The organism is Candidatus Thiopontia autotrophica, assembly GCF_982804495.1.
In genome coordinates this window covers 1-56,900 of record NZ_CEYDPX010000006.1, presented here as the reverse complement: position 1 = coordinate 56,900, position 56,900 = coordinate 1, and the positions used below count along the sequence as shown (strand labels likewise).

Here is a 56,900-nt window from a genome sequence, read left to right as displayed (position 1 = left end):
GGCATCACCGAAGAGCTGCGCGCACAAATTGGTGAGCGCTGCGCCAAAGCCTGTCAGGAGATTGGCTATACAGGCGCCGGAACTTTCGAATTCCTCTATGAGAATGGAGAGTTCTACTTTATTGAGATGAATACTCGTGTACAGGTTGAACATCCGGTTACAGAGATGATTACCGGCGTTGACATAGTCCGTGAACAGCTACGTATAGCATCTGGCGAACCCCTAAGTTACACACAGGATGAGATAAAGGTAAATGGACACGCGATCGAGTGTCGAATAAATGCAGAGGACGCACACACCTTTCTCCCTTCACCAGGAGAAGTCACTACTTATCACGCTCCCGGAGGCATTGGGGTACGAGTGGATTCACACCTCTATACCGGATACCACGTCCCTCCTCACTATGATTCGATGATCGGCAAGTTGATCACTTACGGTGAAAACAGGGACACCGCAATAGCTCGCATGCGCACAGCACTTGATGAGATGGTAATTGGTGGAATTCGTAACAATATAGATCTCCATCGTGACATCATAAGGGATGCAAACTTCATCGCTGGTGGGGCAAACATCCACTATCTGGAAAAGAAGCTGGATCTATAGCCAGGAGAGCCCTTCTCCCAAACTCCATCCCATTAAGCTTTTTCAGAGCCCACTAATTGTCTTGGTTCCAGACCAGAGTCACCAGCAACAGAGATAGCGCAGAGTCACTATCAAACCTGCTATCAGAACTTGGGGCAGCTTCTGTAACCTTTGAGGACGCAGAAGATCAACCTCTACTTGAACCAGCGCCAGGCGAAACGCCTCTCTGGAATAGAATTGATGTAGTTGGCCTGTTTGATGCAGAGATAAATCGTGACCTTGTCTCGATCGCACTATCCCAACAGATAACCGAAGAGCAGTTATCCACTCTAACCATCTCCGATCTGGAAGAGCAGAACTGGGTGCGTGCCTGGATGGATGATTTTCACCCCATGAGGTTTGGAGAGAACCTGTGGATTGTCCCATCCTGGAGTGACCCAGTTGACAGTGATGCAGTCAATATTTTACTGGATCCCGGGCTTGCCTTTGGTACCGGCACCCACCCTACCACCGCGCTCTGCATGGAGTGGCTCGACACCAACCCCCCAAATGGAGCAACGGTCATTGATTACGGTTGCGGCTCCGGCATTCTTGCCATTGCCGCAGCAAAACTTGGAGCTTCATCTGTTCACTGCGTTGACAACGATCCACAGGCACTGACAGCCACTCTGGATAATAGCGAAAAAAATGGGGTTACAGCAATGATCTCCACCTATCTGCCAGATCAGTTCCCCCAGGAACAACAGGCAGATCTGCTAATTGCCAATATCCTGGCTGGGCCACTGATTGAACTTGCCCCCAAACTGGCAGCCCACGTAGCCCCCGGTGGCAATATTATTCTCTCTGGTATTCTTCATAATCAGGCAGATGAGGTGATCTCCGCCTACGTCCCATGGTTTGATATGAATCCACCTGCTTTCCAACAGGAGTGGGTCAGGATTGAGGGGCAGAAAAAGGGGTAACAACCCACATCACCCTCGACTGAAAGATAAAACGGGAGTATCATCTGCCTCCTTTTTAAGCACATCCTACACTCTTTTGTACCATGCAGATCGGTCCATACAAACTGAAAAACAATCTTGTTCTTGCTCCGATGGCAGGCGTGACTGATCGTCCATTCCGTCAACTCTGCCGCCAGCTTGGAGCCGGTATGGCAGTCTCCGAGATGGTCTCTTCCAACTCATTATTGTGGGGTAGTGAGAAGACAAAACGTCGTGCAGATCACTCTGGGGAGGATGAGCCACGCTCTGTACAGATCATGGGGGCAGACCCACAAATGATGGCTGAGGCCGCTAAATACAATGCAGACAGTGGCGCCCAAATCATAGATATCAACATGGGATGTCCAGCAAAAAAGATCTGCAATGTCGCCGCCGGATCTGCTCTTATGAAGGATGAGAGATTGGTGGGAAAGATTTTGGAGGCGGTGGTTCAGGCTGTTGATATACCGGTAACACTGAAGATCCGCACTGGATGGGACCATGACAGTCGCAACGGAGTGCAAATTGCTAGCATTGCTGAAAATGCCGGCATTCAGGCTCTTGCTGTACATGGCAGAACCCGTGCTGACGGTTATAGAGGTGATGCTGAATATGGGACCATAGCAACCATCAAACAGACTATTGAGATACCCGTTATTGCAAACGGTGATATCACCTCACCGCAAAAAGCGGCTGAAGTATTAGACAAAACCGGAGCCGACGGCCTGATGATTGGGAGAGCTGCCCAGGGCAAGCCATGGATTTTTCGCTCCATCCTCCATTACCTGGAATCTGGTGAAACACTCCCTGAGCCGGAAAATGAAGAGATTCGTGACCTGCTGCTTGGCCATCTCAATAATCTATATGAATTTTATGGGGAGCGTACCGGGGTTCGGGTTGCCCGCAAACATATCTCCTGGTACAGCAAGGGACAGCGCCATGGCGCCTCATTCAGACAGCGGGTAAATCGAGTTGAGACCACTGAAGAGCAGCTGCGCATGACATATAATTTTTTTGAGGAGATTATCCGGTTTGACAAAACAGAGAAGGAGATTGCCGCGTGAGTAGCGTCAACGACAAGTGTGCCTCTTTTCGTGCCTGTATACGTGGAAATCTGGAAGAGTTCTTTGGCAAGCTTGGCGGGAGTGAGCCAACAGATCTATATCAGCGCATCCTTGATCAGATGGAGCAACCACTGTTGGAGCTTACTCTCAAACAGTGTGATGGCAACCAGTCCAGGGCAGCTAAAATGCTGGGGATTAACCGCAACACCCTAAAGAAAAAAATTGTGCAGCATGACATCAAGAGTAGTGGCAAATAACCGCGCCGCATCTTTTCTTAAACATCAAGGATAGAAGTAATGAAAATTAATCGTGCACTAATCAGTGTCTCCGACAAAACCGGAATTGTAGAGTTTGCCCAACAGCTAAGTCAGCACGGCATTGAGATTCTCTCTACTGGCGGAACAGCAAAACTACTCTCTGAAAACAGCATCAAGGTTACGGAGGTTTCAGACTACACAGGCTTTCCGGAGATGATGGACGGACGAGTCAAGACCCTGCATCCAAAAGTGCATGGTGGCCTGCTTGGACGTCGCGGAGTTGATGATGAGATCATGGCACAACATAAGATCCCGCCCATCGACATGGTTGTGGTTAATCTATACCCATTTGAACAGACGGTTGCCAACCCTGATTGTGATCTGGCAACTGCCATTGAGAATATCGATATTGGTGGCCCCACAATGCTCCGTGCAGCAGCCAAAAACAGTGCTGCTGTCACCGTTATTGTGGATGCTGACGACTACGATAGAGTCCTGCAAGAGATGAACAGTAGTGGCGGCACCGTCAGTGATGCAACCCGCTTTGATCTTGCGGTAAAAACATATGAACATACAGCGCACTATGACGGCGCCATTGCCAACTATCTTGGAAAAATCGGCAGTGATGGTGAAACATCCAATTTTCCACGTACCTTTAACAGTCAGTACATCAAAACCCAAGAGATGCGTTATGGTGAGAATCCTCACCAAAAGGCTGCCTTCTTTGTTGAGGCCAATGCTGCTGAGGGCTCAATTTCCACCGCTAAACAGATCCAGGGCAAAGAGCTCTCCTACAATAATATTGGGGACACCGATGCCGCTCTGGAGTGTGTCAAACAGTTTGACGAGTCACCTGCATGCGTAATCGTAAAACATGCCAACCCCTGCGGGGTTGCCTATGGCGAAAACCTGTTAGAGGCTTACGATCGCGCCTATGCAACAGACCCAGAGTCTGCCTTCGGGGGAATTATCGCCTTCAATCAACCTCTGGATGCGGAAGCTGCCAGAGCAATTATTGACCGTCAGTTTGTTGAGGTAATTATTGCCCCTGCAGTCTCTGATGAGGCTGTCGCAGTGGTAAGCGAGAAAAAGAATGTCCGTCTACTGATCTCCGGATCATGGGCCGATGAGCAGCAGCGACTTGATATGAAGCGGGTAAATGGCGGTCTATTGGTACAGGATGCAGATCTACTTCTTACCAATGAGGTAACGATTGCAACCAAACGCACTCCTACAGAACAGGAGATGAATGATCTTCTATTCAGCTGGAAGGTAGCCAAATTTGTTAAATCCAACGCTATTGTTTACGGCAAGAACAACATGACCATTGGTGTTGGAGCGGGTCAAATGAGCCGCATCAACTCTGCCCGTATTGCAGGAATCAAGGCTGAACATGCCGGTCTTGAGGTACCTGGATCTGTAATGGCATCTGATGCATTTTTCCCATTCAGAGATGGCATTGACGCAGCCAACGTAGCCGGGATTACTGCAGTCATTCAGCCCGGTGGGTCAATGCGTGATGATGAAGTTATTGCAGCAGCAGATGAGCATGGTATGGCGATGGTGTTTACCGGCATGCGTCACTTTAGACACTAAACAACCATAAAAGGTACTACAAAAAATGAAAGTATTGGTAATTGGAAGTGGTGGCCGTGAACATGCACTGGCCTGGAAGGCTGCTCAGAACCCAGAGGTTAAAGCTGTATATGTGGCTCCTGGAAATGCAGGTACCGCGCTTGAGAACAAGATAGAGAATGTTGCAATCGGTTCAGATGATATTGATGAACTGATTGCATTTGCCCAGAGAGAGTCCATAGACCTCACCATTGTAGGTCCGGAAGCGCCACTGGTACTCGGCGCAGTAGATCAATTCCAGGAACAGGGGTTGCGCTGCTTTGGGCCAAACAGAGGGGCTGCTCAATTAGAGGGGTCAAAATCATTTACCAAAGATTTCCTTGCTCGTCACAATATTCCTACGGCCGCCTATGGCAACTTTACTGATCTTGATGAGGCCCTGGAGTATCTACACAAGGTTGGTGCCCCTATTGTTATCAAGGCTGACGGTCTGGCTGCTGGCAAAGGGGTTATCCTGGCACAGACTGTTGAAGAGGCTGAGGCTGCTGTACGTGACATGTTGGCTGGAAATGCCTTTGGTGATGCCGGTCACAAGGTGGTAATTGAGGAGTTTCTATCTGGTGAAGAGGCAAGTTTTATTGTTATTGCCGACGGCAAGAATATTTTGCCAATGGCTACATCACAGGACCACAAGGCTCGAGACAATGGTGACAAGGGGCCGAACACTGGCGGCATGGGCGCCTACTCACCTGCACCTGTTGTTACCCAGGAGATATATGAGCGCGTTATGAAACAGGTCATTATCCCAACTGTTGAGGGAATGGCTGCAGAGGGCAACCCCTTTACCGGTTTTCTCTATGCCGGCCTGATGATTGATGAGGATGGCAACTCCAAGGTTCTGGAGTACAACGTCCGCTTTGGCGACCCCGAGACTCAACCAATCATGATGCGACTACAGTCCGATCTGGTATCGCTGTGCAATGCTGCCATTGACCATAAGCTTGATGAAATTGAGATGAAATGGGACCCTCGCCCATCTCTTGGGGTTGTGTTAGCCGCAGGAGGATATCCTGAAAACTACGAAAAAGGGGATTCAATTTCTGGCCTCCCCAAAGAGTCATTAAACGATCAGAAAGTATTCCACGCCGGTACCACTGAAAAAAATGGTGATATTGTGACAGCTGGTGGTCGCGTACTCTGTGCCTGTGCTCTTGGTGACAGCGTATCTGATGCTCAACAGAAGGCCTACTCTCTTGCCAGTCAGATTAAGTGGAACGGCATCTACTATCGAACTGACATTGGCTACCGTGCTATTGCACGTGAACTGCCGAACCAGTAACGCAGAGAGCCGCCCCCGCCCAATATGGCAAACATGGTAACAGCCATCTGAATTCCAACAACCTCGGCCAATACCCCTGCAGCAAGGCTGCCGATGGGTGCCATGCCCACAAATATTACGGAAAACAGAGACATTACCCTGCCCCTAAGGTGATCCTCTACTGCAACCTGAATCTGTGCATTGGTTGTTGCGATCACAGTTGTAACAGAGAATCCTGCCACAATAAGCAGAGGGGTAGCGAGCCATAACAGTTGAGGCCCCAGCAACAGGGCCTGAAAAATATTGCCACTCTGGGCAAATAATATAAGCGCAATTGCGGCCACCACTCCGGAGCGTGCTATTACGGGAGATAATGAAGTATCTCCTGTTCTACGCGCCAGATTAAGCGCCCCAATAACCGACCCAATACCTGCTGAAGAGAGCAAAAGACCGAGCATCTCCGGACCTCCACCAAACTGTCTGTCTGCAAAAACCGGCATCAGGACAATAAATGCTGTTCCCATCATGCTGACCGCTCCAACATGAACCAATGCAGCACGAATTCCAACATGATTCCAGGCGTAGGATACCCCCTCCTTCAACGCATCGAGGTTACCTGCACCTCTGATCTTTCCCGTTGATGTTGCCGGAAGACGCATCGTTAACAAGACAAATAGCAGCACAAAATAACTAATGCCATTTAATGCAAAAAGGTAGCCCTCGCTCCAGCTGAGCAACAATACACCTGCAACTGCAGGCCCTACGAAGCGAGCCATATTAAAGGCCCCGGAATTAAGACCAACGGCATTGGAGAGCTCATCTTTTGAGACCAATTCTGCCAGGAATGATTGACGCACCGGCATATCAATTGCCTGCGCCATCCCAAGAAAGAAGACAATAACCAGGATATGCCACACCTCAACCTGGCCGCTAATGGCCAGATAGGCCAATAGAAACGCCATCACCATGGCAAACCCCTGTGAACCAATCATCAGATGACGTCGTGAAACATGGTCTGCCAGAACCCCACCAAAAAGACCAAACAGTAGAACTGGAAGAAGCAGAGTGAAATTCACCAGACCCAACATGAAGCTCGACTGGGTCAGACTGTAGACCAACCATGATTGCGCCACATTGGCCATCTGCGTTCCATGAAGAGATATCAACTGCCCGGCAAAATAGCGGCGGTAATTGGGGTTACGCAGAGAGCGAGTCAGATCATTCCACATAAAAAATAAGAAGACCCTCAGAGGAAGGGGGGACCTACGAAAGAAGGAGGAGGTTCTTTTTCGAAGGAAATCCTCTGAGGGTCTAGGCCGCCAATTATATTAGTATTCGCTGAAATAGTCAATCACTATCTCTGTTTTTTTCCTCTGCCATCACCTGATTGAGAGGTAGATCCTCATCTTTCAAAAAGCTGCGCCTTATTCCACAGCACCCCTTCGGGTGGGTATTTATGTACCAGAGAAACAGCCAGATAACGACCATTCCAGTACCAGCCACCACCAGCGCATCAGTTAGCGTTATTTCCATCGATCCCCCCAACCACTAATTATTAGTTTTTTTTATATGATCAACAATCAATCATAGATCCTAGCATATAAGATACGCCTGTTACTACATATAATTACAGGTAAATATCGTCAACTCTCGCCTCTTGTGCAAAAATGTCACATCCCATGAGAGCCAATCGCCTAAATAACCTGACCACCCAACAGATTGGATGGTTCTTGATCGTCTCCCTCACCCCCCTTTTTATTATGGGAGGAATCGCACTTTATCTTGCAAAACAGTCCATTGTAGATGAAATAATGCGTGACCTTACCTTTGTAGGCAGCATTCGTGAACATCAGGTACGTGACTTCTTCAGTGAACGAAAACAACACCTTCTAAACATCTCTCAGTCAGAACGGCTTGCCACACAACTTCTACGCTACGACAGAACCCACAAACTTTATAGAGATGATGCGAGAAAACAGTTCATACCACTGCCCTCTCCTGACATGCTTTCATCAAACCCGACAAATCTGAGCGCTAAAAACAGCACTTTTCTCTCTCTGATCCAGCAGTGGGGGCTAAAGAACATGGTTATGATATCCACTGATGGAGAGATCCTGCTGGATCTGCAACACCATGAGTCACATGACATCACCCTGCTGGATGAGTTCTACATGAACTCGGTTCTGACAAAAAGCTTCCAGGAGGTCATCTCTACACAATCTATCTCAAAACCTTACCACGCATACTATGAGCCATACGAACGGTTCACCACCTTTATAGCCACCCCTGTCAACATTCAGGGAGAGATGGTTGGGGTTATTGCGGCAGAGATAGATATGGATCGTCTTATAAACATTCTCACCATAAAAGGTGGCACAGAAAAACATAACGATAGCGAACTGCTACTTGCCACAAAAAATGAGCATGGTGTATCCATCCTCAATCTTGGCTGGGAGACTCCACAGCCAACTGATGACTGCATCTCGTTTCGCAGCAACAACCTGGATAGTCTACCAATGATTCAGGCGCTGCAAGGAAAACGTGGGGCAGGCTGGAACATTGATACTGCATGTAAGCCAATTCTGGTTAGCTGGCAACCACTGGATGAGCTGAATCTTGGAATGACCATTTTTAAGACGGAGGATGCAGCTCTTGCCACCATTGAACAACTTAGAAATATTCTGTTCCAGACAGGCCTTGTGGCTGCCATGTTCGCTCTGCTACTCGCTATCATCATCTCTCTTACCCTGACCCGTCCAATTCTCAGACTGACACGTATCACCCACAATGTCGCAGAGGGTGAGAGGGTACGCTATGCACTGGAACAGTTCCCAAAAACTGTGAGGATAAATGAGATAAGAGAACTTGCGGAATCCATCCGCAAGATGCTCGCCACAATTGACAACACTACCCAGGACCTCCAGGAGCACAAGGACAATCTTGAGCACCACGTTTACTATAGAACAGCAGCCCTGAAAAAAAGTCAGGAAAAGGCCGAGGATGCCAGCCGCAGCAAGAGTGAATTCCTGGCCAAGATGAGCCATGAGATTCGCACTCCAATGAACGGAATTGTAGGTATCTCTGAACTTCTTCTGGAGACCCCTCTGAACACCCAACAGCAACGGTATGTAGACTCTCTGAATATATCCAGCCATCACCTCTCCGAGCTTCTTAGCAACATACTGGACTTCTCGAAAATTGAGGCAAAAAAATTCACCCTGCACATGGTCCCATTTTCTCTCACCAATATAGCCGAACAGATTAATGCCATTGTAAAAATTGACGCTGACAACAAGGCACTTACCTATCTCCACTATATTGACCCGGAGATCCCTGACCACCTGACTGGAGACCCCAAGGTTTTACGTCAGATCCTGCTGAATCTGCTGAGTAACGCCATCAAATATACCAATGAAGGTGAGGTCTCACTTACAATTTTGCTGGAGATCAGTGGAGAAAACGAGATCACACTGAGAATTCAGGTCAGTGACTCAGGAATAGGGGTGCCTGAGGATAAACTGCCTGGCATATTCAGTGCGTTCGACAGGTTACATGAGACCAGCACCGATAGCCCATCTGGTACCGGGCTTGGTCTTGCTATAACAAAATCTCTGGTTGAGCAGGCTGGTGGGGAGATATGGGTACAGAGCACTGAAGATCATGGCAGCGACTTCTTTGTTCTGCTACCACTAAAGATTGCTACTGAAGATATTGAGTCTGACACCGCTGCCGCCGCAACCTACACGACCAACAAAGAGTACTCTATACTTATTGCAGATGATTCAGAGATTAATCGTCTTGTGATTGAGAACTACCTCGCCAGCCCAAACTATAAAACCATATCCACTCGTGATGGCAGGGAAGCTGTTGATGCCTATAAAAAAGGTGGCATAGATCTTGTTCTGATGGACCTTAGAATGCCTGCACTTAATGGATTTGAGGCAACCAGGGAAATTCGCGCTTTTGAACACTCCAGCAATCTTGTCCCGGTTCCGATTGTGGCAATGACAGCAGATGTGCTGGATAAAACCAGAGAGCGCGCGTTTAAGAGTGGCTGTAGCCACTGGTTGCCAAAACCTGCGTCCAAGGATCAACTGCTACTGATGGTTCGTCACGCACTCAGCCCATCAAGAGAGAGGGATGAGGACAAAACCACTAATGTTGAGCCATCAACAGACAAGAGAGAGCTGATATCACTATTCCTTGATGATAGTGACAATAAATTACAGGCACTACATGAACAACTACGGCAGAGAGAGTGGAAAGATCTGACCGAAACTGCCCATGCAATCAAGGGTAATGCCCTTATTCTTGGTTTTGGCAGCATAGCCGACATTGCTGCAGAGATAGAGAAACAGGCGGAACAGCAAGAGCCTGATACAATAGCAGTCCTACTGAATCAGATCATGGAACAGATCATGGATATGCGGCAATCGTGAAAAAGATACGGGTTATTCTTGTAGATGATCAGCCCCTGATACGTGAGGCACTGCGTAGCTTTTTATCATCTTCTGAAGAGATTGAGATTGCAGGAACGGCTGAAAGCGGGGCTGAGGTCCTGGAGATGATTCAGACCATTACCCCAGACGTGATTATTATGGATGTGCGCATGCCAGACATGGATGGAATTGAGACAACCATCAAGATCCATAAACAATTTCCTGATCTACTGATAATAGGGCTAAGCAGTATCTCTGATAAATACAGGGCTACAGAGATGCTGCAGATGGGTGCAAGCGGATATCTGACAAAAGATACGCCCCCTGCAGAGATGGTAAAGGCCATCCGTACAGTTATAGATGGATCTCCATACATAAGCAGATCAATCTTCTCGGATGAGCTGGAGCAAGGTGAGTCAGTAGAGCAGGCAATAGAGGATATCTCAGCAAAACTGCTCACCTCACGAGAAAAGGATGTACTGCGCGCATTGGCAGGGGGGTTGACCAACCACAAGATTGCAGAAAAACTTTTCGTTAGCTCCCGCACTATAGAAAAGCATCGCCAGAACATAATGAAAAAACTCGATCTCCAGAATGGGGTGGAAATGGTTGCTTACGCGTATCGGGCTGGAATTGTCAGTGAATAACGACCATATTAAACAAAATACGTAGAACTACGTATTTACTGCAACAACAGATATAACTTAACCTCTTTCAATATGGAAAGAGGAGAAAAAACAACAAGATCTAATATCTCATTCGAGATAATACTCTCAACAACAACCGGTATTCTCTATGGTTTTGGAATAGCCATCATCATTCTATTTGTGGTTTTAATGTCAACAGACCAGGAGACAATATCCTCGGTCAGCAATATCCTGTTTGGAATATAGGCAACCAAGCCCCATGCAACTGGCACATACTCAAATCAAGGGTGATCCGTCAATCAGACAACAGCTTTTTATGCAGACCAGAACCGTCAGCAGCATGGAGCAGCAAATTGATCCGTTAAACCGTCTGATTGAAAAACTTTTTCTTGAAAAAGGGGCATTTCATATACAACTGAAGTACTCCAGTTCGGCCACAACACTCTGGTTCAACGATCAGCCGTATCATGACCGGCTGACAACCATCGAGCAGATAATGTCACCAAGCTTTATGGGCTCCATCAGAAGCCAACCATTCTCTCCAATCTCAACAACCCCAAAAGAACAGATCATGCCTGTGCTGGAGCTCTTTAAATCTCTTCGTCTGGCAGACGAGAATGCCTATCTGCGGTGTGGATCACTAAATATTGTGACCGGTATGGTAGAGCTCAACTTCTCCTGTGATAGCACACACTACCTTACCGTTCCGGAGTTTCTGAGAAGAAACATCTCATTCTGGGTTAACGGCAGTGACGATTATTACACTCCTGATCACCAAACGACACCCATAACCTCAGCTGTAGCCTGAAAAAGCCCCTGAACACCTCATAGACAAGATTTTTTTGTCCCGCACAAAAAAATGGATTACTATGGGCGGCCAACACTAAATAAAAACAACTGAGAGGAGTCAGTGTAATCATGAAAAAACTTGTTCAATTACTGCTTGTGGCCACATTCACCATGACTGCAGGTCAGGCTTCTGCATTTGAGTTCAAAGACATGTACGTTGCTACCGACATTGAGGAGGGGATCACTGCAGAGGAGGTTGATGAGTCAATCAAACAGCTTTCAATCAGTGAAGGTATTCTTCATGTTGCTATGTTCCCGCTATCCAAGCAGGTTACAAAAGTAACCGGCAAACCTTATCGTCACCTAAGCATTCACAATATCTGTGACGCCAAAACAGCTGCTGTCTTGGCCGACGTCTCTGATGCCTTTGTAATTGTGATGCCGTGTCGAATTGCTGTGGTTGAGGGGAAAGATGGCAAGATCAGAATGTGGAGCATGAACCCTGCCATGATCACAGCCATGGAGATGCCCCCTGAGGCAAAAGCGATGGCTCAGGAGGTTGCTGACAAAATTAACAACATTATCGAGGGTGCAGCAGAGGGGGCTTTCTAGCAGAGAGCACTTCGATTCTTAAACAAAAAAAACCGCTCAGCTCGAGCGGTTTTTTTGTTTTGAAGGAGTAACCAAATCAGGCTGAGCCAAACCAGAAACTTTCATCCATCTCCATAAACTCCTCATATGGGAGATAGTGAGAGCCGTCACAAGAGAAATTGAGGGCAACAATACCATTGATAATATTGAGTGAGCCAGCACGCAGATAGATGGTCTCATCCACCTCTCGCAACCATTTGAAACGCTCAAGAATCTCCCGCACCATATTCTGTGGAACCAGTGCATCCTCTGGATATGACCTCAATGGATAGGCCAGGCATACGGAAGGGTTAAGGATCTCATCCAGCACATGGACACGATACCTATATGGATCATCATAGATCCAGAGTGTTGCCCGTGAACTGGAGAAGTGCAGTTTTGCATGAAAAATCCCACGCTCAACTATCAACTCATCAATCGTTGCCAATACATCATCTATTCGCTCATCCATCGGGCTGGTTGCCCTGCTCTGCATAAAGAGGGTGTCACGAATTGATGGATCCCCCTTTACCTGCATCCAGATTCTGCGATCCTCCGAGGGTTGATCAATCTCCGGAAGCATGCTTAGCTCAAAGTCGGCACAAACAAACCCCTTAGCCTCACTACCATCCCTAACCAGCTGTACAGCGGTAATCAGGCTACGGCGGTTGGTCTGACTAATATAGACATCCGAGAGAAAGAATCCACTACTGGGAACCACTTTGGAGATATATGGGCGCTCCGAAAGATCCTGCCCAACCCGGCCCTCATCAAATTTGCCATCGGCAAAAACATTGGAGCTCAGCTGCACTCCATCCACATCCACAATATAGAGCAGACGACATGCGGGGGCATCATCACAATTATCGTAGGCATCATGCAACACTTGATCAAGCTCTCTGCGATCACCCCAACCCTTGGCGCAGCGTTTGGCAAGACGTCCCATGAAGTCACCCAGGTGATTTTCAAGCAGGCGCTTTCTTGATTGAATTGTCTCTGTAAATGTATTCATCCGCTCCCTATCCTCAACCGCTATACTATATCGCAATAGTCAGGAATAAATTACAAAATATAGATGAATAGTGAAGATACCCTGAGACTGGACAAATGGTTATGGGCGGCCCGTTTCTTCAAGACCAGGCGTCTGGCAACTGATGCAATATCTGGCGGAAAAGTTCACCTAAACGGTAACCGCATCAAACCATCACGTATGGTAAAGCCTGGGGACCAGCTGCAGATTTTACGTGGCGAGACCCGTTTTGAGGTAGAGGTTATCAAGATAACCCGCCATCGTCGCCCTGCCAGTGAGGCCCAGCAACTCTACCAGGAGAGCGCAGGAAGCCTGAAAGCAAGGTTGGAAATTGTGGAACAGAAGAGGCTGGAGGCCCACTCCAGAGCCAATCGCGTGCGTCGACCAGACAAACGTCAGCGTCGCAAGTTAATGGAGATCAAGAATCGAATGTAACTTACCCTTATGATGATGGGCGAGCAGCACGCTTGCGCTCATTCTCGGTAAGCATCTTCTTGCGCAGACGAATCGACGCGGGGGTAACCTCCACCAACTCATCATCATTAATAAATTCCAGTGCCTGCTCCAGTGTCATCTTGATGGGTGGAGAGAGGATCAGATTTTCATCTGTACCTGCTGCACGGACATTGGTTAACTGTTTGGCCTTGAGTGGGTTAACTACAAGATCATTATCGCGAGAGTGAATACCAATCAACATTCCCTCATACACATCCTCTGCATGACCAATAAACAGCCTTCCCCGCTCCTGCAGGTTGAATAGTGCGTATGCAAGAGCCTTGCCCTTGTCCTTGGATATAAGTACACCGTTATGGCGTTCACCAATCTTTCCCTCAACTCTTGGGCCATAATGGTCGAAGGTATGGTAAATAAGTCCAGTACCAGATGTAGCAGTAAGAAACTCTGTACGGAACCCAATCAATCCCCTTGATGGGATCGTATAGTCCATCCTGATACGCCCTTTGCCATCAGGCACCATATCTGTCAGCTCACCCTTGCGCTCACCCAGCTTCTCCATAACAGAGCCCTGGTGATCCTCCTCTACATCTACAGTAAGGCTCTCGTACGGCTCACTTACCACCCCATCTATCTCCCGAATAATAACCTCGGGACGAGATATGCCAAGCTCATACCCCTCACGTCGCATATTTTCAATCAGAATGGAGAGGTGCAACTCTCCTCTGCCTGAGACTCTAAATTTGTCAGGGTCATCACCCTCATCAACCCGCAGGGCTACATTGTGAATCAACTCCTGCTGCAGACGTTCGCGAATATTTCTACTGGTGACAAACTTACCTTCCAGCCCCGCAAACGGAGAATTGTTGACCTGAAAGGTCATGCTCAATGTTGGTTCATCAACGGTTAATGGAGGCAGCGCCTCAACCATATTTGGGTCACAGATGGTATCTGATATCTGCAGACCATCAATACCGGTAAAGGCTATGATATCCCCCGCAGTTGCCTTCTCCACCTCAACCCTCTCAAGCCCATGAAAACCAAGGATCTGTAACATCCGTCCACTCCTCTTGGTACCATCAACAGAGAGAATGGTGACTGCGGAGTTGGTTGTGACACTGCCACGCTCTATCCTGCCCACTCCGATCACCCCAACATAGCTGGAGTAGTCCAGCGCACTGATCTGCATGCGGAAGGGTCCGTCCATATCCACCTCTGGCACGGGGACATTTTCTATTATCGACTCAAATAGTGGCGTCATATCTCCATCTCGCGCCTCCACATCGAGACTGGCAAACCCCTGTAGTGCCGAGGCATAAACCACAGGGAAATCAAGCTGTTCATCGGTTGCCCCCAACCTGTCAAACAGATCAAAAGTTTGGTCTACGGCCCAATCTGGACGGGATCCTGGACGGTCGACCTTGTTCACCACAACCACAGGGCAGAGCCCTTGTGCCAATGCTTTCTGGGTTACAAAACGAGTTTGGGGCATAGGCCCCTCCACCGCATCAACCAACAACAACACAGAGTCAACCATTGAGAGAACCCGCTCCACCTCTCCACCAAAATCGGCATGCCCCGGAGTGTCAACGATATTGATCCGGTACGTCCCTGTACCGTCCCCCTTCGCGGTCGCCTTGTGCTCCCGACGGTCATTCCACCGAATAGCTGTATTCTTGGAGAGGATAGTTATACCGCGCTCTTTCTCCAGATCATTGGAATCCATAACGCGTTCTTCAGCCTCTCCACGCACCTCCAGTGTTCCAGACTGTTGAAGCAGTTGATCAACCAGGGTGGTTTTCCCGTGGTCGACGTGAGCTATGATTGCGACATTGCGCAGATTTTCAATGGAGTTTGACATCAAACGGCACCAGATATGTGTGGAATAAGAAGCAGCTGGCGCCTATAAAAAATGACTTTTTAGAAGTGCCGTCAGGATAAACGATCAATTATACTATGAATCATGAACCTGCCACCAAATTTCAGCAAAGCCCCTGGCGCATGGGAACAGCAGTTACAGCGCAGATGGAACAATCCGCTATTCTCCAAAGAGTCTCAACAGGTAGTACAACATCAGGTTGTGGGGGCGCGTGAACTCGACAAAAGCGAACAAAAACAGTTTCTGCATCAATTTAAAAAGGTGGTGGAGAAGGTTTCGAAACTTCCTGAACGTGCAGACACCGAGCTACTGCTTGAACTTCTTCCAGAACTGGATAAGTGCTACACAGACTGTATGGTGCTGGGTGCTCCCCTCCCAAAAGAGAGACAGGCCCTCTCCCGCCTTATCACTCTATTTGAACAGACACTGATGAGGCATGCCGGAACAGACAATACATTTCTTGAGCAGTTAAAACAGGAACAGTCCGCCAGAAAAATTCACCATCATGCCCTGCAGAACCCGATCATCGCAGCCATGATGAGAGACGAGAGCCCTATATCAAATCACGAATTACCGGCAACCATACTCTCCGCGGAACCATCAATGGTTGAGGATGTGCTTGCATTCCTGGATCAGAAACAGATTCGGTCACTCCTGGAACATGCTACAGAGATAATATTGTCCGCAGAAAAAGATGGGGCAACACTTCCTGCCAGCGCCCTGGAGGTGCAAGAGCTTCTAAACAGAGCTACTTCTTCTGCATGATGACTCGGCTCGCTACCCCCTTGTCAGCCATTTTTCCATTTATCTTTTCTTGCAACTCAACAGCCTCCTCTTTATTCCCATAGGCTCCTAAACGAATTCGATAAAGCACTCTACCAGCCAGCTCCTGTCTCTTGAGGAAAACACTCTTAAATCCCGATTTTTTTACTGTACTCAACATGCTGTAGGCATCTCTCTTCTTTGACTCAGGGTATGTTGCCACCTGCACAACCCACCCCTCTGCACTTTTGCCAAGCAGAGAGCTTTTGCCACGTGACTTTTTCTTTTTGCTTTTTACTGCATTGGAGGATGTCCCCTGTTTCATGTACTGCTCTGCAACCTTGACCTGCTCCAGATCATCCAGAACCTGCTTCATGGACACAACTTTCTGCTTTAGTTTGCTATATCTCTTAACCTTATCTGCTGATTTACCCTTTTTCTCTCTGTACTCCTTCAAGCTCTTCTCGACAGCAGAAACATCCCCCTTCTCCAAATCTTTTTCTGCCCGATCAAGAATTGCAGCCTCAGCCTTTTTTCTCTTCTCAAGCTTCTTTCTCTTCTCTTCCCTGGCTTGCAGCTCTGCCTGCTGTTTCGCCTTTAGTTCAGCTGCTCTCTCGGCTTCCTCTCTGGCTGCTTTCTCTGTAGCAAGACGTGCCTTCTCAGCCTCTTCGGCAGCCAATCTCTCAGCCTCCTCCCTGGCATCTTTTTCAGCCTGCAGACGTTTCTCCTCAAGTTCTGCTGCCGCTATCTGTCTGGCTCTCTCCTCCTCTTCTCTCTTTTGAGCCTCTTTGATCTCCCGCTCCTCCGCAAGCTGCTGTTGGTGTGTCAGCTGCACAGCCCCTCTCTCTACAATCTCAACATCCTGGAGGCTACCTTTCTCAACTCTTATCCTGTAAAGGAAACGGCCCCCACCCTTGGGCAGCTTGTCCCTGTAAGTCTCTACTCCTGATGCCACTCTGGAGCGCAGTTGCCACGACCTTCCGCCATCACTGGAACGGTCGATACGGTAGATACTCCCCGGAATTCCTCCATCCCTCCAGGTTACGATCATCTCTGTCGATGAGCTGCCCTGTGTTATCTCCAGATTTGTAGGCACAGCACCCACTCGCTGCTTGTTACCAGCAACCTCCTGGGCTACTGATGAGGTTCGTTTGGTAATCTCATTCAGGGTTGCATTCTGACATCCCACCAATAGCAGTGAGGTCGCCCCGATGGTTATGATTAGTTTTACTGTCAACACAACTTGCTTCACAATTCCCGCTCCCTTCCAGACCACAAGGAAATTCCCTGTTTTTAAGACCACAAGACTACAATAAGATTGGGGATATTACAAAACACCCATCCCTTCTCCTAACCCCCCCTTCCATTGAGTGTTTGCAGAAACCCATTAACAAATCAAGAACTCAAAAATTACCCTGTAACCAGCTGAATATTAATGTCTATTAATACTCTTATTGTTGAAATCAATTGTTGCATCAACATCTTTTATTATGGAGAATAGCGATTCGTTCGAATTTGTTTTGCGAACAGTTTATGGCTAACTGATCACCACATGGTAAGAAGTTAGTGAGATTGAATTACAACAAAATGATCATCAAATGAGGGAGGATCAATCAATGCAACTAAAAACGTTTGCAATCTCGGCTCTTGCTGCTGCTCTTGTAGCTGGCTGTGCCACACAACCACCCGCAGAGGAGAAAGCTGCTGCCGCACCGGCTAAAGCTGCCGCTAAAGCACCAGCCAAACCAAAGCCTAAACCAAAGGTAATATCTGGTGCCTCCGGTACCATGCTTGCCAGCACCTGTGAAGGCTGCCACGGTACAGACGGCAACAGTAACGGTCCTGCTACACCAACAATTGCCGGAATGTCTGAGGATTACCTGATAGAGGCAATGGAGGAGTTCCGTGATGGTGACACCAAGTCAACCATTATGGGGCGTGTAGCCAAGGGCTATACTGACGGAGAAATCGAGGCGATGTCTGCCTACTTCGCAGAGATCGGATATGTGGGTGCTTCCCAGAGTGCCGATGCAGCTACTGTTGCCATGGGTGAAAAGCTACATAGCAAGTACTGTGAGAAGTGTCACCATGACGGTGGATCTGATGCATCTGACGACTCTGGAATTCTTGCTGGACAGTGGACTCCATACCTTCACTACACGCTTCAGGACTTTGCCAGCGGTGATCGTGCAATTAGTCGCAAGATGAAGAAGAAGATGGATCAACTTGTCGCGGCAGAGGGGCAGGCCGGTCTGGATGCAATCATCACCTACTACGGCAGCCAGAATTAAGGAGGAGAACATACAATGAGTAACAAAAAACAATTCAACCGCAGAGACTTTCTAAAGGTTTCCGGTGGTACCGTCGGAGCTGCTGCCGCAGGCTTCACTTTCTACACTCCATCAGCATCTGCTGCCAAGGGACGTGTTGTTGTAGTCGGTGGCGGTATGGGTGGTGCAACTGCAGCCCGCTACATCAAGAAGGCAGACCCTGCTATTGATGTGACTCTGGTTGAAGCCAATGCAACCTACCACACCTGTTTTATGAGTAACTTCGTAGTAACCGGACACCGTGAGCTGGACTATCTTGCACACGGTTATGCTGGACTGGCTGCCGAGGGAATCAACATTGTTATCGACACCGTAATCGGCATTGATGATAACGCAGTCAAGACCCGTGGTGGAAAAACACTTCCGTTTGACCGCTGTGTAGTCTCCCCAGGAGTAAGCTTCAAGTTTGCCGAAGGGCATAGTGAAGAAGTTGCCAACACCTCAATCACTCATGCATGGAAGGCTGGCAAGCAGACTCAACTGCTACGCAACCAGCTTGAGGCGATGAAAGATGGCGGTACTGTCGTCATCGGTGCTCCACGCAACCCTTTCCGTTGCCCTCCTGGACCTTATGAGCGCACCAGCCTGATTGCTGGCTACCTCAAGAAGCACAAGCCAAAATCAAAGATTATTGTTCTTGATCCAAAGGACAAGTTCTCCAAGTTTGGCCTCTTTATGGAGGGGTGGAAAACCCACTACGGATACGGAACTGATGATTCACTGATCACCTGGGTCAAGAATGCGGAGGGTGGCGCCATTGAAGAGGTTGATGCTGCAGGAATGACTGTCTCTGCAGAGATCGAGGATTTCAAGGGTGACGTAATCAACATCATTCCTGACCAGAAGGCGGGTGCTCTTGCATTCACTGCCGGTCTGGTTGATGACTCTGGCTGGGCTCCAGTTGATTTGAAAAGCTTCGAATCAACTCTCCGTCCAAATATCCATGTTATTGGTGATGCAAGTCAGGCCAAGGGTATGCCGAAGTCAGGCTATGCTGCCTCGTCCGAGGCTAAGGTCTGTGCTGACGCAGTTGTCTCTGCCATTAATGGCCATGCACAAGGTGTGCCTGCATACGTTAACACCTGTTACAGCGTTATCTCCTTTGAACCAAAGGATGGAATCTCTGTGGCAGCGATCTACAAGCTGCGCGAGGATGGCTCCAAAATCCAGAAGATGTCTGGTGGCCTAACTCCAAGCGGTGACAAGCGTAACGCTGCCAACCGTGCTCGTGAGGTCGACTATGCATTGAGCTGGTATGAGAATATCACCTCAAATACATTTGCTGACTAAGGCAAATTAGAGCCAATAAAAACCCCGGGAGCTTGCAGCTTTCGGGGTTTTTTTATCTCTTCGATTTACTGGCTCCACCCTCTTCGACGAAACTGCAAAACCATCTCATCCGTTATATCGGTCCCGTAACAGAGTGGCCCTGCAGTGCCTTGTGGTGTCCAGCTCCACACACTTCGTCCCCCACAGCGCCTGGTTTTACATTTATTGCCACAAAATGAGCGCCTCTTTTTTATCTCTACACTGTATGGACATGGGCAACTCCCTGGAAATCCAGTGAGATATTCTGTTATCAACAAGTGACGGATCTCCTCATCACTCAACACAGAAGTGACCCCAAAACTTCCTGGGTGATATAACAACAGCATAGCCACTATTAGATAGAGTCTCTTCATACTTGTTAAATGGTATCAGATTAGGAAATCTCTGGTTAAGTCACTTCCCCCACACCCCCATCCCGTTAAGCTTTTTCAGAGACTCCTTAGGCTATATGGCCAGACATTAAAAAGCCGACCAGGAAAACCTGGTCGGCCTTTACAAACAACCTATTGTCGTACTGTACTTACTGTGCAGTAGGTGCAGCTGGAGCTGGAGCACGTGGTGCAACAGCAGGAGCTGGATAGTAAGGACTAGGAGCATATCCGCGAGGGGCATAACCATAACCACCATAACGGTAGTAATCATCATCATCGTCGTTATCCCACTCGTCCATCATCTCTTCCATCCAGTACATTGGAGTCCACTCTGGCCAATCATTGTCATCATAACCATTGTTCCAGCCATTGTTATTACTTCCAAACCAACCGGCACTTGCAACACTTGAAGCCATTATAGCGGCAGCAGTGATAACCGAAAATGCAATCTTTTTCATGATAAATCTCCTAAAATTCAACAAAAATTTTATAAACCGTAACCAACCTGTTATTGACTATACTATAATTTTATTGAATATTCAAGCTTTATTGGCAAAAACAGCAGAAAAACGCCTCTACCCAGGCTGTTACAGCGATAAATTGCCCCTCAAAACATTGCGATTTTGGTCCTACCTCCGTATAATGCGCGGCTCTTCTCTGAAAACAGTGCCTATTTTAAGCCCTGTAGAGACAAGTTTTTAACCCGACCCCAGAGACAAAATACAACCGGGGTCAACAAGGATATAGCCAGAATGCCAAGTATACGAGTAAGGGAAAACGAGAATTTTGATTACGCACTGCGCCGCTTCAAACGTGCTGTCGAGAAGGCAGGCACGGTTGCAGAAGCTCGTGAACGTGAGTTCTATGAGAAACCTACGCAAGTTCGTAAACGCAAATCTGCAGCTGCTGTAAAACGCACCCAGAAGCGTGTCTCTCGTGAGCGTAGCACCATGCGTCGCAATCGCGGCCTACTCTCGCGCTAACCTGCTGCTCACCCCACCCACAAAACTAACGTGCCTACTCTCGACAAGATCAATTCAAGTGTCAAGGATGCGATGCGCTCCAGGGATAAGGATCGACTCAAGACCCTGAGACTGATTACCTCAACTGTAAAACAGATTGAGGTAGATGAGAGAATTGAGGTAGATGAAGAGAGACTTCTTACTGTGCTCGACAAGATGGTCAAGCAGCGCAGAGATGCCCTCTCCCAGTTTGAATCTGCAGGTCGCCAGGATCTGGCAGATATCGAGACCGCAGAAATCACCATTATTCAGGAATTTATGCCTGAGCAGCTGAGTGATAGCGAAATTGACGAGATGATAAAACAGGCCATTGCTGAAACGGGCGCATCCTCCATGAAAGAGATGGGCAAGGTGATGGGTATTATTCGTCCAAAGGCGCAGGGGCGTGCCGATATGGGCCAACTCAGCGGCAAGATCAAGGCCCAACTAAGCTAGATTACCAGTTGGTTTTCAACTGGCTCCACTATGTTATTCTCCCCGCATGGCTGGCAGAATCCCCTCTACATTTATAGATGAACTACTATCACGTATCGATATTATCGATGTAATTGATACTCGCGTTCCATTGGTCAAAAAAGGGCGTGAATTCCAGGCCTGCTGCCCATTTCACCACGAAAAGACCCCCTCCTTTACCGTAAGCCCAACCAAGCAGTTCTACCACTGCTTTGGCTGTGGCGCTCACGGAACCGCCGTTGGATTCCTGATGGAGTACGAAAATATGCCATTCCCGGAGGCTATCGAAGACCTTGCCTCCCAGGCAGGACTTGAGGTGCCTCGTGAGGATGACGGAGAGAAGCCTAGAGAGAACCTAACGCCCCTCTTCAACCTTATGGAGAGGGCTGGCGAGTGGTACAGAAAACAGCTCAAGGATCACCCTCAGGCCGACAAAGCCATTCAATATCTAAAACAGCGTGGACTTAGTGGAGAGATTGCTGCCAGCTACGGCCTGGGTTTTGCCCCGGATGGATGGAGCAATATTCATGACGCGCTGACAGATGACCACGACAAGATAACAACCCAACAGATGACAAGAACCGGGCTGTTAATCGAGAAAGATAAGGGTGGCCATTACGATCGTTTCAGAAACCGCATCATCTTTCCAATCCATGACAGTCGCGGCAGAATTATTGGCTTTGGTGGCCGCGTTCTGGGAGACGAAAAACCAAAATATCTGAACTCTCCGGAGAGCCCACTATTCCACAAGGGACAGGAGCTCTACGGCCTGTATCAGGCACGCAAAAATGTCCGCAATCTCAAACATATCCTGGTTGTTGAAGGTTATATGGACGTGGTGGCACTAGCCCAATTCGGTATCCACTACAGCGTAGCAACCTTGGGAACCGCGACCACCACAGACCACCTTAACCAACTATTTCGTACAGTTACCCAGGTGCTCTTCTGCTTTGACGGTGATCGTGCTGGTCGCGATGCCGCCCGCAAGGCGATGAATACCGCCATACCTTTGATGCGTGACGGCAGAGAGATTCATTTTATGTTTCTTCCTGATGGCGAGGACCCTGACTCCCTGGTTCGTAAAGAGGGGACCAAACAATTTGAACAGCGCATCAGCCAGGCTGTTCCGCTATCTGAACTATTCTTCTCACAGCTTAAAGAGGAGGCCAATCCTGACACCATTGATGGGCGGGCACGGCTAGTCTCTCTTGCACGCCCAAAGCTCTCAAGGCTGCCGGCCGGAATGTTTCGTGAAATGATGTTCAAGAGACTTTCCAGTATGGTAGAGATGGATGAAGATGCAGTTGCCAGCCACCTGCTTGACTCCCATGCTGCAAAACCTGCATCACGAGAACCGACAACAGAGCCTGCCAGGGCTGGTCAGGCCCCATCTCCCGTCCGCATCGCACTATCCATCCTGTTGCACCAACCAGGACTGATTAAAATTGCTGCCGAAACCAGCCCTATAAAAGGTGTAGAGACCCCGGGAATAGGTCTGCTTACTCGGGTCATGGAAACATTACAAAAAAACCCGGATATATCATCAGCTGCGCTTCTGGAGAGGTGGAGAGACCGAGAGGACGAGGAGATCCTCCACAAGGTGGCTCAGTGGGACCCGGCAATTCCTGATGATGGTGTAGAGAGTGAACTAAAAGGTGCACTAAAGAATTTGCACGAACTGCGTCGAGGGCAGAGAACAGATAAACTGCTAAAAAAATCTGCTCAAGAGCCACTATCCCCCACAGAGAAACAGGAACTTCAAGAACTTCTCAGTGCCAACTAAGCCCCGATTATTAGTTGGTGACTAAACCCTTTAAGTTAGTGTAAAATGCGCGGTTCGTTTCGAGCTGAATAATAGATAAAATTACGCCACGAATGTCTCCGGACATTCCAGCTAATATCAGGATAACAACCTCACCAACGTGGTCGCGACAAGCATGGCTGAACCAAAGAAAAAAGAAACCGAAGAAAACGAAATCAAGAATCTGATTGCCAAAGGAAAGGAGCAAGGATACCTGACCTATGGCGAGATTAACGACCTTCTTCCGGACAAAATCACTGACAGTGAAGAGATTGAAAATGTAATCAGCGTAATCAACTCTATGGGTATCAAGGTGCTTGAAAAGGCCCCTGATGCAGAAAATATGCTGATTACCGGTAACGGCGGAAACTCGAATGATGATACTGATGAAGAGGCTGCCGCAGAGGCTGCCTCGGTACTGCTCTCTGCCGAGAATGAGGCAGGCCGCACCACTGACCCTGTACGGATGTACATGCGTGAGATGGGGTCTGTCGAACTACTGACTCGTGAGGGCGAAATTGTAATCGCCAAGCGTATTGAGGGTGGAATGCGCCAGATGATGAATGCTCTGGCTCTCTACCCAAATACCGTAGACGAACTTCTCAAAGAGCTCGATAGAATCAATAAGAGTGAAATTGAGCTTGGGGCTGTTATCACTGGGCTATGCGACTACTGCCCGGAACCACCTAAACCTGTAATTCCTGGCAGCAACACCTCAGGAGAGAAAAAAGAAGAAGAGGGATTTACTGGCCCACCACCAGAGATGATGTCTGGGCGCCTGCAAACTATTGCTGATCTCTCCAAAAAACTAAAACGCTCAGAGAAGCGTAATGGCATGGAGCATGAAAGAACCGACGCACTACGTAGCCAGATTGCTGACCAGTTCATGCAGTGCAAACTTGTTCCCAAACTGCTGGAGCGTATGGTTGTCGACATTCGTAGCTCCATGGAAAAAGTTCGTGGTAGCGAACGCATCGTCATGAATCTGGCGGTTGAGCGTGCCGGAATGCCTCGCAGGGATTTCATCACCTCTTTTCCAAAAAATGAGACTAATCTGGAGTGGCTTGACAAGCAGATTGCCGCCAAGAAGAAACATTCTGCTCCACTCAAACGGTTCTCTAGAGATATTCTCCGGGCCCAGAAAAAACTGCTTAAGGTTGAGGATGAGTGCGGTATCTCCATCACCCGCTTGAAAGAGATCAACCGAATGATGTCGATTGGTGAAGGCAAGGCACGTCGTGCCAAAAAAGAGATGATTGAGGCCAATCTGCGCCTGGTAATCTCAATTGCCAAAAAATATACCAACCGCGGACTACAGTTCCTTGACCTGATCCAGGAGGGCAATATCGGCCTGATGAAGGCCGTTGACAAGTTCGAGTATCGTCGAGGCTTCAAGTTCTCAACCTATGCAACCTGGTGGATTCGCCAGGCTATCACCCGCTCCATTGCAGATCAGGCACGTACCATTCGTATTCCGGTACACATGATTGAGACAATCAATAAACTCAATCGAATCCAGCGTCAGCTACTTCAAGAGATGGGACGTGAACCAACTCCTGAGGAGCTGTCAGAAAAGATGGAGATCCCGGAAGACAAGATCCGCAAGGTTCTCAAGATTGCCAAAGAGCCAATCTCTACAGAGACCCCAATCGGTGATGATGAAGACTCCAATCTAGGTGATTTTATTGAGGATACCAATGTGATCCAGCCTGACCAATCTGCTACATCGGAAGGGATGGAAGAGGATGTTCAGGACGTTCTGGCCGGGCTCACACCCCGCGAGGCAAAGGTACTGAGAATGCGTTTTGGAATAGACATGAATACTGACCACACTTTGGAAGAGGTTGGTAAACAGTTTGACGTAACCCGTGAACGTATCCGTCAGATCGAGGCCAAGGCACTACGTAAACTACGTCACCCATCTCGCTCGGACAAACTGGAAAGCTACCTGGACAAGGGATAGCTTTCAAACTATTACGGGCCTATAGCTCAGTTGGTTAGAGCAGGGGACTCATAATCCCTTGGTCCTTGGTTCAAGTCCAAGTAGGCCCACCAACTTCATACAGCACATCTAATAGATGTGCTCATATACTCAAAAAGGGGACCGATTTATTTATGCCCTTACAGGAAAATAAATCTATCCCCTTTTCAGTCTGACGCCAGGAAATCTGACGGACTACCCCTGAAGTTGCTCCTGCAATTTTGCATCTGCTGCCTGTACTGCCCGTGAGCCTGCCTCTCTCTCTTCACCCAGACGGGTCGCAAGCGAATCATCTGCTGTTGCCAGAATTTGCGCTGCAAGATAGGCTGAATTCTTTGCCCCATGCTTTCCAATAGCTACAGTTGCTACAGGTATTCCACCAGGCATCTGTACTGTTGATAACAGTGAATCCATCCCTTCCAGAGCCCCATTCATTGGTACCCCAATCACCGGCTTGGTGGTGGCTGCTGCAACCGCTCCTGCGAGATGTGCGGCTAGTCCGGCTGCCGCGATAAATACCCCGCACCCACGTTTGTCTGCATCTTTAACATAATCATGGGTGACTGCAGGTGTACGATGCGCAGATGTGATCTTTACCTCGTATGAAACATCCAGTTTTTTCAGGATCTCAAGACAAGCCTGCATGGTTGGCAGGTCCGAATCGGACCCCATCAAGACGGCTACAAATTTTTCAGACATTTTTTGCTCCTATACTTCTCTAAATTCCAGACTTGGCTGAGACCATTCTCTACCTGTCGATTACACTTTTTTGACAGCTTTTTTCTTTGCTGTCTTCTTTTTTGCTGCCCTCTTCTTCTTGACTGCTCTCTTTTTTACAGCTTTTTTCTTCGGTGCCGTCTTTTTCTTGCTGGCCGAGGTTGTTGCCTTGCGCTTGTTTGCCACTCTGATAGCGGCTGCACCATTGGCAGAGATCAAGCGGACTGATTTTCCAAGTTTATCCAGCTCTTCAACCATAGCCAATGCCTGGTCAAGCTTGCCCTCTTTTACCTTGAGTGTTGCATCAGGAGGAGATGTCTCAGGCTCTCTCAGTAGAGTAAAGCCTCCTCCATAGACCTGTTTTGACAGCCGCTTGCGCTCCTTGTCACTAGCATCCAGAAGCGCTTCACACTCTTTCAGGGTAAGGGTTTCTGGCTCTCTGTCAGCTGGTGGTTTTACATTTTTAAAACCATTGGTAACAAAAGGACCCCATCTACCATTCAGCACCTGAACCGGAGACCCCTCAAACAGCCGGATCTCTTTTTCTGCATCAGACTCTTTCTTTTTGGTAATGAAGTCGAGCACCTGCTCAAGCTCAATGGTATGCGGATCTTCCGGCTCAATCGAGACATTCTGCGCAACTAGCTCTATCCCCTTTACCTCGTTTTCCAACAGATAGTCACGCACCTCTTCGTCAACAAATCCTGCATAGGGGCCAAATCGACCAGCATTTACCATAACCGTTTCACCATCGCGAGTCACGCCCAACTGACGCGGCAACTCGAACAGGGGAAGCACCTCTTCAAGGGTTACGCTATCCTTGCGCTGATCAGGGCGTAGCCCCGCAAAAAGCGGCTTCTCTTCATCATCCTTGGTACCAATCTGTGCATAGGTGCCAAAACGACCGATTTTTACACTGACCGGACGTCCAGTTTTTGGATCAACTCCTAGCTGCCTGGTCTGAGAGGCCTCCTCTCTTGAGATATCTGCAGCCCCTTCGATGTCTTTATGGAATGGCTCATAAAACTCAGCCAGCATCTCTCGCCACCCCAATTCACCAGCTGCAATCTCATCAAACTCTGATTCAACACGAGCAGTAAAGTTGTAGTCCACAACCTCAGAAAAGTGTTTTACCAGGAAGTCAGTAACCACCCCTGCAATATCCTGGGGAATCAGCCTCCCCTTATCTGAGCCGGTCATCTCGACCCGATCCTCATTAATAATTTCATCTACATGCAGCGCCAGAATACGAACTGTACGCTCTACACCATCGCGCTCTCCACGAGTAACGTATCCACGGTTCTGGATGGTTGAGATGGTAGGAGCATAAGTTGAGGGGCGACCAATCCCCAGCTCTTCCAGTTTTTTCACCAGACCTGCCTCGGTAAAACGGGCGGGGGGACGGGTAAATGACTCCTGTGCTCGCATTACCCCAAGCTGCAGCAGCTCTCCCTCGCTTATATCTGGTAGACGTTTAGCGTCCTCCTTGCCACGATCCTGATAGACCTTCAGGAACCCATCAAAGACGAGAATTTCTCCTTTTGCTACCAGTGATTCATCAACCGAAGAGATATCAATAGTAGCTGTTGTACGCTCCAGCCTTGCATCTGCCATCTGTGAGGCAACTGTTCGTTGCCAGATCAGCTCATACAGGCGCCGCTCATTTTTTTCTCCTTTCACCTCGGATTTCGCCAGATCAGTTGGACGAATTGCCTCATGCGCCTCCTGCGCACTGGCAGATTTTGTTTTATATTGACGACGCTGCAGATAATCGGGACCAAAACTGCTCTTGATAACCTCGCCTGCCTGCTCATGAGCCATCTCGGAAAGATTGACCGAGTCTGTCCTCATATATGTAATCTTGCCAGCCTCGTATAGACGCTGCGCTACCATCATGGTCTGGCGTACTGAAAAACCTAACCTCTGTGATGCCTCTTGTTGCAGGGCTGAGGTGGTGAAGGGGGCTCTTGGAGAGCGTTTTGCCGGCTTCTTCTCAATCTTGCTGATCTGAAAAGTGGCGCCTTTGACTCTTGTCAGAAAACCCTCTGCATCCTCAATACCCTCACGATCCTTTGGTAGTCGTGCCTCTATCAGCTCACTATGCTGGTTTGAGAGCTGTGCTGTTATCCTGAATGATGAGACCGGAATAAATACCTCAATCTCCCGCTCACGCTCCACCACAATGCGTACTGCAACTGACTGAACACGCCCAGCTGAGAGTCCTGGCTGAATCTTTTTCCAAAGCACCGGAGAGAGCTCAAAACCAACCAGGCGATCCAAAATGCGGCGGGCCTGTTGTCCATCAACAAGATCACGGTTGATGCACCTGGGGTTCTTGATCGCCTCGAGAATTGCCGATTTGGTAATCTCATGAAATACAATGCGCTGACTATTATTCTCAGTAAGACCCAACACCTCTTCCAGGTGCCAGGCAATAGCCTCTCCTTCGCGATCCTCGTCCGATGCCAGCCAGACCATGGATGCCTTCTTTGAGGCACGTTTTAACTCATTGATTATTTTGGTTTTGTCTTCACTGACAGCGTAGTTTGGCTCAAATCCATTAGCAATATCTACAGACATCCCCTTCCCTGCCAGGTCACGAATATGACCGTAGCTGGACATCACTGTAAAGCCCTCACCGAGGAACTTTTCAATAGTTTTTGCCTTCGCAGGAGACTCTACGATAACGAGATTCTTACTCACAAATATGACTCACAAATGTTGGTGCTATTGTTCAAGGGCGCCATCATATACAAAATTTTCCTGAAAGGTATATGATTTTCCTACTTTTGTAGTCTCATCACTCGCCCACCCGGAGCTGTGGCAACCTCTCCCTTAATCTCAAGACGCATTATGATCGAGGAGACAACCTCTGTAGTCAATCCACAGAATTCGACAACTTGGTCAACCAGAACCGTCTCATAACTGATTGCATTTAATACCTGCTCTACTTCAGGGTCGCTCTCCTCTCTTGTTGAGCCCCCTTCTGAAGAGGAGTGCTCCACAAGTTGTTCTCTCAGCAGATTCAACATGCCTCCAAGCTCTTCAATAATATCTTCCGTCGTCTCCACCAACTTTGCACCCTGACGAATCAACAGGTGGCTGCCACGTGCCAGAGGGTTGTGAATTGATCCTGGAATGGCAAAAACCTCTCGTCCCTGCTCCATAGACATTCGTGCAGTAATCAGTGACCCACTCTTTCTGGCAGCCTGAACAACCAGTGTTCCAATAGAGAGTCCACTTATAATTCTATTTCTTCGTGGAAAATTCTCCGGACGCGGCTCCGTACCAATAGCAAATTCCGAAACAATGGCACCCTGCTGAACTATTTCATGTGCCAAATCACGATTTCTTGCTGGATAGACCCGGTCCAGCCCAGTGCCTGTAACCGCAACTGTCTTACCGCCATCCAACGCGCCCCTGTGCGCCTCTGCATCAATCCCCAATGCCATTCCACTGGTTATGGTTAACCCTGCTCGCGCCAACTTTCTTGCAAAATCTCGTGCTATCTCCTTGCCTACAACATCCGGATTACGACTACCAACCACTGCCAGCTGTGGAAGTAGCAGTGCATCCGGGTTGCCGCGCACAAACAATAGTGATGGTGGGTCAGAGATTTCCATCAATAATTGAGGATAATCCTCACTGCCCAAAAACAGGATATGTGCATCGTCTCCCTCAAGCCAACGCAGATCTTTTTCAATTAACTGAGCCCTCTTTGACTCCGTTTGTGCAAGGAAATCGAGAGCCTCTCTTTTGAAGATACCAGATTTGCTTAATAGCGCGCGGCCACTCTCCAATACAGATTCTGGTGACCCAAAGTAATCGAGAGCCTTACGAAAGGTAACAGGACCAACTGATGGGGCATGATGGAGGGTCAGCCATGCAGATACTTTATCCATGAGACACTCCAGTAACCTCTTCCATGATTGGGACTAACCTCTCTCTTTGCGATACCATTACACTCAATTTTTACCATTATGAACGAAAAATTATGGCGTTGTTAGAAATCCTGAAATATCCAGACCCGCGATTACGGAAAAAAAGCACTACCGTAAAATCTGTCACTGATGAGATCCGTCAGTGTGTGGATGATATGTTTGAGACTATGTATGCAGCCCCAGGCATCGGGCTTGCATCAGTTCAGGTCAACAATCCACACAGCATTGTGGTTATCGATATATCCGAAGAGAAAAACCAGCCGGTTTGTCTTATCAACCCTGTAATCACAAGATCCGAGGGGAAAGAGGCCAATGAGGAGGGGTGTCTCTCTGTACCTGGCATTTATGAGTCGGTTGTGCGTGCTGAAAAAGTGATCGTGCAGGCACTGGATCGTGAAGGTGATGAGCAGGAAATTGAGGCGGAAGGCGTTCTAGCTGTATGCATACAACATGAGTTGGAGCACCTGGAAGGAAAACTATTTGTAGATAAGCTATCCAGACTGAAACAGCAGCGTATTCGTAAAAAGATGGAAAAACAGCGCAAAGAGACCATGTGATGAGAATTATCTTTGCCGGCACCCCAGATTTTTCTGTCTCTGCTCTGAATGCACTTTTAGAATCCTCTCATGAGGTGGTTGCTGTATATACCCAGCCCGATCGTCCAGCTGGCCGAGGACGAAAACTGAGAGCCAGCCCGGTAAAAGAGCGGGCAGTAATTGCTGGACTCCCTGTTTTTCAGCCCGCAACACTGCGTGACAGTGATGAACAGGAAAAACTTGTGGCTCTGCAGGCAGATCTAATGGTTGTTGTTGCCTATGGTCTGATTCTGCCTCCGGAGGCTCTACAGGCGCCTCGTTTTGGTTGCCTCAACATCCATGCATCACTACTCCCGCGCTGGCGTGGCGCAGCCCCTATTCAGCGTGCAATTCTTGCTGGGGATAGTGAATCTGGAGTAACAATCATGCAGATGGATGAGGGACTGGATACGGGCGACATGCTGATGAAACTATCCACCCCGATCCAGCCAACTGACAACGCCCAACTTCTCCATGATCGCCTGGCCAAAATGGGGGCTGATGCCCTGATGAATACTATCCGGCAGATTGAACAGCAACTGCTGGCCCCAGAACCACAACATGAGGCCGATGCAACTTATGCCGAAAAGCTTAATAAAAATGAGGCGAACATAAATTGGCAGGATAGTGCAGAAGAAATTCTCCACAAGATCAACGCCTTCAATCCATGGCCTGTAGCGCAGACAACATGGGATGGCAAAGTTGTCAGGATCTGGCGTGGAGCAGTTATAGATCAGAACAAAAAGATGAGTAATACACCTGCAGGGACCACAACCAAAGTCTCTACAGATGGCATTAATGTGGCCACATCTGATGGCGTTCTATCTATTCTGGAGCTACAACTACCTGGAAAGCGCCCTATGTCTACTGCAGACTTTCTCAATGCACGGCCTCAGCTTAAAGAGTCCGGCATGCAATTTGTGTCATGAGCAGTTCATGGGGGCCGCGCGCAGCGGCGGCAAGGGCAGTTGCCGGTGTTGTTTTCCAGCATCGCTCCCTCTCTGCCACCTTACCTCAAGCCACTCAATCCCTTGAACCATCGGACCGTGCCCTGGCCCAAGAGATAAGTTATGGGGTGCTACGCAACTTTTTTCAGCTAGAGGCAATTGGGGGGAAACTATTGAAGCGTCCCTTCAAGAAGAAGGATGGGGACCTATATGCCCTCATCCTGGGAGGAATTTATCAACTCAATTTTATGCGAACTCCACCCCATGCCATCCTCTCTGAAACTGTAAATGCAACTCGTCATCTGAGAAAAGAGTGGGCTCGGGGCTTGGTAAATGCGGTACTGCGCCGTTTTCAACGAGAACATAACGAACTAATTAAGAATACTGAACAAAACCTTACCGCAAAAACCAACCACCCAGACTGGATAATCAAACATCTGCAGCATGCATGGCCTGATCAGTGGGAACAGATTCTCGTCAACAATAATCAACGCCCTCCAATGACGTTACGGGTCAATCTGCAAAAGGTATCACGTGAACAATATATGGAGCAGCTGGCAGAATCACGAATAGAGGCTGCAATAAGCGTTCACAGCCCGGCCACAATTACTCTAAACAAGGGGGTCTCTGTATCGATACTGCCTGGATTTGAGTCTGGTGATGTCTCGGTACAGGATGAGGCCCCACAACAGGCAGCGATACTGCTAGAACCCCAACCCAACGAGAGAATCCTTGATGCATGTGCGGCTCCAGGAGGAAAAACTGCACATATCCTAGAGACGGCACCAGAGATCGAGGAGATAGTTGCTCTGGATATTGAGGCAGACAGATTAAAGCGGATAGAGGAGAATATGGAGCGCCTCGGCATCACTGCAACAATTACCCAAGGGGATGCCTCCAACCAAGAGTGGTGGGATGGCAAACTGTTTGACCGTATTTTGGTAGATGCTCCATGCAGTGCTACCGGGGTTATTCGACGCAACCCTGACATTAAGTTGCTTCGCAGAAAAGAGGATATCCCTGCACTAGCCGCTACCCAATATGATATTCTTGAGTCCTGTTGGGGGATGTTGAAACAAGGGGGGACACTACTCTATGCTACCTGCTCAATCTTCCCGGAAGAGAATGAGGAGCAAGTTCAGAAATTTCTGGGCGCCCACCCAGAGGCTTCACCGCACAATATTGAGGCAGATTGGGGGCAATCTACAGGAGCTGGATGGCAGCTGCTTTCTGGTGATAATGGAGTGGATGGTTTCTATTATGCACGGCTTCTTAAACAAGAACTGCCCGACACCTGACCACTCCAACAACCATTATGCATAACAAACTCTCACCTTTCACACTGCTACTTGCCATAGCCTTGTTGTGGACAAGTCTCAGTGCCAACGGGGAGATTGTCATAACTCATCCGGAGATTCGTGAGACTGCCGACCATTACATGGTCAACGCAGAGTTCTCCTACATGCTTGGAGAGGAGATCATTGATGCACTGCAAAATGGAATTCCAATTACTTTTGTCGCAGAGTATGTGGTTGAAGAAATCACGCCTTTCTGGAGTAAAAACAATACTGTCACAAAAGGAGAGCATCGTTTTATTCTTAGCTATCATGGATTCTCCGGCCGCTATTACCTGATCAGCCTCAAGAACAACTCCCACGGCACTTATGGCACCATTGAAAAGGCCATTGAGAGAATGACCATGCGTCATGACGCACTGATTATCGATAAATCTCTGCTGTCGGATAAGGGTAAGTATCAGGTAAAAATACGCTCTTCAATCGACTCATCCAAACTCCCCGGAATGATTCGTCCATATGTCTATACCCCATACCTCTGGCCAGAATGGAAGCTGGATAGTGGATGGCATACCATTCTGATTGAAAGATAATGAGCCTGCAATCAATGTCTGGGCCACTCTCTGAAAAACAGCCGGATAAACTCTTGCCTTCTGACAGCCGGCAGAGAGGAAAATTTAGACGCGCAATATCAACTACTCTTGCCGTTACCGGAACGATTACCACAGGTATTGCCTTTGTGCTTCTGGCTGTCGCTATACATAATCCCGACACCCTTGGAGACCTGTTCCCCCATATTGTCGTTACCAGCACTATTGGACTGACAATACTCTTTTCCAACATATCACTTAATCTATACCGCCTGATTCGCAGACTCAGTGCTGGTGAATCAGGGGCAAAACTACACTTTCGTTTTGTCGGTATCTTTGTCTCTCTTGCTCTTATTCCCATCCTGATTATCTCTCTGTTCACAACCCAGATTCTCCGACAACAGGATAGCGGCGAGCATGAGATCATGAATGCGCTGGATGGATCTCGTGCACTTTACAAAACCGCCCTGAATGAGCGCAAAAAACGAATTATCGAAAATCTCTATCAGCTCGGCAGTACCATCTCCAACACGCCTCAATCCATGGTAGATATTCTGCTTGAAGATGCCATGGAAGATAGTAAGGCTATGGAGTTCGCTCTCTATGACTTTTCAGGAAATCAGCTAAGCATCAGTAGCCTGCTATCTGAACCAGGACTGGTTCCAACACCACTTGACCCACTTATTGTGAACCAGATAAAACAGGGGCTGGATTATCACAAGGTTCAGGGGCATGAAGATCTTGGGCAGATCCTCCATCTTGTGATCCCTGTTCATAACTATTATTCAGAGGGTGGAGAGAGCCGTATTCTCTCTACCTACTTTACTATCCCCAAGCAATTGGAGAGTGGTCAGGAGAAGATTAATGATGCCGTTATGCGCAACAAAAAACGGTTATACCTGGAGAGGCAACGAGGCACTGTTCACAATATTGCCTTTATAATGATTCTTCTGCTCTCTCTGCTAAGTGCACTTTGGTTTGCCTTCTATTCAACCCGCCGACTTACTGCCCCAATTAGTGAGCTGGCAAAAGGGACTCAGGATGTTGCCTCCGGAATATACAACAAGCCCATCTCTCACGTATCACATGATGATCTTGGTTTTCTGGTTCAATCATTCAATGACATGATGCTTAATCTTGAGCATACCCACAAAAGCTTGTACCGAAGCCAGCAGCTGATTGAGCATCAAAATGCGCGACTTGAAGGGATTCTCTCTCATCTCTCATCGGGTGTTCTGGTTCTGGATTCTCAACGTCGCCTGGAACGCATCAATAGTGCGGCCTGCCAAATTCTGGACAGCAAAATCATCAATACATCTGGCATTCCAATAGGAGTTATTGCTCAGCACTATCCGCTTGTCTCTCCTCTGGTAAACGCCCTGACAGATCATATCCAGGCCGGAGAAAAAGAGTGGAGTGTGTCGCTGGAGATAACCACATCAAGAGGAGTACGTAGCCTCTTCTGTCGCGGTAGCTGCCTGATTGAAAATGAACAGTTAAGAGGGTTTGTAATTGTTTTTGACGATGTAACTGACCTGGTCTCGGCACAAAAAAATGCCGCATGGAGTGAGGTTGCAAGACGGTTGGCTCATGAGATCAAGAATCCACTTACCCCCATCCAACTCTCTGCAGACCGACTACGACACAAATACCTCAAGCAGATGGGCGAAGAGGATGGCGCTGTACTAGATCGTGCCACCACCACCATTGTGCAACAGGTAAGCACATTAAAAAAAATGGTTCAGGCATTCTCCGACTATGCGCGTGTACCAAAATTACAAATCACAACAGTCTCCCCCTCTTCCTTGTTGAATGGTGTTGTGGATCTCTACTGTGCGCAGTATCCGGACCATATTACATTACAGATTGAGGGCGAGCTTCTGGATGTTGAAGGAGATGCTGATCGACTCCGCCAAATTCTTAATAATATGATTAAAAATGGGCTCGAATCTTCAGGTACGGAAAAAGCAGCTCATGTAACTGTCACTGCTAAAATGGCTGACCAGGGTACGACCAAAACCCTGCAGATAAAAATTTGCGATAATGGAAGAGGTATAGATGAGGCGATGAGATCACAGATCTTTGACCCTTATGCCACTACCAAACCAAAAGGGACAGGATTAGGATTGGCAATTGTGAAACGAATAGTTGAAGAGCATAACGGACAGATCAAACTTCTTGACTCGGACTTGGGAAGTTGCTTTGAATTGAGCCTGCCTATACATCATAAATCTGCAAACAGACATCTACAACCTGACGGGGAACAGGGATGAAGCCATATATCCTTGTTGTAGATGATGAACCGGAAATTCGCAATACTGTTCGTGAAATCCTGGAGGATGAAGGCTTTGAGGTTGAGACTGCAGAAGATGGTTCCACTGCACGCAGTGCCCGACGCAATCGTCGTCCTGATCTGATTCTGCTGGATATATGGATGCCGGATGTCGACGGCATAACTCTGCTAAAAGAGTGGGGATCTGATGATGATGCCGAGGATCTCCCGATTGTAATGATGTCTGGCCACGGCACTGTTGAGACCGCAGTAGAGGCAACCCGTCTGGGTGCTTACGACTTTCTGGAAAAACCACTCTCTCTTGCAAAGCTGCTACTGACTATTAACAATGCACTAAAGGCATCAAGACTAAAACAGGAGAATATCTCCCTACAGAGACAAACCTCAGCATCAGCTACCGAACCAACCGGCAAAAGCCTGACTATTCAACAGGTAAAAAACGATGCTGAACGTATTGCACAACATAATATGCCCATATTGATTAGTGGTGAATCGGGCTCTGGAAAAAAACTGTTTGCCCGTTATGTGCACGAACATGGGCCTCAAAAAAATGGTCCATTTATTGTTGTACCAATGGGGTCAATTGCTGCAGAAAATACGGATATAGAGCTCTTTGGTAGTGAGGCCGGTGAACAGATCAATTATGGACGCCTGGAACAGGCTAACCATGGCACGCTTTTTCTGGAAGACATCGATGAGATGGCCCCAAATACACAGGCTCGTTTGATGGGTGCTCTGGAGGCAGGCAGTTTTCTTCGTGTCGGTGGCAGTGAACCTATTAAGCCAAATCTGCGAATTATCGCCTCCACCCAAAAAACCCTGGCTGATGAGGTTTCAGCTCGCAGCTTCCGTGAGGATCTATATTTCAACCTTAACGGTGTTCCTCTGAAGATCCCACCGCTACGAGAACGTCCTGAGGACATTATGGATCTACTGAACTACTATGTAGATTATTTTAGTCAACGACACGGGCTCACATATCGCAATTTTTCAATGGCGGCACTCAACCTGCTCAGGCAGTATCGCTGGCCCGGAAATGTTCTGGAACTCAAGAATCTGGTACAACGGTTATTAATTATGGGTAGTGAGGGTGAGATTGGACAGGAAGAGGTTGCTCCCATGCTGTCATTGCAACTCCAGGCCACAAAGAAAGATGTGTCATCACCTCGTACAGAGTTTGCCCTTCCTCTCAAGGCTGCTCGTGAACGTTTTGAATATGACTACCTGCTTCATCACCTGCTGGAAACCAATGGGAATGTCTCACAGACTGCGGAGCGTGCCGGAGTAGAGCGCACAAATCTCTATAGAAAAATGAAAATACTGGGGATCGACCCCAAAAAACTACCATGAATAAGACTCTATGAATATTATCATCCTGGGAGCTGGGCAAGTTGGAACATCTGTAGCAGAAAATCTTGCTCTGGAGTCCAATGATGTCACGATGGTGGACACCGATATTGAACAGCTACATGCGCTACAGGACAGGCTTGATATTCGTACAGTTGCCGGGCATGCGTCCTACCCCAAGATACTTGCTCAAGCTGGAGCTGAAAATGCCGAGATGATTCTTGCTGTAACCGACAGTGACGAGGTAAATATTGTTGCCTGTCAGGTTGCAGCAACTCTCTTTAACACCCCTAATAAAATTGCGAGGGTTCGTGCCCCCGAGTACCTTGAACGTAGCGAGTTGTTTCAGCATGAATCTGCCACGGTAGATATGCTTATCAGCCCTGAACAGGTGGTTACCGACTACATCAGAAAACTGATAGAGTTGCCTGGATCTCTCCAGGTTCTTGATTTCGCTGACGGCAAGGTCCAACTGGTTACAGTAAGAGCCTATTATGGCGGCCCTCTGGTTGGCCATGAACTGCAAACTGTCCGTGAACATATGCCAGACGTTGATATGCGTTTTGTTGCAATCTTCCGCAAGGGACGCCCCATTCTCCCCAAGAAAGATACAGTTATAGAGGTTGATGATGAGGTGCATTTTGTTGTGGCACAGGAGAACACGCTACAGGTAATGGGTGAGTTGCGTCGCCTGGACCGCCCGTATCAAAGAATAATGATCGCCGGTGGTGGAAATGTTGGAACCGGCCTGGCATGCGCTATTGAGAGCGAGCTCGATGTAAAGGTGATAGAGCAGAACCCGGAAAAAGCTCAACGCCTATCCGAGGACCTTTCTGACACTATTGTTTTGCTGGGTGATGCAGCAGATAGAGACCTGTTGCTTGAGGAGGGCATTGAGGATGTCGATGTCTTTATTGCTGTTACCAGTGATGATGAGGCCAATATACTCTCCTCCATGCTGGCAAAACGGTTGGGAGCTCACAAGGTTATGACCTTAATTAATCGCCCCGCATACGCCAACCTGGTAGAGAGTGAGATCATCGATATTGCAATCTCTCCACAGCAGGCAACCATAAGCTCTCTATTGGCGCGTGTTCGGCAAGGAGATGTAGTTGTGGCCCATTCACTACGTCGTGGTGCTGCAGAGGCCATTGAGGCTATTGCCCATGATGACTCCAAAGTTGTCAATCGTGCCATTGAGAATATTAAACTACCACGTGGAGCCTCTATTGGTGCAATTGTCAGAGGGGATGAGGTGCTGATTGCGCATCATGATGTGGTTATTCGATCAGGAGACCATGTCATTCTTTTTCTGATTGATAAAAACAGAATTCATGAGGTCGAGAAACTATTCAAGCCCTCAAAACTATCAATTTTTTAGCGTACTGAACTAGTAATGCAACCTCAGGTTATCCAGAGAATTCTTGGGCTATTGCTGATGATATTCAGCCTAAGCATGATCCCTCCAATGGTGGTCTCAATGCTATACCAGGATGGTGCATTTTTTCCATTTCTTCTTGCGCTAACGATTACTGTAGTTAGTGGTTTTATGATTTGGAACCCTGTCCGCGGCATCAAAAAAGAGTTGCGTATACGCGATGGTTTTCTGGTCGTTGTACTGTTCTGGGCTGTGCTTGGTCTCTCTGGAGCACTCCCCTTTGCCCTGGGAACAACACCACACATGAGCATCATGGATGCGTTGTTTGAATCACTTTCCGGATTAACCACAACTGGCGCAACGGTTATCACCAATATTGACTCTCTGCCCCCTTCAATTCTCTACTATAGACAACAGCTCCAATGGTTTGGTGGCATGGGAATCATTGTACTGGCTGTAGCCATTCTGCCAATGCTGGGGATTGGTGGGATGCAGCTGTATCGTGCAGAGACTCCGGGGCCCATCAAAGATAACAAACTTACCCCCCGTATTACTCAAACAGCCAAAGCACTCTGGTTTATCTATCTGGGTCTGACTATTGCCTGCGGTACTGCCTATTGGCTTGCCGGGATGACCCCTTTTGATGCGATTGCCCACAGCTTTTCGACAGTAGCCATTGGAGGATTTTCAACTCATGATGCAAGTATTGGGTGGTTTGATAGCAGACTCATTGAGAGCATTGCACTGCTCTTTATGCTGCTCTCAGGCATCAACTTCTCACTCCACTTTCTTGCCTTGAGTCGCTTTACTATTAAACCATATCTGCAGGATTCGGAGTTCCGCACCTACATCACAATACTTGCCTCAGTTGCAGCCATTACATCTCTCTTCCTGGTATCTTCCGGAATCTTTGAGGATAGCGGTGAGGCTATCTGGCACGGTATTTTTCAGGCCGTCTCAATTGGCACGACCACAGGATTTACCACAACACAATTTCATGTATGGCCAAGCTTTCTGCCGCTCCTGCTTATTTTTGCCAGTTTTATAGGTGGTTGTGCCGGTTCAACTGGAGGCGGCATGAAGGTGATTCGCTTCCTGATGCTTTTTCGACAAGGGATACGGGAGATTGCCCGTTTGATTCACCCTAATGCACAAATTCCTGTCAAGATTGGAAATAAATCCATTCCAGAGAGTGTAATCACCGCAGTATGGGGGTTCTTCTCTCTTTATGTGGCCAGCTTCAGCATTATGCTTATTCTATTAATGGCAACTGGACTGGATCAGGTTACCGCCTTTTCTGCCCTGGCCGCCTGCATGAATAATCTTGGGCCTGGACTTGGGGATGTAGGAGCCCACTACGGGGAGATCAGTGACAGTGCAAAAGGGATTCTCAGTTTTTCCATGCTAATCGGGCGACTGGAGATTTTCAGTATCCTGGTTCTCTTTTCTCCCGCATTCTGGAAAAAGTAACCCTCTATTCCACCTTGCGTCCATGTACTGGCTACCCTAAGCGTGATCTTTCGCCATTAATGGACGCATTGTTGAGAGCAGGGTTTTCATAAGGCCTGGATTGCTCTCCTCTTCATCTGCCAGCAACCTCTTCATATGTGCCCTCTGGGTTGGTTTTGTATAACAGGCCGGACAATTCTCATTCACGATTGGTAGTCTGGCCTCGTCTGCAAAGTCCTGCAGCTGTCTCTCCCGCGCATATACCAGCGGCCGAATCACTCGCAGATCATCCGCTGCAACCGTATAGTGTGCCTTCATTGTATTTAGTCGCCCTTCATGAAAAGCTGACATCAGAAAACTTTCAGCCAAATCATCCAGGTGCTGCGCCAGAGCCAGTACATTGTAGCCCTCCTTTCTCATCGTGGTATACATCACCCCACGCTTCATTCTGGCACACCAGGAACAGAATGAGTCCCCCTTCATATGGCCCTCAGCCTGCTCCATGATTGGCTGTGATACCAATAACCACTCAACCCCCATGGACTCAAGATATGGGCCCAATACTGCCGGATCAAAACTCTCCATCTCCGGATCCACTGTCATTGCCGCTATATCAAAATTGATAGGTGCATGGCGCTGCATATGAAGCAAAATATGGAGAAGAGAGAGCGAGTCCTTTCCTCCGGAAAGTCCCAGCATAATCCGGTCACCATCCCTGATCATCTTGTAATCTGCAATCGCCCTCCCAACCTGCCTTAAAAGTGTTTTGGGTGGTTTCGGAGCATCAATATTTCTTCCCATTTTTTACTCTATGACCATTCTTAAATATCGTGTACTCTACACTAGATTACTAGATGACTCAGGTTAAGGAACCTCTGAAAAAGCTTAATGGAATGGGGGTTTGGGGGAAGGGCTCTATAGTCCCCATAGGATAACCTGTAAAGGAGATCTGGTTAGGTCACTAAGCGACTTGATCAGACCTTCCTTGAATAACCGGCGACTGGCGATATGGCTACCAATGAAATCAATTCGATCTCTCCCAATGCTGCCTGGCAGATGGTACAGGATGATCCGCGCACTTTATTGATTGATGTACGCTCAAGCATGGAATTCCTCTTTGTAGGACACCCTGTTGGAGCAGTCCATATTCCGTGGATTGATGAGCCTGACTGGACTATCAATCAGAACTTTTCTGTTGATCTCAGAAAACTGTTATTGGGTGGCATACATGGAAACAGCGATCCGTCAGGGGTACCCATTATCCTGATATGTCGTAGTGGCAAACGCTCTCTTGAGGCCGGCAAGAAGCTTATTGAGGATGGATTTAACCAGGTCTTCAATATTGACGAGGGTTTTGAGGGAGAGCTTGATGAGGATCATCAACGAAGCAGCGTGGGTGGCTGGAGATTTCGCGGTCTTCCATGGGAACAGTGCTGACAGCAAGACCGGGGGAGATAAATGAGTGAACCAGACCACAATCACACAGCTCCAGACAGTGCCAGCCTAAAGACAATACCCTCTAAAATGCTCTCTATAGGCGCTATAGCCGGTGGTGGCATGGCGCTATTCATGTTCAGCATGGGGCTGAATATGCACCAGATGACTGGCGCAGTAATTCAGATGAGCCTGGACGTCACCAGTATGGCAGAAGATATGCGGGATATGCGTACCAGGATGTCCACCATGGCTCGAAGTATGGAAGAGGGACAGGCCGCCATGTCTGAGGATTTCAAACAGGTGCGCATTGGCATGCAGTCCATGTCGGGAAACATGGATAATATGAGCAAGGACATGCATCAACTTAATCGCAATATTGGCAGCATGTCAGGGCGCATCAATGGAATGTCAGAAAATATTGAGGAGATGTCTGGTGCAATCATTGGAATGAGCTCGGACATCAATCAGATGAATGGCTCCATGTCTACAATGAACCAGAATATGGGGCGTATGGCCTATGATATTAACCAATTTAGCGAACCAGAAAAACTGATGATGCCCTTCATGAGATGATAGCGTTGCTTCAACGGGTATCCAGTGCGTCCGTTTCTGTAGAGGGTAAATGTATTGGAGGGATTGGTGGCGGCCTTCTTGTTCTGGTTGGGGTGGAACAGAATGATAGTGAGATAGAGCTAAACTATCTCCTGAGAAAAATTCTTGGCTACCGTATCTTTTCTGATAGTGAGGGCAAGATGAACCTCTCCCTTCAACAAACCGGTGGTGGACTACTGCTGGTGCCGCAATTTACTCTGGCTGCCGACACAAAAAATGGTATGAGGCCAGGATTCTCGGCCGCAGCCCCCCCAGACATGGGGAAACACCTGTTTCAACAACTTGTCACCTCAGCAAGAGAACAACACCCCACAGTAGCACAGGGCGAATTTGGTGCTGACATGCAGGTTTCACTAGTAAATGATGGCCCTGTAACCTTTATGCTACATTCAGGAAAATAGCTGTAGAGCATCTCGATCTTCGAGCACCAGATTTCTGCCGCTAACCTGGATAAGACCAGCATTCTTGAGCTTTTGGAACGATCTGCTAACAGTCTCTACCGCCAACCCGAGATGACTGGCAATCTCATCTCGCGACATTGGCAGACGGAACTCTATTGCTGAAAAACCATGGAATTCCAGCCGCCTGGATACCATGTAGAGAAAAATTGCTACCCTCTGTTCTGCACGATGTGCCGCCATCAGACCTGTCCACTGCTCATTTTTTACCTGATGACTCATTGCAACCAGCAGCCCCTGGCGAATCATCTTGTGAGCTGCATCATCTGGAGAGAAAGATATCTCCGGGAAATAACATAACTGGCTATCCTGCAGTGCAACCACTGTTCTCCCATACTGTCCTGTACTAACCCCTTCCGAACCAATAATCTCCCCCGCAAAATAGAAACCTGTAATTCGCTCCTCACCACCAGGCAGAGTGACCATGCTCTTGAATGCACCCGAATGAACTGCATAGAGGTAGTCAAAATTATCACCTGACCGACAAATAACGTCCCCTTTCTCCACATTCTGTTGGGGAGTAACCTCGCCCAGCACAACTGCATCATTTGTATCAGCTACACCATATTGCTGACAGACATCATTCAGCTCACATTGTGGACAAAGCACTGCCGGTGTTTTTTTTACGACCATCTCGACTATTTTCCAAAAGATAATGAATACATTGATACTACAGGGTTTATTCAGCAATTTTGTTGATCTTGATCAATTTCCGCTATATTACGACTATTACCAACATGGTTTATCAAAAAACCCCCTATTTTTCTGTAACTACGCTCTCAAACTGTTCAAACTGGGGCAATAACCGGTTATTCTATAGCCTTACAAATAAACCCTTAACGCAAGAAACATTTAACTTCCCATGACTAACCGTATTGCCAATATCAAACGCGACACCCTGGAGACCCAGATTGAGGTCTCTGTTGATCTGGATGGAAGCGGCTCTGCAAAACTCAACACTGGTGTCCCATTTCTGGAACACATGCTGGATCAAGTTGCCCGTCATGGTGTGATTGACCTGGAAATCAATGCGTCTGGTGATCTACATATTGATGGACACCACACAGTTGAGGACATCGGAATATCTATTGGTCAGGCAGTCAACCAGGCTCTTGGAGATAAAAAAGGAATTCGCCGTTACGGCCATGCATATGTTCCCCTGGATGAGGCGCTTTCCCGGGTGGTCATAGACTTTTCTGGTCGACCAGGAGTTGAGTTCAATGCCACATTTCCCAGCACAACAGTAGGGGAATTTGATACCGAATTATTTTTTGAGTTCTTCCAGGGCTTTACTAATCATGCGGAGGCTACTCTACACATCGATGTAATCAGAGGCAGAAATAGCCATCACATTGCCGAGACAATCTTCAAGGCGTTCGGACGTGCTATTCGGATGGCTGTGGAAGCTGACGAGCGGATGAAAGGGCAACTGCCCTCCACCAAAGGCTCGCTCTAAAGTGTCCACTCTGGCCGTAATTGACTACGGTATGGGAAACCTGCGCTCGGTCTCCAAGGCGTTGGAGCATGTTGCGCCTGACCTCAATGTGGTTGTAACTGATAATGCCGAGACAATACTTTCTGCAGACCGGGTAGTATTTCCAGGTGTTGGCGCAATGCGTGACTGTATGGATGAACTTGAGAAGAGAGGTCTGTCTCAAGTTGTGCGTGATGTTGCCATAGACCGTCCATTTTTTGGTATCTGCCTGGGGATGCAGCTTCTGCTTGAACAAAGTGAAGAGAATGGTGGCACCAATGGGCTCGGCATTATCAGTGGAGAGGTAAAACAGTTTCCTGACCCTCTAATGGAAAAGAGCGACACAGGCAGCGAGAGGTTAAAGATTCCACATATGGGCTGGAATCAGGTAAAACAGAGCATAGATCACCCAATGTGGTCCACGATTGAGGACAAGAGCCGCTTCTACTTTGTGCACAGTTACTATGCAGAACCCGGCAACAGTGATGAGACTGCTGCAACCACCCATTATGGATTTGATTTTGCATGTGCACTCTACCGAGACAACCTGTTTGCTACACAATTTCACCCAGAAAAGAGCCAACATGCCGGCCTGCAATTATTGAAAAATTTCACTGATTGGAATGGACAACCATAATGCCTAATGAACCTATGATTATCATTCCTGCCATCGATCTAAAGGATGGAAAATGTGTGCGCCTTCGTCAGGGCATCATGGAGGATGAGACCATATTCTCTGATGATCCAGTTGCCATGGCTGCCCAGTGGGTTGAACAGGGGGCTCGTCGTCTCCATCTTGTTGACCTTAATGGTGCATTTGATGGTGAACCAAAAAATGCGGGAGTAGTCCATGCCATTGCTGCTGCCTATCCCAATCTTCCAATTCAGATTGGTGGCGGTATCCGTACCCATGAGACAGTCCAAACCTATATTGATGCCGGCGTAGAGTATGTAATTATTGGCACCAAAGCGATTACCGACCCATCCTTTATTCGAGATCTTTGCAGTGAATTTTCTGGTCACGTAATTGTGGGCATAGATGCCAAGGACGGTAAGGTTGCAATAAATGGCTGGGCCGAGGTCTCTGATCAGGACGCAACCGATGTTGCCAAATCCTTTGAATCTGACGGGGTATCCTCTATCGTCTACACCGATATCAGTCGAGACGGGATGATGCAAGGTGTCAATGTGGATGCCACCAGAAAACTGGCCGACTCCGTCAATATACCTATTATTGCCTCTGGAGGAATCACCAACATGGATGATATCAAGGCACTCTGCAAGGTTGCTGACCACGGCATCATGGGAGCAATAACCGGGCGAGCGATCTATGAAGGGTCTCTGGATTTTGCTGAGGCTCAACATTACTCTGACCAACAAAATTAGGGGTTTTTTATGGGGCTGGCAAAACGTATTATCCCCTGTCTTGATGTCGATCAGGGACGTGTGGTTAAAGGAGTTCAGTTTGTCGATATTCGTGATGCTGGAGATCCGGTTGAGGTAGCTCGGCGCTATGATGATGAGGGGGCTGATGAGATAACATTTCTTGACATCACCGCCAGCCATGAGGGACGTGACACTATTGTTCATGTGGTAGAACAGGTGGCCAGCCAGGTTTTTATCCCTCTCACCGTTGGTGGGGGCATACGTGAGGTGGCCGATGTTCGCCGTATGCTTAATGCTGGTGCCGACAAGGTGGCTATAAATACCGCCGCCGTTTTCAACCCCGAGTTTGTACGTGAGGCATCTGACCGTTTTGGATCGCAGTGTATTGTAGTTGCCGTTGATGCCAAAAGAGTCAGTACCGAAGGTGAGCCTCTAAAGTGGGAGATATTCACCCATGGTGGGCGCAAAGCAACAGGAATTGATGCCATAGAGTGGTCGAAGAGGATGGTTGATTACGGTGCTGGAGAGATCTTGTTGACCAGCATGGACCGTGACGGAACCAAACAGGGGTTCAATCTGCCCCTTAACAAAGCGGTAAGTGAAGCAGTATCTGTACCGCTCATTGCCTCTGGTGGAGTTGGTAACCTGCAGCACCTGGCTGATGGAGTTATCAAGGGTGGCGCAGATGCCGTACTGGCAGCCAGCATATTCCATTTTGCCGAGTATACTGTTGGAGAGGCAAAGGCCTTTATGGCAGAACAGGGAATAGAGGTTAGATTGTGAGTAATCCCACGAAATGGCTAGATGAGATCAACTGGACAGAGGATGGGCTGGTACCTGTTATCGTTCAAGAGGCAGAAACTGGAGATATCCTGATGTTTGCCTGGATGAATCGTCAGTCACTACAACTCACTACTGAAACTGGGCATGCCGTATACTGGTCACGCTCCAGAGAACGCTTATGGCACAAAGGAGAGGAGTCTGGGAACCAACAGATTGTCAGTTCTATACGCCTTGATTGTGATGAAGATGTGGTGCTGATCACAGTTGAACAGCGTGGCGGAATTGCCTGCCACACTGGACGTCACAGCTGTTTCTACCGTGAACTGGAGGAAGATCAGTGGAAAACTATTGCACCGGTACTGAAAGATCCAAAGGAGATGTATCGACAATGAGAACACTCAAGACCCTGGTCATTGCCTTGGCATTTATTCTGGCACCACTTCAGGCTATTGCAGGAGGCAAAGAGACCGCAACCATCTGGTCTGCCATACAGGTGCTGGAAGATGTGCTGGTTGGCCCTGAGGAGGAGAGCATCCCGTCCTCTCTATTACAAAAAGGTGATGGAGTAATAATCCTCCCAGGCATGATTAGCGTTGGTTTTGGGGTTGGAGTCAGACACGGTAATGGGGTGATGCTATTCAGAAAAGATAAAGAGTGGAACAATCCTGTCTTTGTCTCCATGAGTGGGGCCAGCTATGGGTATCAGATTGGCGCCCAATCCAGTGATGTTATTCTTTCCATAAAGCGTCCCAACAGTATTGAAAGCCTGCTGGATGGCAAATTGACCCTGGGAGTTGACGCATCAATGTCTGCCGGGCCTATTGGTCGAGATACTACCGCTGCAACTGACCCCCTGCTGAGAACAGAAATCTACTCATGGTCACGCAGTAAAGGGCTGTTTGCCGGAGTTGCGCTTGATGGTTCTATCCTTACCATTAATGACGAGGCAAATGCACGCTTCTACGATAAGCCTGGAATCAGCGCCAGTGATATTATCGAACAACCCACAAACAATCGTTCCAGCGGACTGCGCCGACTCAAGGAGCTGCTCAACCAGCACATTACCAGGGAGTCCCCATGAGTAATATTCTCAACGAACTCACATCAATTCTGGAGGAGCGGAAGAGCGCAGATCCACAAGAGTCCTATGTCTCCAGTCTCTACCACAAGGGAATTGACACAATCCTGAAGAAAGTTGGTGAAGAGGCTACAGAAACTGTCATTGCTGCAAAAGATGGGGATCATGCACAAATCGTCTATGAGATGGCAGATTTATGGTTTCACTGCCTGGTACTGCTCTCCCACCAAAACATATCACCTGACGAGGTTTTATCTGAACTGGAGCGGAGACTGGGTGTCTCTGGCCATGAGGAGAAGGCCTCCAGGGAGAGTGTATAGATGAGTGACGACTGTCTTTTTTGCAAAATGGTATCTGGTGAGGTTCCGGCGGACATTGTCTATGAGGATGATGAGATCATGGTATTCAGGGACATCTATCCGAAGGCTGATGTACATCTGTTGATGATCCCAAAGAGACATACCGAGAGCCTGGCTACACTTACAGCAGAAGATGATGCTCTGACATCAAAAATGGTTAGGCTATTACCGGAATTGGCACATACACAGGGGCTGGATGGAGGGTTTCGCACCATTATCAATACCGGTGCAGATGGAGGACAAGTGATCTTTCATCTTCATATCCACCTGCTGGGAGGTAAAAATCTCCCCGGCTTTGGCTAAAGCCATTATAATCTCAGGATTATCTACCAGATATTTCTTTAAATTTATTACAAGGGAGTAGTGACGATGGGCGTTGGAGGCATTGGAATTTGGCAGTTACTGATAGTACTGGTATTGGTTATCCTGATCTTTGGAACCAAGAAACTGAAAAATGTGGGCGGTGATCTTGGAGGAGCTATCAAGAGCTTCAAGAGCGCTGTCAAGGATGGAGACAAAACCGAAGAGCCTGCTGCAGAACCTGCGCAGTTGAATCAGGCTGAAGAGGATGTCATAGAAGGTCAGAAGGTCGAAGAGAAAGACAAGGTTTAACGTAGCAGCAGAGAGGAACCCCTCTCTTCTGACATCTCTCTATGTTTGATATTGGATTCTGGGAACTGACTATTATCGCTGTGGTCACTCTGCTTGTAGTAGGGCCAGAGCGAATGCCGGCGCTTGCACGCACGGCCGGAAAATGGTTTGGCAAAATTTCACGCTTTATTAGCTCAGTAAAATCTGACATTGACCGTGAACTCAAAGCGGAAGAGATGAAGAAGGTGATGGAAAAACATGCATCTACTGCCGGTTTGCATGACATTATTGAAGAGACCCAAGCTGATATGAAAGAGATTCATGAGGCAACCGAAGAGATGGTAAGCGCCACCAATGAGGTAGCCCAGGAAGCTGAGGACTCATCTGCTCCTGTCGATCAAACTGACCCCAAAGAGAAAGCGGAAAAAAAATACAATAGTGATGACGAGTACTACTGATGAGCAATAGTAGTCCCGAAGGAATTTCTGCGGAACAGACATTTGTCAGCCATCTGATTGAACTGCGTGACCGTCTGTTACGAATAGTGATGGCTATTCTGGTTGTCTTTCTTGGCCTGTTTGCCTTTGCCAACGATATCTATCACTACGTAGCCAGCCCCTTGATGGAGCTCCTCCCGGAGGGGCAGAGCATGATTGCTACCGGTGTAATCTCTCCCTTTCTGACACCCTTCAAGCTGACGCTGATTTTCTCTTTCTATATTGCAATTCCCTATATCCTCTATCAGGTATGGGGGTTTGTTGCGCCAGGCCTTTACAAGCATGAGCGCAAGATGGTGATGCCGCTGGCAGCATCAAGCACTGTTCTCTTTTATACAGGCATGGCATTTGCCTACTATGTGGTATTTCCGCTGATCTTTGCCTTCCTCACCACCACCGCACCTGAGGGGGTTGAGGTAATGCCGGACATGAAGGACTACCTGGACTTCGTGCTCAAGCTCTTCTTTGCATTTGGGGTCGCCTTCGAGGTTCCAATTGCTACCATCTTGCTGGTCTGGATGGGAACTACTACTCCTGACAAGCTTCGTGAAAAACGCCCCTACGTTATCGTTGGCGCATTTGTTATTGGTATGCTGTTGACTCCGCCAGACATGATCTCCCAAACCCTACTGGCAATTCCCATGTGGATTCTGTTTGAGGCAGGGATTATATTTTCAAAGTTCTTTATGCCAAAAGATGATGATAGCAACAGCTCTACGGACAGCACTCCTCCGAAAAGTCCATCACCCAACTCTCCATCAGGAGGCAGTTCATCATCACAGCCAGATGAAGACGATGGTCCAACCGAGGAGGAGATGGAGGCTGAGCTTGATCGAATTGAGGCCGAAGAGGATAGAGAAGAGGACAGAGAAGAGGAGCTTGAGCGCGCTGAACGTGCACGCAAAAAGGCCAGGAAAATGGCGGACAATGTTCGCATGGACCACTACGAACCCCCCATTTCAAAACGTTATGAGCCTCTGGATGAGGTCAGCGAAAAGCTCCTCGATGAGGAGCTGGATATGATGGATGGAACATCCGGAACCGAGCCTGACTCTTCTAAATAAGCCCCCTCAACCAGCCGGTCTCATCTTCAGGACTCTTGTAACAGACTCTCTCCTGTCATCTCGGCAGGCACCTTCAACCCTAAAATATGTAGCATAGTCGGCGCAATATCAGATAGTGCGCCTGATGAGACACGATCAACTGAGATACCATCTCCTATATAAATTAGTGGAACCGGATTCATAGTGTGCGAGGTATGTGGTTGGCCAGTTTCACGGTCACACATGGTTTCACTATTACCATGATCTGCTGTCAGCAACATATCGCCATTAGCCTCACGAATAGCTGCTACCACCTTGCCCAAACAGTGGTCTAGTGACTCAATCGCCTCAACTGCCGCATCCATCTTTCCGGTATGACCAACCATATCTGAATTGGCAAAATTACAGATAATGACATCATATTTGCCCCCTCTTATCTCATCTACCAGACGTGCCGTTACCTCATATGCGCTCATCTCTGGCTGCTGATCATAGGTCTCCACATCTGGGGAACAGATAAGCAATCGATCCTCATACGGATATGGCTCCTCTCTGCCCCCGTTAAAGAAGAAGGTGATATGGGCATATTTTTCAGTCTCGGCAATTCTCAACTGATGCAGTCCGAACCTGGATATATACTCACCAAAAACATTTGGCAATCTGTCCGGCGGAAAAGCTACCGGAATCCCGTACCCCTTCTTGTACTCGGTGAGAGATGTGATGGAGCCAAAGTGTGGCCTTGATTCGCGCTCAAATCCCTCGAACTCCTCCATGATCATGGCCTCTGTCAGTTGACGAGCCCGATCAGAACGATAGTTCATCAACAGCACGACATCTCCATCCACCATTTTGATGGGTGACTCCCCATCTTTTGCAATAACTGTTGCATCGACAAATTCATCGCTCTCCCCACGAGCGTAAGCCATCTCCAGCGCCTCCATTGCGCTATCTGCTCTATACTCGGCAACCCCCTCAACCATTGAGCGATACGATTTCTCAACCCGTTTCCATCGTCGGTCTCTATCCATTGAGAAATGACGCCCAATGACAGAGACGATAGCACCTGCCCCGCACTCACCAAATACGGCCTCCATCTTGTCAATGGATGAGGCTGCACTCTTTGGTGGGGTATCACGGCCATCCAGAAATGCATGTACATAAATCTTCTCCGCACCATGCTCTGCTGCCATTTTGACTATAGAGTGAATATGCTCTTCATGGCTATGAACACCACCTGGCGACAGCAGGCCAACAACATGGATGGCACTGCCGCTCTTTACAGCATCATCTATTGGTGTAACCAGTGTTTGATTAGAATAAAACGAGTGGGTACGAATGGAACGACATATTCTGGTGTACTCCTGATAGACCACACGACCTGCACCAAGATTGAGATGACCAACCTCAGAGTTTCCCATCTGATCTGCCGGCAACCCAACCTCTGCGCCATGTGTAGCAATCAATGCATGTGGATTTTCTTCCCATAATTTATCCCATACCGGGGTATCTGCAGTGACAATTGCATTGCAGTCTGAGGACTCTCTATATCCCCAGCCGTCCAGAATACAGAGGAGTACCGGGCCGCGTTTAGAACTCATACAAATAGATTCATCTCGAAGTAGACATTGGTCTCGTTATTATATAATGTCACGCTTTATAGATGTGAATAGATGTTGGCTGATGTGAAAAAACAACTCAAGGATAGAGGGGAATCACTAAAATGAGTAAGGTGGAAACGCTGGAAAACAGTGAGTGTGACGAGGCAGACAACCTGCTTGGAAATGATGAAGATATTGATCGTGCATCACGATCACTGAAAGCAATGTCACATCCGCTTCGTCTAAAGATTCTCTGTGTACTGGGAAAAGATGAGTTGAGTGTACAGCAGATAGTTGATGCAGTAGGCACATCTCAGAGCAACATATCACAACACCTGTCCACACTGCGTGACCGTGGAATTCTGGATTCATACAAGGATGCAAACCGGGTCTTCTATATGGTTGGAGACAGTAGAACACTCAAGCTAATCGGTATGATGAAAGAGGTTTTCTGTCGCTGTTAAGGAAGCTCTGATGAAGTCACTTTGTGGCCCAATCAGATCTCCCTCACAAGTTATCCTGTGGGGACTATAGAGTCCTTCCCCCACAACCCCATCCCATCAGGCTTTTTCAGAGGTTTCTTACCTGCTGTTGCTGGCGGTAATTTTCTCGCCATCTACCACTCCTGAATATAGATTTTGGCTATAATATGGGGTCTGATGCTCTATATCTGCAACACAACCTGTCTTTAAGGAGAATACAATGACAAGAGAACAGATCCTGCGTATCCTTGCCGGCTTCTTTGTCCTGCTTTCACTGTTCCTGGATGGAACCATATCAACGGACCCAAGCTGGCTATGGTTTACTGCATTTGTTGGACTAAATCTGTTTCAGAGTGGCTTTACCGGATTCTGCCTGCCGGAAAAAATTCTATCGGCAATGAATATCGGCAAACCATGTAGCTGGACTGAAGAGAACCCCAGCACCTAATAACAACTACTTAAACAAGAGATCGATGTTCATGGAAGAACTATCAACCTTTATATTCAACAACTGGGAGCTGGTTGCTGCCTTTGTGATGACGCTAGTTATGCTGTTCTTCAATATTTATGGGGATCAGTTGCGTGGATTTGAATCCATCACTCCTGAAGCCGCCATTCGCCTTATGAATGAGGATGACACCGTGTTGCTTGATGTACGCGCCAAGGATGAACTGACAAAAGATGGGCAGATCAAGGGGGCATCACATATTCCCCTGAACCAACTCAAAAACAGCCTTGGCGATCTGGACAAACACCGTACACATCCAGTTATTGCTATCTGCAGATCTGGTCAACGCTCTGGAGTTGCCTGCTCACAGATGAAAAAAGGCGGGTTTGAAAAGGTCTATAATCTCAAGGGTGGTATTCGCTCCTGGAAAAATGCCGGCCTCCCTGTCTCATACAAATAACTGTAGCTGTAATATAAATATATGCCAAAAATTGAAGTTTATTGCACCAAGACATGCCCGTACTGCCGTATGGCTGAGGCCCTTCTGGATAGAAAAGGGGCCGAGTACACCAAAATATTTATTGATGGTGACAGTGATGGGTGGGCGCAAATGGAGGAGCGTAGTAGACGCAAAACGGTTCCGCAGATCTTCATTGGGGAGACCCATGTGGGCGGTTTTGATGATTTATCTGCACTGAATGCGGCAGGCAAACTTGACCCGTTGCTGGAGGGGTAACAGATGACAGATAGCCTTCATATTGTCTGCCCGCACTGTGACGGCATCAACCGCCTTCCTGCATCCAAACTTGTCTCTGATGGAAAATGTGGCAAGTGTCACAACTCACTGTTTGATGGCAATCCAGTTGATCTGGGAGCCCATAATTTTCAGCGTCATATTGAACGCAACGATATCCCTGTTGTGGTCGACTTCTGGGCCAGTTGGTGCGGCCCATGCAAAATGATGGCTCCTGTATTTTCGCAAGCAGCAAAACAATTACAGCCCCACTATCGTCTTGCCAAGGTAAGTACGGAGCAGGAGCAGGCCATTGCGGGGCAGTATGGCATTCAGAGCATCCCCACACTCGCAATTTTCAAGCATGGAAAGGAGATTGCCCGCCAGGCTGGAGCCATGGACCTTAGCAGCCTGACTCAATGGGTTAGGCAATTTCAATAATTTAGATACAACCACGAGAATCCCTACAAGAGAACAGTTATGAGTGAAGAACAGACAGAACAAACTTTTGAAATCCAAAAAATATACCTGAAGGATGTCTCTTTTGAGTCACCCAAATCACCCGCCATATTTCAAGAGAAGTGGGAGCCTGTGAGCAATCTTAATATTGGAACACAGCACCATAAAATTGGTGAAAACCTCTATGAAGTCGTAATCACTATGACCACCACCGTTACTGTAAATGATGAGACCGCATTTCTCGCAGAGATTCAGCAGGCAGGTATATTTGCTCTTGCCGGATTTGAGGAGGGGGCTCTGGGACATGTGCTGGGTTCATACTGTCCAAACACCCTGTTCCCATATGCTCGTGAGGCCATCTCTGATCTGACAACAAAAGGTGGGTTCCCTCCTCTAGTACTGGCACCAGTCAATTTTGATGCCATCTATGCAAAGCGCCAGCAAGAGATGCAACAGCGTGAGGAGTCCGACACTAGTGAGACAAAGCACTAAAGGCTATCCAGACTAAAGCCCAAATGTCGTCATCCAGCCAACCAAAAATGGTAACTGTTCTGGGGGCAGGGTCATGGGGGACTGCTCTTGCTATACAGTTATCTCGCAAGAGCCATGATGTTACCCTCTGGGGACACTCACCAGACCATCTGAAAACCATAAGCAGAGACCATGAGAACCGGCAATATCTACCTGGTGTGCAGATGCCGGGGTCACTCTCTCTGAATCCAGATATCGCCTCGGCAGTTGAAGTTGCCGAAATAGTAGTTGTTGCAGTTCCAAGTCACGCTTTTCGAACCACCCTGCAAAAAATCCGGAGCACGATTCCTGACGACACTACAGTTGTCTGGGCAACCAAAGGGGTAGAGAAAGAGTCACACAAACTTCTTCATCAGGTTATTGAGGAGGAGCTTGGTAGTGGAAGAAAAAAAGCACTGCTCTCTGGGCCAACCTTTGCCAAAGAGGTTGCGCAGGGACTACCAACTGCCGTAACCATTGCATCAGATGAAATTGAACATGCGCACACTATTGCTGAACTGTTTCATAGTGAAACTTTTCGTTGCTATACAAGTAATGATATCCCTGGTATTGAGATTGGTGGTGCCACCAAGAATGTATTGGCTATTGCGGCCGGTATCGCTGATGGTCTTGGCTTTGGTGCCAACTCAAGAGCAGCACTGATTACCCGTGGCCTTCATGAACTAATAAAGCTTGGCACGGACTATGGTGGGAAGGCAGAAACCTTTATGGGCCTTGGTGGCCTTGGAGATCTGGTGCTTACCTGTACTGATAACCAATCAAGAAACCGTCGATTTGGGATAGCAATTGGTAAAGGTAAAACTGCAGAGGCGGCACTCAAGGAGATTGGCCAAACTGTAGAGGGATTTGATGCGGCACGCGATATAAACCAGATAGCATTATCAAGGGGGATAGAAATGCCTATTACAAAACAGGTCGCAGATGTGCTTCACAACAACAAGAACCCAAAAATGGCTGTACGTGATCTTCTGCAACGAGGGCTCAAAACAGAAAACCAGGAAACCTCTGAAAAAGCTTAATGGGATGGGGGTTTGAGGGAAGGGCTCTATCGTCCCCATAGAATAACTTGTAAGGGAGATCTGATTGGATCACGAATTGACTTAATCAGAGCCTCCCTAAAAACCTGTCTGACGCAACCCTTCATAGAGAACAACTGCGACAGCATTGGAAAGGTTCATGCTTCGACTCCCTCCAACCATGGGGATGCGTATCCTCTGACCTTGTGGAAAGCTGTTTCGTATCTCCTCCGGCAGCCCTCTGGTCTCAGGTCCAAAAAGAAAAGTATCTCCACTTCTATATTCAGGCACAAAATGTGATTGCGTTGCATGAGTTGTCGAAGCAAAAATTCTCGAGCGATCAAACTGTTGCAAACATAAATCCAGTGTCTGATACTCCATGACCGAAGCATGCTCCAGATAATCCAACCCGGCCCTGCGCAGTCGCTTCTCATCCATCTCAAACCCAAGAGGATGAATCAGATGAAGTTGCGCCCCAGTGTTCGCACAAAGTCGTATAATATTCCCGGTATTTGGGGCAATCTCCGGCTCATAAAGAACAATATTCACCAACACTCCTTGAGATCTAATCTCTAAATCGACTGGATAGTATCATTATGGAAAAACCATCACTAGCAATAGAGTTCTGCGGAATCAGAATGAAAACCCCGGTAGTGTTGCTATCTGGATGTGTCGGCTTTGGTGAAGAGTACACACGTATTACTGGATACTCCAACCAGGAGGTCGGTGCGATCTGTCTAAAAGGAACAACTCTTGAGGCAAGATTAGGGAATACCCCACACCGTGTTATAGAGACCCCTGGAGGAATGATCAACTCCATTGGTCTACAAAACCCTGGAGCCAGACATGTTATTGAGGATATCATTCCCAGACTTGACCTGAGTGAAACCAGATATATAGCAAATATCTCCGGCTCCAGTATCGATGAGTATGGAGAGATCACAAAATTATTTGATGATTCTCCCGTAGACGCAATCGAGATCAACATCTCCTGCCCCAATGTAAAAGATGGTGGTGCCGTATTTGGGAATGATCCAGAGGTCTCTGCCCGTGTAGTAGAGGCCTGTAGAAAGGCAACAACCAAACCGCTCATTACCAAACTCTCACCCAATCAGACCGATATTGCCGACAGTGCCCAGCACTGCATAGATGCCGGAACCGATGCCTTTGCCGTAATCAATACATTGATGGGCATGTCTATTGATATCGAGAAACGCAGGCCAGTTATCGGCAACAACCAGGGCGGACTATCAGGCCCCGCCATCAAACCAGTTGCCTTGCGCATGGTTCATCTGGTCCATCAGGTCTGCAAAGATCACAATATCCCGATTATTGGTCAGGGCGGAATCTCCAGTGCAGAGGATGCACTCGAGTTCATCATTGCCGGCGCCACTGCCATAGGGGTTGGAACAGCCCTGTTCAATGACCCATTAATCTGTAAAGAGATCAACCAAGGCATTGTATCTTACATGGAGAAACATCAAATAAACTCTCTATCAGAGCTTACCGGGACGTTAAGTCTTAATCAGCCCGCTCCAGCAACACCAGCCTGCAACTGTTAAGGAAGCTATCCTATGGGGCTACCTGCAAACCTGCAGACAAAAGAAAACCCGTAAAGGAGATCCTTTACGGGTTTTCGGGATATAAGCCTAGTAATGTCCTACTCTCACATGGGGAAACCCCACACTACC

The 56,900-nt window shown here is 48.0% G+C and carries 61 protein-coding genes and 1 tRNA gene (1 of these 62 running past the window's edge); 49 read left to right on the top strand and 13 right to left on the bottom strand.

The genetic code is table 11. The features are described from left to right. From accC to purD, 6 genes are all read left to right on the top strand, one after another. Positions 1-603, top strand: partial view of an acetyl-CoA carboxylase biotin carboxylase subunit gene (gene accC / locus AC3ZFK_RS03445; RefSeq protein ID WP_487506421.1) — the final stretch only. Its footprint begins 738 nt before the window's first position; the window shows 603 of its 1,341 coding nt (coding positions 739-1,341); the start codon falls outside the window, past its left edge; its stop codon occupies positions 601-603. A 56-nt stretch (positions 604-659) separates the two neighbouring features. Further along, complete coding sequence (gene prmA, locus AC3ZFK_RS03440) at positions 660-1,544, top strand: 50S ribosomal protein L11 methyltransferase (protein WP_487506420.1); 885 nt, start codon at positions 660-662, stop codon at positions 1,542-1,544. An 83-nt stretch (positions 1,545-1,627) separates the two neighbouring features. After that, the gene (dusB, locus tag AC3ZFK_RS03435; protein ID WP_487506419.1) at positions 1,628-2,626 is read left to right on the top strand and encodes a tRNA dihydrouridine synthase DusB; all 999 of its coding nucleotides are present in this window, start codon (positions 1,628-1,630) and stop codon (positions 2,624-2,626) included. After that, positions 2,623-2,883: a helix-turn-helix domain-containing protein gene (locus AC3ZFK_RS03430; protein WP_487506418.1), complete on the top strand. Its 261-nt coding sequence runs from the start codon at positions 2,623-2,625 to the stop codon at positions 2,881-2,883. Before dusB ends, AC3ZFK_RS03430 begins: the two co-directional genes overlap by 4 nt. A gap of 39 nt (positions 2,884-2,922) precedes the next feature. Continuing rightward, a complete protein-coding gene (purH, locus tag AC3ZFK_RS03425) occupies positions 2,923-4,479 on the top strand; it encodes a bifunctional phosphoribosylaminoimidazolecarboxamide formyltransferase/IMP cyclohydrolase (protein WP_487506417.1) in 1,557 nt (518 codons plus the stop codon). Positions 4,480-4,504: 25 nt separating this feature from the next. Further along, the gene (gene purD, locus AC3ZFK_RS03420; RefSeq protein WP_487506416.1) at positions 4,505-5,797 is read left to right on the top strand and encodes a phosphoribosylamine--glycine ligase; all 1,293 of its coding nucleotides are present in this window, start codon (positions 4,505-4,507) and stop codon (positions 5,795-5,797) included. Here the strand turns inward: purD and AC3ZFK_RS03415 are convergent. Further along, positions 5,761-7,005 carry an MFS transporter gene (locus tag AC3ZFK_RS03415; RefSeq protein WP_487506415.1) on the bottom strand — a complete coding sequence of 415 codons (1,245 nt, stop codon included), beginning with the start codon at positions 7,003-7,005 and terminating at the stop codon, positions 5,761-5,763. The two genes, purD and AC3ZFK_RS03415, sit on opposite strands and share 37 nt — an antisense overlap. A 118-nt stretch (positions 7,006-7,123) precedes the next feature. Then, positions 7,124-7,309: a hypothetical protein gene (locus AC3ZFK_RS03410; RefSeq protein ID WP_487506414.1), complete on the bottom strand. Its 186-nt coding sequence runs from the start codon at positions 7,307-7,309 to the stop codon at positions 7,124-7,126. Positions 7,310-7,455: 146 nt separating this feature from the next. Here AC3ZFK_RS03410 and AC3ZFK_RS03405 point away from each other — a divergent pair, with 146 nt between their 5' ends. The 4 genes from AC3ZFK_RS03405 to AC3ZFK_RS03390 all read left to right on the top strand — a co-directional run bounded on the left by AC3ZFK_RS03405 (position 7,456) and on the right by AC3ZFK_RS03390 (position 12,263). Further along, positions 7,456-10,215, top strand: coding sequence for an ATP-binding protein (locus AC3ZFK_RS03405; protein ID WP_487506413.1), 2,760 nt, complete (start codon positions 7,456-7,458; stop codon positions 10,213-10,215). Beyond that, positions 10,212-10,862 (top strand): response regulator, encoded by a 651-nt coding sequence (locus AC3ZFK_RS03400; RefSeq protein WP_487506412.1) that lies wholly within the window; start codon positions 10,212-10,214, stop codon positions 10,860-10,862. The genes AC3ZFK_RS03405 and AC3ZFK_RS03400 overlap by 4 nt, the downstream gene beginning before the upstream one ends. A 259-nt stretch (positions 10,863-11,121) precedes the next feature. Further along, entirely contained in the window at positions 11,122-11,670 is a 549-nt protein-coding gene (locus tag AC3ZFK_RS03395; RefSeq protein WP_487506411.1) for a hypothetical protein, read from the top strand. 110 nt (positions 11,671-11,780) lie between these two features. Next, positions 11,781-12,263: a DUF302 domain-containing protein gene (locus AC3ZFK_RS03390; protein ID WP_487506410.1), complete on the top strand. Its 483-nt coding sequence runs from the start codon at positions 11,781-11,783 to the stop codon at positions 12,261-12,263. 76 nt (positions 12,264-12,339) lie between these two features. Here the strand turns inward: AC3ZFK_RS03390 and AC3ZFK_RS03385 are convergent, their stop codons facing one another. Beyond that, the gene (locus tag AC3ZFK_RS03385; RefSeq protein ID WP_487506409.1) at positions 12,340-13,293 is read right to left on the bottom strand and encodes a PDC sensor domain-containing protein; all 954 of its coding nucleotides are present in this window, start codon (positions 13,291-13,293) and stop codon (positions 12,340-12,342) included. Between the two features lie 63 nt (positions 13,294-13,356). Between AC3ZFK_RS03385 and AC3ZFK_RS03380 the strand changes: the two genes are divergently transcribed. Continuing rightward, positions 13,357-13,746, top strand: coding sequence for an RNA-binding S4 domain-containing protein (locus tag AC3ZFK_RS03380; RefSeq protein WP_487506408.1), 390 nt, complete (start codon positions 13,357-13,359; stop codon positions 13,744-13,746). A gap of 7 nt (positions 13,747-13,753) precedes the next feature. On the opposite strand, the gene typA is transcribed toward AC3ZFK_RS03380, so the two are convergent. Next, on the bottom strand, positions 13,754-15,625 hold the full coding sequence (typA, locus tag AC3ZFK_RS03375) for a translational GTPase TypA (protein ID WP_487506407.1): 1,872 nt from the start codon (positions 15,623-15,625) through the stop codon (positions 13,754-13,756). A 102-nt stretch (positions 15,626-15,727) separates the two neighbouring features. Between typA and AC3ZFK_RS03370 the strand changes: the two genes are divergently transcribed. Continuing rightward, positions 15,728-16,408 (top strand): hypothetical protein, encoded by a 681-nt coding sequence (locus tag AC3ZFK_RS03370; protein ID WP_487506406.1) that lies wholly within the window; start codon positions 15,728-15,730, stop codon positions 16,406-16,408. Here AC3ZFK_RS03370 and AC3ZFK_RS03365 read toward each other — a convergent pair. Then, complete coding sequence (locus tag AC3ZFK_RS03365) at positions 16,392-17,681, bottom strand: SPOR domain-containing protein (RefSeq protein WP_487506405.1); 1,290 nt, start codon at positions 17,679-17,681, stop codon at positions 16,392-16,394. The two genes, AC3ZFK_RS03370 and AC3ZFK_RS03365, sit on opposite strands and share 17 nt — an antisense overlap. 340 nt (positions 17,682-18,021) lie before the next feature. Between AC3ZFK_RS03365 and AC3ZFK_RS03360 the strand changes: the two genes are divergently transcribed. Together AC3ZFK_RS03360 and AC3ZFK_RS03355 are read left to right on the top strand one after the other, a co-directional pair. After that, entirely contained in the window at positions 18,022-18,696 is a 675-nt protein-coding gene (locus AC3ZFK_RS03360; RefSeq protein ID WP_487506404.1) for a c-type cytochrome, read from the top strand. A gap of 15 nt (positions 18,697-18,711) precedes the next feature. Continuing rightward, positions 18,712-20,025, top strand: a complete 1,314-nt coding sequence (locus tag AC3ZFK_RS03355; protein ID WP_487506403.1) for an FCSD flavin-binding domain-containing protein — start codon at positions 18,712-18,714, stop codon at positions 20,023-20,025. Positions 20,026-20,584: 559 nt separating this feature from the next. On the opposite strand, the gene AC3ZFK_RS03350 is transcribed toward AC3ZFK_RS03355, so the two are convergent. Continuing rightward, positions 20,585-20,893: a hypothetical protein gene (locus tag AC3ZFK_RS03350; protein WP_487541375.1), complete on the bottom strand. Its 309-nt coding sequence runs from the start codon at positions 20,891-20,893 to the stop codon at positions 20,585-20,587. Positions 20,894-21,187: 294 nt separating this feature from the next. On the opposite strand from AC3ZFK_RS03350, the gene rpsU reads away from it, so the two are divergent. The 5 genes from rpsU to AC3ZFK_RS03325 all read left to right on the top strand — a co-directional run bounded on the left by rpsU (position 21,188) and on the right by AC3ZFK_RS03325 (position 25,766). Continuing rightward, complete coding sequence (gene rpsU, locus AC3ZFK_RS03345; protein WP_487506401.1) at positions 21,188-21,418, top strand: 30S ribosomal protein S21; 231 nt, start codon at positions 21,188-21,190, stop codon at positions 21,416-21,418. A 30-nt stretch (positions 21,419-21,448) separates the two neighbouring features. Continuing rightward, positions 21,449-21,892 carry a GatB/YqeY domain-containing protein gene (locus AC3ZFK_RS03340; protein WP_487506400.1) on the top strand — a complete coding sequence of 148 codons (444 nt, stop codon included), beginning with the start codon at positions 21,449-21,451 and terminating at the stop codon, positions 21,890-21,892. A 46-nt stretch (positions 21,893-21,938) separates the two neighbouring features. Further along, the gene (gene dnaG, locus AC3ZFK_RS03335) at positions 21,939-23,693 is read left to right on the top strand and encodes a DNA primase (RefSeq protein WP_487506399.1); all 1,755 of its coding nucleotides are present in this window, start codon (positions 21,939-21,941) and stop codon (positions 23,691-23,693) included. A 154-nt stretch (positions 23,694-23,847) separates the two neighbouring features. Continuing rightward, positions 23,848-25,674 (top strand): RNA polymerase sigma factor RpoD, encoded by a 1,827-nt coding sequence (gene rpoD / locus AC3ZFK_RS03330; RefSeq protein WP_487506398.1) that lies wholly within the window; start codon positions 23,848-23,850, stop codon positions 25,672-25,674. Between the two features lie 15 nt (positions 25,675-25,689). Continuing rightward, positions 25,690-25,766 (top strand) — tRNA-Ile (locus AC3ZFK_RS03325). Between the two features lie 121 nt (positions 25,767-25,887). Here AC3ZFK_RS03325 and purE read toward each other — a convergent pair. From purE to dprA, 3 genes are all read right to left on the bottom strand, one after another. Next, positions 25,888-26,391, bottom strand: a complete 504-nt coding sequence (purE, locus tag AC3ZFK_RS03320) for a 5-(carboxyamino)imidazole ribonucleotide mutase (protein ID WP_487506397.1) — start codon at positions 26,389-26,391, stop codon at positions 25,888-25,890. A 60-nt stretch (positions 26,392-26,451) separates the two neighbouring features. Beyond that, complete coding sequence (gene topA, locus AC3ZFK_RS03315; protein WP_487506396.1) at positions 26,452-29,112, bottom strand: type I DNA topoisomerase; 2,661 nt, start codon at positions 29,110-29,112, stop codon at positions 26,452-26,454. Between the two features lie 80 nt (positions 29,113-29,192). Continuing rightward, positions 29,193-30,311 (bottom strand): DNA-processing protein DprA, encoded by a 1,119-nt coding sequence (gene dprA / locus AC3ZFK_RS03310; RefSeq protein ID WP_487506395.1) that lies wholly within the window; start codon positions 30,309-30,311, stop codon positions 29,193-29,195. Between the two features lie 92 nt (positions 30,312-30,403). Here dprA and def point away from each other — a divergent pair, with 92 nt between their 5' ends. From def to AC3ZFK_RS03270, 8 genes are read left to right on the top strand one after another with little or no spacing between them, the layout of a single operon-like run. Beyond that, positions 30,404-30,907, top strand: coding sequence for a peptide deformylase (gene def / locus AC3ZFK_RS03305; protein ID WP_487506394.1), 504 nt, complete (start codon positions 30,404-30,406; stop codon positions 30,905-30,907). After that, positions 30,907-31,854, top strand: coding sequence for a methionyl-tRNA formyltransferase (fmt, locus tag AC3ZFK_RS03300; RefSeq protein ID WP_487506393.1), 948 nt, complete (start codon positions 30,907-30,909; stop codon positions 31,852-31,854). Before def ends, fmt begins: the two co-directional genes overlap by 1 nt. Continuing rightward, positions 31,851-33,170 (top strand): 16S rRNA (cytosine(967)-C(5))-methyltransferase RsmB, encoded by a 1,320-nt coding sequence (gene rsmB / locus AC3ZFK_RS03295; protein WP_487506392.1) that lies wholly within the window; start codon positions 31,851-31,853, stop codon positions 33,168-33,170. The genes fmt and rsmB overlap by 4 nt, the downstream gene beginning before the upstream one ends. Before the next feature lie 17 nt (positions 33,171-33,187). Further along, positions 33,188-33,760, top strand: coding sequence for a DUF4390 domain-containing protein (locus tag AC3ZFK_RS03290; protein ID WP_487506391.1), 573 nt, complete (start codon positions 33,188-33,190; stop codon positions 33,758-33,760). Continuing rightward, positions 33,760-36,030 carry a sensor histidine kinase gene (locus AC3ZFK_RS03285; protein WP_487506390.1) on the top strand — a complete coding sequence of 757 codons (2,271 nt, stop codon included), beginning with the start codon at positions 33,760-33,762 and terminating at the stop codon, positions 36,028-36,030. The genes AC3ZFK_RS03290 and AC3ZFK_RS03285 overlap by 1 nt, the downstream gene beginning before the upstream one ends. Next, the gene (locus tag AC3ZFK_RS03280) at positions 36,027-37,400 is read left to right on the top strand and encodes a sigma-54-dependent transcriptional regulator (RefSeq protein WP_487506389.1); all 1,374 of its coding nucleotides are present in this window, start codon (positions 36,027-36,029) and stop codon (positions 37,398-37,400) included. The genes AC3ZFK_RS03285 and AC3ZFK_RS03280 overlap by 4 nt, the downstream gene beginning before the upstream one ends. Positions 37,401-37,410: 10 nt before the next feature. Then, the gene (trkA, locus tag AC3ZFK_RS03275; RefSeq protein ID WP_487506388.1) at positions 37,411-38,778 is read left to right on the top strand and encodes a Trk system potassium transporter TrkA; all 1,368 of its coding nucleotides are present in this window, start codon (positions 37,411-37,413) and stop codon (positions 38,776-38,778) included. A 15-nt stretch (positions 38,779-38,793) separates the two neighbouring features. After that, on the top strand, positions 38,794-40,245 hold the full coding sequence (locus tag AC3ZFK_RS03270; protein ID WP_487506387.1) for a TrkH family potassium uptake protein: 1,452 nt from the start codon (positions 38,794-38,796) through the stop codon (positions 40,243-40,245). 36 nt (positions 40,246-40,281) lie between these two features. Here AC3ZFK_RS03270 and AC3ZFK_RS03265 read toward each other — a convergent pair whose 3' ends face one another. Continuing rightward, entirely contained in the window at positions 40,282-41,025 is a 744-nt protein-coding gene (locus AC3ZFK_RS03265; protein WP_487506386.1) for a PP-loop family protein, read from the bottom strand. Between the two features lie 207 nt (positions 41,026-41,232). Here AC3ZFK_RS03265 and AC3ZFK_RS03260 point away from each other — a divergent pair, with 207 nt between their 5' ends. The 3 genes from AC3ZFK_RS03260 to dtd are packed head-to-tail and all read left to right on the top strand — an operon-like array spanning position 41,233 to position 42,674. After that, positions 41,233-41,661: a rhodanese-like domain-containing protein gene (locus AC3ZFK_RS03260; protein ID WP_487506385.1), complete on the top strand. Its 429-nt coding sequence runs from the start codon at positions 41,233-41,235 to the stop codon at positions 41,659-41,661. Positions 41,662-41,682: 21 nt separating this feature from the next. Continuing rightward, the gene (locus tag AC3ZFK_RS03255) at positions 41,683-42,234 is read left to right on the top strand and encodes an LPXTG cell wall surface anchor family - like protein (RefSeq protein ID WP_487506384.1); all 552 of its coding nucleotides are present in this window, start codon (positions 41,683-41,685) and stop codon (positions 42,232-42,234) included. Further along, the gene (gene dtd / locus AC3ZFK_RS03250) at positions 42,231-42,674 is read left to right on the top strand and encodes a D-aminoacyl-tRNA deacylase (protein WP_487506383.1); all 444 of its coding nucleotides are present in this window, start codon (positions 42,231-42,233) and stop codon (positions 42,672-42,674) included. Before AC3ZFK_RS03255 ends, dtd begins: the two co-directional genes overlap by 4 nt. Here the strand turns inward: dtd and AC3ZFK_RS03245 are convergent. Beyond that, positions 42,663-43,364: a helix-turn-helix domain-containing protein gene (locus AC3ZFK_RS03245; RefSeq protein WP_487506382.1), complete on the bottom strand. Its 702-nt coding sequence runs from the start codon at positions 43,362-43,364 to the stop codon at positions 42,663-42,665. The genes dtd and AC3ZFK_RS03245 overlap by 12 nt on opposite strands. Before the next feature lie 229 nt (positions 43,365-43,593). Here AC3ZFK_RS03245 and hisB point away from each other — a divergent pair, with 229 nt between their 5' ends. From hisB to tatC, 11 genes are all read left to right on the top strand, one after another. Next, entirely contained in the window at positions 43,594-44,187 is a 594-nt protein-coding gene (gene hisB, locus AC3ZFK_RS03240; RefSeq protein WP_487506381.1) for an imidazoleglycerol-phosphate dehydratase HisB, read from the top strand. 1 nt (position 44,188) lies between these two features. Further along, positions 44,189-44,842 (top strand): imidazole glycerol phosphate synthase subunit HisH, encoded by a 654-nt coding sequence (gene hisH / locus AC3ZFK_RS03235; RefSeq protein ID WP_487506380.1) that lies wholly within the window; start codon positions 44,189-44,191, stop codon positions 44,840-44,842. Positions 44,843-44,856: 14 nt separating this feature from the next. Continuing rightward, positions 44,857-45,591, top strand: a complete 735-nt coding sequence (gene hisA, locus AC3ZFK_RS03230; protein ID WP_487506437.1) for a 1-(5-phosphoribosyl)-5-[(5-phosphoribosylamino)methylideneamino]imidazole-4-carboxamide isomerase — start codon at positions 44,857-44,859, stop codon at positions 45,589-45,591. 9 nt (positions 45,592-45,600) lie between these two features. Further along, a complete protein-coding gene (gene hisF / locus AC3ZFK_RS03225; protein WP_487506379.1) occupies positions 45,601-46,374 on the top strand; it encodes an imidazole glycerol phosphate synthase subunit HisF in 774 nt (257 codons plus the stop codon). Beyond that, the gene (hisI, locus tag AC3ZFK_RS03220) at positions 46,371-46,766 is read left to right on the top strand and encodes a phosphoribosyl-AMP cyclohydrolase (protein ID WP_487506378.1); all 396 of its coding nucleotides are present in this window, start codon (positions 46,371-46,373) and stop codon (positions 46,764-46,766) included. Before hisF ends, hisI begins: the two co-directional genes overlap by 4 nt. Next, on the top strand, positions 46,763-47,455 hold the full coding sequence (locus tag AC3ZFK_RS03215) for a lipid-binding SYLF domain-containing protein (RefSeq protein WP_487506377.1): 693 nt from the start codon (positions 46,763-46,765) through the stop codon (positions 47,453-47,455). The genes hisI and AC3ZFK_RS03215 overlap by 4 nt, the downstream gene beginning before the upstream one ends. Beyond that, positions 47,452-47,772, top strand: a complete 321-nt coding sequence (locus AC3ZFK_RS03210; protein ID WP_487506376.1) for a phosphoribosyl-ATP diphosphatase — start codon at positions 47,452-47,454, stop codon at positions 47,770-47,772. Before AC3ZFK_RS03215 ends, AC3ZFK_RS03210 begins: the two co-directional genes overlap by 4 nt. Then, positions 47,773-48,114, top strand: coding sequence for a histidine triad nucleotide-binding protein (locus tag AC3ZFK_RS03205; RefSeq protein ID WP_487506375.1), 342 nt, complete (start codon positions 47,773-47,775; stop codon positions 48,112-48,114). Positions 48,115-48,180: 66 nt separating this feature from the next. Next, on the top strand, positions 48,181-48,423 hold the full coding sequence (tatA, locus tag AC3ZFK_RS03200) for a Sec-independent protein translocase subunit TatA (protein WP_487506436.1): 243 nt from the start codon (positions 48,181-48,183) through the stop codon (positions 48,421-48,423). A 41-nt stretch (positions 48,424-48,464) separates the two neighbouring features. Continuing rightward, the gene (gene tatB, locus AC3ZFK_RS03195; RefSeq protein ID WP_487506374.1) at positions 48,465-48,860 is read left to right on the top strand and encodes a Sec-independent protein translocase protein TatB; all 396 of its coding nucleotides are present in this window, start codon (positions 48,465-48,467) and stop codon (positions 48,858-48,860) included. After that, a complete protein-coding gene (tatC, locus tag AC3ZFK_RS03190) occupies positions 48,860-49,963 on the top strand; it encodes a twin-arginine translocase subunit TatC (RefSeq protein ID WP_487541376.1) in 1,104 nt (367 codons plus the stop codon). Before tatB ends, tatC begins: the two co-directional genes overlap by 1 nt. 26 nt (positions 49,964-49,989) lie before the next feature. Here tatC and gpmI read toward each other — a convergent pair whose 3' ends face one another. Then, entirely contained in the window at positions 49,990-51,540 is a 1,551-nt protein-coding gene (gpmI, locus tag AC3ZFK_RS03185; RefSeq protein ID WP_487506371.1) for a 2,3-bisphosphoglycerate-independent phosphoglycerate mutase, read from the bottom strand. Positions 51,541-51,662: 122 nt separating this feature from the next. On the opposite strand from gpmI, the gene AC3ZFK_RS03180 reads away from it, so the two are divergent. From AC3ZFK_RS03180 to AC3ZFK_RS03150, 7 genes are all read left to right on the top strand, one after another. After that, positions 51,663-52,004, top strand: coding sequence for an ArsR/SmtB family transcription factor (locus AC3ZFK_RS03180; RefSeq protein ID WP_487506370.1), 342 nt, complete (start codon positions 51,663-51,665; stop codon positions 52,002-52,004). 238 nt (positions 52,005-52,242) lie between these two features. After that, a complete protein-coding gene (locus tag AC3ZFK_RS03175; RefSeq protein WP_487506369.1) occupies positions 52,243-52,470 on the top strand; it encodes a YgaP family membrane protein in 228 nt (75 codons plus the stop codon). Between the two features lie 31 nt (positions 52,471-52,501). Further along, complete coding sequence (locus tag AC3ZFK_RS03170; RefSeq protein WP_487506368.1) at positions 52,502-52,930, top strand: rhodanese-like domain-containing protein; 429 nt, start codon at positions 52,502-52,504, stop codon at positions 52,928-52,930. A 21-nt stretch (positions 52,931-52,951) separates the two neighbouring features. Next, entirely contained in the window at positions 52,952-53,206 is a 255-nt protein-coding gene (gene grxC, locus AC3ZFK_RS03165; protein WP_487506367.1) for a glutaredoxin 3, read from the top strand. 3 nt (positions 53,207-53,209) lie between these two features. Then, the gene (gene trxC / locus AC3ZFK_RS03160; protein WP_487506366.1) at positions 53,210-53,644 is read left to right on the top strand and encodes a thioredoxin TrxC; all 435 of its coding nucleotides are present in this window, start codon (positions 53,210-53,212) and stop codon (positions 53,642-53,644) included. Between the two features lie 39 nt (positions 53,645-53,683). After that, positions 53,684-54,154 carry a protein-export chaperone SecB gene (gene secB, locus AC3ZFK_RS03155; protein WP_487506365.1) on the top strand — a complete coding sequence of 157 codons (471 nt, stop codon included), beginning with the start codon at positions 53,684-53,686 and terminating at the stop codon, positions 54,152-54,154. A gap of 23 nt (positions 54,155-54,177) precedes the next feature. After that, on the top strand, positions 54,178-55,212 hold the full coding sequence (locus AC3ZFK_RS03150; protein WP_487506364.1) for an NAD(P)H-dependent glycerol-3-phosphate dehydrogenase: 1,035 nt from the start codon (positions 54,178-54,180) through the stop codon (positions 55,210-55,212). A gap of 96 nt (positions 55,213-55,308) precedes the next feature. Here AC3ZFK_RS03150 and AC3ZFK_RS03145 read toward each other — a convergent pair whose 3' ends face one another. Continuing rightward, a complete protein-coding gene (locus AC3ZFK_RS03145) occupies positions 55,309-55,761 on the bottom strand; it encodes a tRNA (cytidine(34)-2'-O)-methyltransferase (protein ID WP_487506435.1) in 453 nt (150 codons plus the stop codon). A gap of 44 nt (positions 55,762-55,805) precedes the next feature. On the opposite strand from AC3ZFK_RS03145, the gene AC3ZFK_RS03140 reads away from it, so the two are divergent. Continuing rightward, a complete protein-coding gene (locus AC3ZFK_RS03140; protein ID WP_487506363.1) occupies positions 55,806-56,771 on the top strand; it encodes a dihydroorotate dehydrogenase in 966 nt (321 codons plus the stop codon). The last annotated feature ends 129 nt before the right edge of the window (positions 56,772-56,900 follow it).

Excerpts from the sequence above, each read along its gene's own strand:
- dusB (WP_487506419.1), top strand. The coding sequence starts at position 1,628 with ATGCAGATCGGTCCATACAAACTGAAAAACAATCTTGTTCTTGCTCCG.
- purH (WP_487506417.1), top strand. The coding sequence starts at position 2,923 with ATGAAAATTAATCGTGCACTAATCAGTGTCTCCGACAAAACCGGAATT.
- purD (WP_487506416.1), top strand. The coding sequence starts at position 4,505 with ATGAAAGTATTGGTAATTGGAAGTGGTGGCCGTGAACATGCACTGGCC.
- AC3ZFK_RS03415 (WP_487506415.1), bottom strand. The coding sequence starts at position 7,005 with ATGTGGAATGATCTGACTCGCTCTCTGCGTAACCCCAATTACCGCCGC.
- AC3ZFK_RS03410 (WP_487506414.1), bottom strand. The coding sequence starts at position 7,309 with ATGGAAATAACGCTAACTGATGCGCTGGTGGTGGCTGGTACTGGAATG.
- AC3ZFK_RS03405 (WP_487506413.1), top strand. The coding sequence starts at position 7,456 with ATGAGAGCCAATCGCCTAAATAACCTGACCACCCAACAGATTGGATGG.
- AC3ZFK_RS03395 (WP_487506411.1), top strand. The coding sequence starts at position 11,122 with ATGCAACTGGCACATACTCAAATCAAGGGTGATCCGTCAATCAGACAA.
- AC3ZFK_RS03390 (WP_487506410.1), top strand. The coding sequence starts at position 11,781 with ATGAAAAAACTTGTTCAATTACTGCTTGTGGCCACATTCACCATGACT.
- AC3ZFK_RS03385 (WP_487506409.1), bottom strand. The coding sequence starts at position 13,293 with ATGAATACATTTACAGAGACAATTCAATCAAGAAAGCGCCTGCTTGAA.
- AC3ZFK_RS03380 (WP_487506408.1), top strand. The coding sequence starts at position 13,357 with ATGAATAGTGAAGATACCCTGAGACTGGACAAATGGTTATGGGCGGCC.
- typA (WP_487506407.1), bottom strand. The coding sequence starts at position 15,625 with ATGTCAAACTCCATTGAAAATCTGCGCAATGTCGCAATCATAGCTCAC.
- AC3ZFK_RS03370 (WP_487506406.1), top strand. The coding sequence starts at position 15,728 with ATGAACCTGCCACCAAATTTCAGCAAAGCCCCTGGCGCATGGGAACAG.
- AC3ZFK_RS03360 (WP_487506404.1), top strand. The coding sequence starts at position 18,022 with ATGCAACTAAAAACGTTTGCAATCTCGGCTCTTGCTGCTGCTCTTGTA.
- AC3ZFK_RS03355 (WP_487506403.1), top strand. The coding sequence starts at position 18,712 with ATGAGTAACAAAAAACAATTCAACCGCAGAGACTTTCTAAAGGTTTCC.
- AC3ZFK_RS03350 (WP_487541375.1), bottom strand. The coding sequence starts at position 20,893 with ATGAAAAAGATTGCATTTTCGGTTATCACTGCTGCCGCTATAATGGCT.
- rpsU (WP_487506401.1), top strand. The coding sequence starts at position 21,188 with ATGCCAAGTATACGAGTAAGGGAAAACGAGAATTTTGATTACGCACTG.
- dnaG (WP_487506399.1), top strand. The coding sequence starts at position 21,939 with ATGGCTGGCAGAATCCCCTCTACATTTATAGATGAACTACTATCACGT.
- rpoD (WP_487506398.1), top strand. The coding sequence starts at position 23,848 with ATGGCTGAACCAAAGAAAAAAGAAACCGAAGAAAACGAAATCAAGAAT.
- purE (WP_487506397.1), bottom strand. The coding sequence starts at position 26,391 with ATGTCTGAAAAATTTGTAGCCGTCTTGATGGGGTCCGATTCGGACCTG.
- dprA (WP_487506395.1), bottom strand. The coding sequence starts at position 30,311 with ATGGATAAAGTATCTGCATGGCTGACCCTCCATCATGCCCCATCAGTT.
- def (WP_487506394.1), top strand. The coding sequence starts at position 30,404 with ATGGCGTTGTTAGAAATCCTGAAATATCCAGACCCGCGATTACGGAAA.
- fmt (WP_487506393.1), top strand. The coding sequence starts at position 30,907 with ATGAGAATTATCTTTGCCGGCACCCCAGATTTTTCTGTCTCTGCTCTG.
- rsmB (WP_487506392.1), top strand. The coding sequence starts at position 31,851 with ATGAGCAGTTCATGGGGGCCGCGCGCAGCGGCGGCAAGGGCAGTTGCC.
- AC3ZFK_RS03290 (WP_487506391.1), top strand. The coding sequence starts at position 33,188 with ATGCATAACAAACTCTCACCTTTCACACTGCTACTTGCCATAGCCTTG.
- AC3ZFK_RS03285 (WP_487506390.1), top strand. The coding sequence starts at position 33,760 with ATGAGCCTGCAATCAATGTCTGGGCCACTCTCTGAAAAACAGCCGGAT.
- AC3ZFK_RS03280 (WP_487506389.1), top strand. The coding sequence starts at position 36,027 with ATGAAGCCATATATCCTTGTTGTAGATGATGAACCGGAAATTCGCAAT.
- trkA (WP_487506388.1), top strand. The coding sequence starts at position 37,411 with ATGAATATTATCATCCTGGGAGCTGGGCAAGTTGGAACATCTGTAGCA.
- AC3ZFK_RS03270 (WP_487506387.1), top strand. The coding sequence starts at position 38,794 with ATGCAACCTCAGGTTATCCAGAGAATTCTTGGGCTATTGCTGATGATA.
- AC3ZFK_RS03265 (WP_487506386.1), bottom strand. The coding sequence starts at position 41,025 with ATGGGAAGAAATATTGATGCTCCGAAACCACCCAAAACACTTTTAAGG.
- AC3ZFK_RS03260 (WP_487506385.1), top strand. The coding sequence starts at position 41,233 with ATGGCTACCAATGAAATCAATTCGATCTCTCCCAATGCTGCCTGGCAG.
- AC3ZFK_RS03255 (WP_487506384.1), top strand. The coding sequence starts at position 41,683 with ATGAGTGAACCAGACCACAATCACACAGCTCCAGACAGTGCCAGCCTA.
- dtd (WP_487506383.1), top strand. The coding sequence starts at position 42,231 with ATGATAGCGTTGCTTCAACGGGTATCCAGTGCGTCCGTTTCTGTAGAG.
- AC3ZFK_RS03245 (WP_487506382.1), bottom strand. The coding sequence starts at position 43,364 with ATGGTCGTAAAAAAAACACCGGCAGTGCTTTGTCCACAATGTGAGCTG.
- hisB (WP_487506381.1), top strand. The coding sequence starts at position 43,594 with ATGACTAACCGTATTGCCAATATCAAACGCGACACCCTGGAGACCCAG.
- hisA (WP_487506437.1), top strand. The coding sequence starts at position 44,857 with ATGATTATCATTCCTGCCATCGATCTAAAGGATGGAAAATGTGTGCGC.
- hisF (WP_487506379.1), top strand. The coding sequence starts at position 45,601 with ATGGGGCTGGCAAAACGTATTATCCCCTGTCTTGATGTCGATCAGGGA.
- AC3ZFK_RS03215 (WP_487506377.1), top strand. The coding sequence starts at position 46,763 with ATGAGAACACTCAAGACCCTGGTCATTGCCTTGGCATTTATTCTGGCA.
- AC3ZFK_RS03210 (WP_487506376.1), top strand. The coding sequence starts at position 47,452 with ATGAGTAATATTCTCAACGAACTCACATCAATTCTGGAGGAGCGGAAG.
- AC3ZFK_RS03205 (WP_487506375.1), top strand. The coding sequence starts at position 47,773 with ATGAGTGACGACTGTCTTTTTTGCAAAATGGTATCTGGTGAGGTTCCG.
- tatA (WP_487506436.1), top strand. The coding sequence starts at position 48,181 with ATGGGCGTTGGAGGCATTGGAATTTGGCAGTTACTGATAGTACTGGTA.
- tatB (WP_487506374.1), top strand. The coding sequence starts at position 48,465 with ATGTTTGATATTGGATTCTGGGAACTGACTATTATCGCTGTGGTCACT.
- tatC (WP_487541376.1), top strand. The coding sequence starts at position 48,860 with ATGAGCAATAGTAGTCCCGAAGGAATTTCTGCGGAACAGACATTTGTC.
- gpmI (WP_487506371.1), bottom strand. The coding sequence starts at position 51,540 with ATGAGTTCTAAACGCGGCCCGGTACTCCTCTGTATTCTGGACGGCTGG.
- AC3ZFK_RS03180 (WP_487506370.1), top strand. The coding sequence starts at position 51,663 with ATGAGTAAGGTGGAAACGCTGGAAAACAGTGAGTGTGACGAGGCAGAC.
- AC3ZFK_RS03175 (WP_487506369.1), top strand. The coding sequence starts at position 52,243 with ATGACAAGAGAACAGATCCTGCGTATCCTTGCCGGCTTCTTTGTCCTG.
- AC3ZFK_RS03170 (WP_487506368.1), top strand. The coding sequence starts at position 52,502 with ATGGAAGAACTATCAACCTTTATATTCAACAACTGGGAGCTGGTTGCT.
- grxC (WP_487506367.1), top strand. The coding sequence starts at position 52,952 with ATGCCAAAAATTGAAGTTTATTGCACCAAGACATGCCCGTACTGCCGT.
- trxC (WP_487506366.1), top strand. The coding sequence starts at position 53,210 with ATGACAGATAGCCTTCATATTGTCTGCCCGCACTGTGACGGCATCAAC.
- secB (WP_487506365.1), top strand. The coding sequence starts at position 53,684 with ATGAGTGAAGAACAGACAGAACAAACTTTTGAAATCCAAAAAATATAC.
- AC3ZFK_RS03150 (WP_487506364.1), top strand. The coding sequence starts at position 54,178 with ATGTCGTCATCCAGCCAACCAAAAATGGTAACTGTTCTGGGGGCAGGG.
- AC3ZFK_RS03140 (WP_487506363.1), top strand. The coding sequence starts at position 55,806 with ATGGAAAAACCATCACTAGCAATAGAGTTCTGCGGAATCAGAATGAAA.